The sequence below is a fragment of the Peptococcaceae bacterium genome, assembly GCA_024655825.1.
GTDB lineage: Bacteria > Bacillota > Peptococcia > DRI-13 > PHAD01 > JANLFJ01.
In genome coordinates this window covers 1-57,671 of the sequence record JANLFJ010000001.1, presented here as the reverse complement: position 1 = coordinate 57,671, position 57,671 = coordinate 1, and the positions used below count along the sequence as shown (strand labels likewise).

Here is a 57,671-nt window from a genome sequence, read left to right as displayed (position 1 = left end):
TTTTCCAGTAATGGCCTCCACAGGACAATTGCGCGCGCACAGACCGCAGCCGCGGCACTTGTCTTGCAGGATCGTATAGGTCAGCAGCGCCTGGCAAACCCCAGCGGGACATTTTTTATCGAAAATGTGAGCCTCATACTCATCCCTGAAGAAACGGAGAGTACTCAGTACCGGGTTGGGAGCGGTCTGCCCAAGCCCGCACAAGGAAGCATTCTTAACCGTCAAAGCCAGTGTTTCCAGTGTTTCTATATCTTCCGGCTTCCCTTTCCCTTCAGTGATCCTCGTTAATATCTCCAGCATCCGCTTTGTCCCGATCCGGCAGGGCGGACATTTACCGCAGGATTCATCCTGGGTAAATTCAAGGAAGAACCTGGCAATATCAACCATGCAGGTATCCTCGTCCATGATAATCATCCCGCCGGAGCCCATCATGGAACCTATGGACAGCAAATTGTCATAGTCAATTTCCATATCCAGGTGTTTAGCGGGAATGCACCCGCCAGAGGGTCCTCCTGTTTGGGCTGCTTTAAACTTCTTGCCATTAGGGATACCGCCTCCGATTTCATAAATGATTGTCCTCAAGGTGGTTCCCATCGGCACCTCAATAAGACCTGTGTTGTTTATTTTTCCGGCCAGCGCAAATACCTTTGTCCCTTTGCTTTTCTCAGTGCCGATCGAAGCGAACCATTCCGCTCCATTGCGAATTATATGGGGTATATTGGCAAATGTTTCCACATTGTTGATAATGGTAGGTTTTCCCCACAGGCCTTCCACAGCCGGAAAAGGCGGTCTTGGCCTTGGCTCTCCTCTTCTGCCTTCGATTGAAGCCAGTAAGGCGGTCTCTTCGCCGCAGACAAACGCTCCCGCCCCCAGGCGCAAATCAATATCAAAATCGAATCCTTTGCTAAAGATGTTTTTACCCAGCAATCCCAGTTCTCGAGCCTGCTTGATGGCAATGCCGAGGCGTTCCACGGCGATTGGATATTCAGCGCGCACGTAGATGTACCCCTGGTTTGCCCCAATGGCATAGCCGGCAATAGCCATGGCTTCAAGAACGGAATGAGGATCTCCTTCCAGCACGCTGCGATCCATAAACGCTCCGGGATCACCTTCGTCCGCGTTGCAAACCACGTACTTCTGATCTCCTTTGGAATTATAAGCGAATTCCCATTTCATGCCTGTGGGGAAGCCCCCGCCCCCACGGCCTCTCAAGCCGGATTTTTTAATCGTTTCGATTACATCCCGCGGTGACATTTCATGTAAAACCTTGGCCAGGGCAAAATACCCGTCCCGGGCAATATACTCTTCTATTTTTTCAGGATTTATCAACCCGCAGTTGGATAGGGCAATGCGTTTCTGGGATTTGAAGAAATCGATGTTTTCAAAGTCCGTCGTTTTTATCTCTTTGTCCACTTCGCGGTAAAGCAGGCGCTGGACGGGGCGTCCCTTGATCAAATGCTCTTCCACGATATCCTTGACGTCATCCGGTTTTACCTGACAGTAAAATGTTCCTTCGGGATATATGACCATAATTGGACCCAGGTTGCAGAAACCAAAGCAGCCCGTTTCCACGACCCTGACTTCCTTTTCCAACCCTTTGTCCTCTATTTCCTTCTGCAGCCTGCTTTTAACCAGCCGGCTGTCAGAAGAGGTGCAGCCAGTGCCGGTGCAAACCAGCACATGGGAACGATAAAACTCCATGTCAACTCCTCCTTCTTCTTAGCCTCACCGGCTACTCCTCTTTATTTACCAGCCACTCGGCCACGGGCTGGCCGTTCACAAGATGCTGCAAAATTATTTTCCTGGCGTTCTCAGGCGTTACTTTGCCATAAAGGTATGGTTTCTTGCCGGGAAAAGATACTGTAACAAGCGGCTCCTTGTGACACAATCCGGGGCAGCCGGTCTGAGTAACATGTATATCTGTCAATTCGCGAACCTTGAGTTCTTCCATAACCGCATTCAGGACATCCCGCGCGCCGTTGGCGATCCCGCAGGTCCCCATGTGAACAATCACCGTAGGCGCTCCCTTGTTTTCACGGACGGCCATAGTCTTTTCCACTTTTTCTTTCAATGCTTTTAGTTCATTTATAGACCGCATCTACAACCCTCCTCTAACTTATTTCCCTGTACTTTTTAATTATTGCGCCAACATCGCTCTTGGTCAGGCGTCCGTGGACGTTATCATTAACCATAAGAACCGGAGCCAGGCCGCAGCAGCCCAGGCAGCGGCAGGCTTCCAGCGTAAACAGGCCGTCTTCGGTGGTACTGCCCACATTGATGTTTAATTCCTTTTCCAGTTCCGCCAGGATTTGGCCCGACCCTTTAACATAACAGGCGGTTCCCAGGCACACGCTTATTTTATACTTGCCCTTGGGCACCGTGCTGAAAAGGGTGTAAAAACTGACGACACCATAAACTTCACTTAATGGAACATTTAGCTTTTCGGCGATGTAGGCCTGCACATCTTCCGGCAAATACCCCAAATGCTCCTGGACCTGGTGCAGCACAGGAATCAAGGCACCTTTTTGCCCTTTATATGCGTCAATGATGCGATCAATGAACGCAAGAATTTCCGATTCCTTTCCGGTGCCGCATTGACATAGGCAACTCATTTTTCTTCAACCCCCTTAATGATTCGCAGGAAAAATATAACTGCCGCATATGTGATAATATTCACAATCTACGGCCAGATCAAGCTCTAACCTGGCCGTACCGCTTCGAAATCATTATACAACAAGTCGTCTTTTTTAGCTAGTTCCTTTTTTCACTTTCCGCTAATTAAATATATTTGGATAATTTCTACGTTTCTATTTATTTTTTGAAAATATTTGCATACTACAAATAGTCTTCTTTTAAAAAGATGGACACAATTCTATCCAGATCGTCGCTGCTGTAATAATCGATTTCGATACGCCCTTTTTCGCCCATTTGTTTTATCCTTACTTTTGTCCCGCAAAGGCTTCTCAGCCTGGACTCCAGGTCCAGAATTCCGGGAGGAAGTTTGTTTTCTTTTCCCTTATTTTTTTTACCATCCATGGGTTTCTCAGCGACTTGTTTCTTTGTTAATGCCTCTGCATCCCTTACCGTGAGGTTTTTTTCTATCATTTCCCCGGCCAATTTTATTTGCTGCTCCTCGTTATCCACTGCCAGAAGAGGTCGAACATGTCCAACCGTTAGCTGCCCACTGGACAGCATTTCCAGCACTGGCTGCGGGAGCTTCAACAGCCTGAGCATATTGGCTACAAAGGAACGACTCTTGGCTACTCTCTGGGCCACTTCCTCTTGTGTTAAATCAAACTCCTCCATCAATCTTTTGTAAGCAGCAGCTTCTTCAACCGGGTTTAAATCTTCTCTTTGAATGTTTTCAATTAGGGCAATCTCCACCATCTGGCGATCAGATAGGTCCTTAACCACGGCAGGGATCTTTTCCAGCAGGAGCTGCTGGCAGGCTCTGAGTCGCCTTTCGCCCACAACCAGTTCATATTCTCCATTACCCAATGGACGTACTACAACCGGCTGAACAACTCCATGTTCCTGAATCGATCTGGCAAGTTCGTCCAGTTTGTCCTTATCGAAGCTTTTACGCGGTTGAAAGGAGTTTGGCTTTATCAATTCCAGTTTGATTTCGGTTACTGGTTCGTCCTTAACAAGCGCATCCGATTCCGTGGGTATAAGCGCTGACAGTCCTCTCCCCAGGCGACTCTTAGTCACGTTCTATGACCTCCTTGGCTAAATCAAAATATTGTTCTGCTCCTTTGGATTTTGGATCGTATGTGATTATTGGCTTCCCGTAACTCGGCGCTTCGCTCAAGCGGACATTGCGTGGGATTATCGAATTAAACACTTTATCTTTAAAATAGGCCTTGACTTCTTCCACTACTTGAATCGACAGGTTCGTTCGGGCATCGAACATGGTCAGAACAACACCTTCTATTTCCAGACCGGGATTTAAATGTTTTTTTACGAGCGTGATCGTATTCATCAATTGCCCAAGTCCTTCCAGTGCGTAGTATTCGCACTGGATAGGAATTAAAACCCTGTCCGCGGCTGTCATGGCATTGAGGGTCAACAATCCAAGCGAAGGCGGGCAATCTATTATGATATAGTCATACCTGCTCTTTATGGGAAGCAGGGCTTTTTTTAGTTTCATTTCCCTTGAAATGACTGATACGAGTTCAACTTCCGCGCCAGCCAGCTGGATCGTAGATGGGACAATGAACAAATTGTTTATTTCGGTGGATTGAATCATTGAGGTCACAGGTATATCATTAATTATGCAGTCGTAAATGCAGCGGCTAATACCCGTTTTGGATACGCCCAGCCCACTGGTGGCGTTACCCTGCGGGTCCATGTCAACGAGCAGGACTTTCTTTCCAAGCGTTGCCAGACACGAGCCGAGATTGACTGCTGTGGTTGTCTTAGCAACTCCACCCTTTTGGTTGGCGATTGTGATTATTTTCCCCATTCTTTTCACCTCTTTTTCTGAGTCTTTTTCATAGACTATTTATTTCCACATTTTTTCTTGTCTTCCTTCAAAAAAATATCATTATTTCTTGTTGGCCTGGTTTAGCATGCCGATGTTTCACGTGAAACATTTTATCAGCCTTTTGGGGATAAAGAAAAAGACCCTATTATTTTTTTAGGGTCCTTTATATTCCGACTTATACGCTTTTCTTTTTTTTAGATATTTGTATGACCACCTGAACATAATCATCGTAATCATTTTCGCTTACTTTAACGTCCAGCCCAGCGTTTTCTATCTCGGAAACAGCTGACTTTATTGCATTCAAATATATTCTTATATCCTTAAATATCCTTACTATCTTTTTACCCTTACCCTTCTGCCTGTCTTCATATGCGCTTAATATCTTTTCAACAAGAATATCGGTTTCTCTTACATTCAGTTCCCTTTCATATATCTCTTTCAACGCCTTCAACTGCATTTCCTCTTCGGGCAGCTTCAACAACGCGCGGGCGTGTCGTTCGGTTATTATTTCAATGACTATATTCTTCTTAACGTTTTCCGGCAGTTTTAATAATCGTATTTTGTTAGCAATGGTCGATTGGCTTTTTCCTACCCTCCTGGCAATCTCCTCCTGCGTCAGCGAAAACTCTTCAATCAGCCGTTTATAACCTTCAGCCTCTTCAAAATAATTTAAATCCTCTCTTTGCAGGTTCTCTATCAATGCCATTTCTGCCATCTCTTTTTCTTCGGCATTTCTGATAATAGCCGGAACGGATTTCATTCCAATAATCTGGGCTGCTCTCATTCTCCTCTCGCCCGCTATTATTTCGTAATAACTCCCTTTTTGCCTTACTATCAGCGGTTGAATTATTCCAAACTCTTTAATTGATTTTGCCAGGTCATCCATTTGTATAGGATCGAAAAATTTCCTTGGTTGATACGGATTTGGTTTTATGTCCTTGATATTTATTTCATGAATATATTCATTTCTATTCTCATTTTGGCTGAAACCGAACATCTTCGTTAACGATTCCTTCACCATTGTTTTTCTCCTCTGTTTATTTTTCTTACCATATTTATTCTCCTCAAAATTAAAAACTCCTGCCTGTTTTTCTATTTTTTTCCATTTTTATAAGGGCTTTTTTTCAGGTATTCCTGTTCTTCTGGGATATTTTTTAGGAGTTATTCTTTCTTTTCTTATCGTTATGAGCATCCGTTCGCCTTCTCCTTTGGGCAACGCCGTTTTATACTTTTCAATAACTGCTCCTCCCAATTCTGCCAGCGCTGTTTTAGCTCTTTCCAATTCCGATTCGCCCTCACGGCCCTTATATATAATCAGGTTACCCCCTGTTTTTAACAGCGGCAAACAATATTCCAGCAGGACAGGTACACTGGCAACCGCCCTGGATACTGCATGATCGTACTTTTCCCGGTATTCTTCCCTCTGGGCTATCTCTTCTGCCCTGCCCTGCACAATCTCTACTCCATCAATCCCTGCTTTTTCCATTAGGCTTTTCAAGAATACGATTTTCTTATTTACCGAATCAACCAGGGTCGCTTTTATTTCAGGATGGATTATTTTCAGGGGGACACCGGGGAATCCTGCCCCGGTCCCCACGTCAACCATTGACCCTTTTCCCACCCAGCCCTTTGTTTTTACGGCCAGCAGCGAATCGTAAAAATGCTTAATAATAACCTTCTCTTTTTCGGTGATAGCCGTTAAATTGAACTGCTTATTCCAGGAGACCAACTCTTCATAATATATTTTAAACTTCTCAATAGACTCATCTGTCACTTCTACATTAATATTTTTAAGCAGTTCACTGAGCAATTTCACTTCTTTTTTTCCTTCCTTCTTTTCTGTTCCAGGTAAACAAGAAGCACGGATATATCGGCGGGAGAAACACCTGAAACCCTCGAGGCCTGTCCCACTGACTGCGGCTTTAGCTTCGCCAGCTTCTGCCTTGCCTCCGTGGATAATCCCTTTAGCTCTTCGTAAGGCAGGTCCTCTGGCAATCTCCTGCTTTCCAGCCGTTCAAACTTTTCAACCTGCGCAAGCTGCTTTTCAATATATCCTTCATATTTTATCTGAATGTCTATTTGCTTAATTACTTCCTTCGGCAGTTCTTTTCCCAGTTCCATTTCCTTTAAATCCTTGTATTCTATTTCCGAACGCCTCAGTAGGTCGTAAAGCGAAATCCCCTGGCGGAGAGGAGAACTTCCTTTTCTCTCCAGTATCTTTTTTATTCTTTCATCGGCAGGAGATACAAATGTTTCTTTCAATCTCTTTAATTCATTCTCCAACAGGCTTTTTTTGTTCCGGAATTTCTCATATCTCTCTTTTGTTACTAGTCCTATCTTCCATCCTATTTCGGTAAGCCTGAGATCCGCATTATCTTGCCTGAGCAGAAGGCGGTATTCAGCCCGTGAAGTCATCAAGCGATAAGGTTCATTTGTTCCTTTCGTCACAAGATCGTCAATCAATACCCCTATATAAGCTTCCGATCTTTTTAGAATCAATGGTTCCTTTCCTTTAATCTTCATTGCTGCATTTATTCCGGCAATCAGTCCCTGTGCTGCCGCTTCTTCATAACCTGACGAACCATTGATCTGTCCAGCACAAAATAATCCGCTAATACTTTTCATTTCTAAAGACAGTTTTAGCTGACTTGGTATTACATAGTCATATTCAATGGCGTACCCCGTTCTCATTATTTCAACTTTTCCCAGCCCCTTTACCGTCCTTAAAAAAGCCGTTTGCACTTCCTCGGGAAGACTTGATGACATTCCTTGCACGTACATTTCGCATGTATCAAGTCCTTCCGGCTCCAGGAAAATCTGGTGCCTTTCCTTTTCGGAAAATCTTACCACTTTATCTTCAATTGAAGGGCAGTATCTCGGACCAGTTCCTTCAATCCTTCCAGTAAATAACGGCGAACGGTGCAAATTTTTTCTTATTATCTCGTGGGTTTCCTCGTTTGTATATGTTAAATAACAGGGGCAATTCATTTTTCTACTTTCTTCGGTCATGAAGGAAAAAAACTCATGCTCTTCATCTCCAGGTTGAACTAACATTTCTTCGAACCTGACAGTTCTTTTATCTACCCTGGCCGGCGTTCCCGTCTTAAATCTTCCTAACTCAATTCCATGCTGCTTCAGGGATGCTGACAAATTCATCGCTGCCCGCTGCCCGTTAGGTCCCCCCTGGTATGACATTTCACCTATTATTATCCTTCCCCTTAGATAGGTTCCAGTACAAAGTATCACCGTTTTCGCCCTGTACACAGCGCCTGTTTCAGTTTCTATCCCTTCTATTTCCCTTTTGTCGTTAACAATTATTTTTTCAACCAGGATCTGCTTGACATCAAGGTTTTCCTGGTTCTGTAAAACCCTGGTCATCCTTTTTCCGTATGCTTGTTTGTCTGCTTGTGCCCTTAAGGCGTAAACGGCGGGGCCTTTGCCGGTATTCAACAGTCTTATTTGAATATATGTCTCGTCAATATTTTTGCCCATTTCCCCGCCAAGCGCATCTATTTCTCTTACCAGTTGCCCTTTCGCAGGCCCTCCTATGGAAGGGTTGCACGGCATAAGGCCAATGTTTTCCATGTTCAGCGTCGCGATCATGGTTTTGCATCCCAAACGTGCAGCAGCCAGCGCCGCTTCACAACCCGCATGACCTGCACCTACCACAATGCAGTCATATGTTCCAGCCGCGTATTGCATACTTCTCCTCCTACTTTCCTAGACAAAACTGTGAAAATATCTGGTCAATAATATTCTCGTCAAGTGTTTCCCCGGTTATTTCCCCAAGATTTAGCCAGGCCTGTTTTAAATCTAGGGAAATCAAATCAGACGGTGTCTTCTTTATAAGCCCTTCCCTGGCGCTTGCAACAGCCTGCCCGGCTTTAACCAGGGCGTCTTTTTGCCTTATATTAGTTATTAATGGTTCTTCACCGGCTTCCAACCCGTTCTTGAAAATCAACTGTTTGATTTTTTCCTCCAGCTCCTTTAATCCTGTCCCCTCTTTAGCCGAAATATATAATACATGGTACCCCGGCAATTCTCCATCTATCTTGTTTTCCACTTCCTTGTCATGAAGAAGGTCGATCTTATTGATTACAATAAGCATCTTTTTCTCCGGAAATTCTTTTATAAATTCCAGATCATTATCAGTTATTCCCTCGGCTATATCCAGTACATATAGTATTAAATCTGCATCCTTTATGGTTTCTTTGGTTTTTTCCACCCCGAGCCTTTCTATTATATCCTTCGTTTCTCTTATCCCAGCGGTATCAACTAGGATCAGCGGTATTCCGCCCAGGTTGTAATATTCTTCAATAGTATCCCTGGTGGTCCCTGGAATATCAGTAACTATTGCTCTTTTCTCCTTTATCAGGGCATTTAACAGACTTGACTTTCCGACATTCGGTTTTCCAATCAACGCGGTTTTTAATCCGTTTTGAACTATTCTTCCGCTGTTATACGACGCGATCAGCTTTTCAATTCTTCTTTCTATTTCAATTAGGTCGTTCATTACCTGTTCCTTGTCTATTCTTATAAAATCTTCCTCCGGAAAATCAATATCCGCTTCCAAATGGGCAATATTCTCCAATAATTTTCCCCTTATACTTTTTATCTCTTCATGAATCGCCCCTCTTAAGTTGTTGACTGCCGCCTTAACCGCAGTAACAGTTTTTGCATTGATAATGTCCATGATCGCTTCTGTCTGGGAAAGGTCCAATTTACCGTTTAAAAAAGCTCTTTTGCTGAATTCCCCCGGCTCTGCCATTCGTGCTCCCGCCCTCAAAACAAGCTCCAAAACCCTATGCAGCAGAACCACACCGCCATGACACTGCAGTTCAACCACATCTTCGCCAGTGAAACTTGATGGTCCTCGCATTACCAGGGCTAAAGCCTCGTCAATTACTTTTTTTTCTTCATCGACAATTATTCCGTAGGTAATGGTATACGATGGTTTTTCCTTTAGTTTAACTCCACTTTTGCTTGTAAAAACCTTATCAGCTATGGTTTCGGCATCAGGTCCCGAAATCCTTATTATTCCGATACCTGACGGCCCTGGCGCCGTAGAGACAGCGGCAATAGTATCTTCCATTAACCTTCACCTCCATAACCGAAACTCATTCTACATTTTATATTCTTGCCAATCAACTAAATAAAGCCTGGTAAAACCAGGCTGTTACTGCTGTCTCTATCTCCTTGGTAAAATTATAACTTTTCTATACGGTTCTTCTCCTTCGCTCATTGTCTTAACATACCTGTCGTTTTGCAGGGTCGTATGAATAATTCTTCGTTCCTGGGGATTCATTGGTTCAAGCACTACTTGCTGCCCGGTTCTTCTTACTCTATCTGCCAGCTTATGGGCAAGTTTTTCCAGTGTAGCTTCTCTTCTTTTTCTGTAACCTTCCGCATCAAGAATGATCCTTTTTTTCTCGCTCACACGCCTGTTTGCTACCAGATTTACCAGGTATTGAAGAGCATCCAGCGTCTCTCCCCTTCTGCCAATCAATACTCCCATATTTTCCCCCGATAGGGTAATTTTTACATAATCCTCGGCCTCTTCAATACTCACGTTCGCCTCTGCCCCAATTTTCTTCGTGACATTCATAATGTATTCTTTGGCCTTTTTCAAACCGTCTTCTTTTATGCTTGCTTTAATCCGGGCCTGCTTTCCGCCCAGTATTCCCCAAAAACCCTTGCTTGATTCTTCAAGAACATCAATCTTAATGCTTTCTATCGGGACTCCTAATCTTTCTGCGGCAACTTTTACAGCCTCATCGACTGTACGGGCCGTAATTTCTATAGTTTTCATTTACCGCCTGCTTCCCCCTTTTGTAAATCAGGTTGGCGATTAATATACATTTGCTGAATAGTACCAAAAATACTGAAGAAAATCCAGTATAATCCTAATCCTGACGGGAAATTTATACTTATGTATCCAATAAAAATAGGCATAAAATACAGCATCATCTTTTGGGTGTTTGCCGCAGGGCCGGTATTCGTATTTGTGGCGGGAGTTGTTAATTTAGACTGCATATACGTTGTGACAGCTACTAATACCGGTATTATATAATACGGATCAGGATTCTTCAAATGCGGAATCCATAAAAAACTTGCTCCCAGGTCCTTATACTGGAATTTTTGTAAAGCTTGAAACAGCGCAATTAATATTGGCATCTGCAGCAGCAGCGGAAAGCACCCTGACATGGGATTTGCCTTATGCTCTTTATATAGTTCCATAATTGCTTGGTTTGCTTTTTCAGGATTCTTTTTGTATTTTTTCTGTATCTCGTTTACTTTTGGTTGTAGTTCCTGCATCTTTTTCATAGAATACATTTGCTTTTGGGTTAAAGGGTATAATACCACCTTTATTATCAATGTGAGTAAGATAATCGCCAGTCCATAGCTTGGTATTCCAATGGAAACCGTAAAATCGTATAAATATCTGAGAATAGAAGCTACAAAATCAACCAATGCTTGCCACAAATTGCCTCCTGTTACAACTGTCCCTTGTAACAGGGTCACCTCCTTTTTCCTAATTTATCATAATAACTTAATTTTAAAGTGGAATTCTATTCTACCGGATCATATCCTCCAGGATGAAAGGGATGACATTTTATTATTCTTTTAACAGCCATGTATCCACCTTTTATCGTTCCGTACTTTTTTACTGCTTCATATGCATACTGCGAACACGAGGGATAAAACCTGCATGTCCTCCCTTTGAATGCAGATAAATACTTTTGATATATTTCTATAATGAACAGTATAATCTTCTTCATTCTTTTTCATCCAATACTAATCCTGCTTTTTTAAGAAGTTTTTCCATGTTTTTTTCAACATCAACAAATGAAATTCCTTTAATTTTTTCCCTGGCTATAAAAATTAAATTATATTCTTTTTTAATAACCGGCACTAATCTTTTTATTGCTTCTCTCATCCTTCTCTTTGTTCTGTTTCTTTCCACTGCACTTCCTAACTTTTTTGACACGGCAAAACATATTTTTACGTTTTCACTTTTTGTGTCTTTTAAATAATAATACAGAACAAGATAAGGGTTAACCAAAGATTTTCCCCTCGCATATACTTCCTTAATCCTGCTCTTGCTTTTTAAACGAAATTTTTTTTCCAGCAATTTGCACACCTTTGTTGAATTCAATTACTATTCTTCCCAATACTACAAAAAGGCCACCAAGTGGCCTTATGCGGTTAATCTTTTTCTCCCTTTAAGACGCCTGCGTTTCAAAATTTTCCTCCCGCCCTGGCTACTCATCCTCGACAAAAATCCATGAATTCTTTTATGTTTTCTGTTTTTAGGCTGATATGTTCTTTTCACTTTATTTTACCTCCTAATATCCAGGCCTTTTTTTATCTCTACTTTATTCATTGCGCATTCTAAAATTATAAAGCAGCCCATCTTTTATGTCAACACGCAACTCGGCTCTCGGCTCTCGGCTAAACTTTTAGATTATGTACCAATGAAATGTTCTCGACATGAAAATCAATTACACCCTGCTATTTATTCTTTGTTGATAACTCCATTTTCTTCTGCTATCATATTATACAAAGTGGTATTATTTTATAATATTATCCACATTCTGTGGATAATTATGTGTATAAACTGCGTTTATTTAATAAGGTGGAACCAAGAAGTCCTGGTTTCTTTTTTTGTTATAGACTCACTTAGATTATTTAGTCAATATGCTCAATGTTCTTGTATGTGGAGGTTTTCTTAATGTTAAAAGGTCAGCTGGAAGAAAATTGGAACAACATTCTTTTTCTCCTCGAAAAAGATATATCGCGGCAAAGTTTTGAAACCTGGTTGAAGTCCACTTATCTTCATTCTTTTGATGGCTACTATCTCACCGTTGTTGTACCAAATGAATTTGTTAAAGACTGGCTGGAATCCCGTTATTTTGATCTTGTCAAAAATAAGGCCTGCCAGTTTTTTAATAAAGATGTCTCAATAAAATTTGTAATTTCCGGCCAGGAAGATTCTGCCCATAAATCAAAATCAGATAAAAAACAATACTTTTCCAATGATGATTACGGCGCCAACAGTTTAAATCCGAAATACGTTTTTGATACCTTTGTGGTTGGTAACAGCAATCGCTTTGCTCATGCCGCTTCTTTGGCTGTTTCAGAAGCCATTGCCAAAGCTTATAACCCGCTTTTTATATACGGTGGTGTCGGTCTTGGAAAAACTCATCTCATGCATGCAATTGGTCATTATGTTATAGAGCATCACCGTCATCTCAAGGTAATGTATGTTTCTTCCGAAAAATTTACCAATGAGCTAATCAACGCTATTCGCGACGATAAAACCGTGGATTTCCGAAACAAGTACCGCAACATTGATGTTCTGCTCATCGACGATATACAATTTCTAGCAGGCAAAGAACGGACCCAGGAAGAGTTTTTTCATACTTTCAACGCCCTCCACGAAGCCAACAAACAAATAATTATTTCCAGCGATCGACCTCCAAAAGACATACCCACCCTCGAAGACCGCCTTCGTTCTCGTTTTGAATGGGGCTTAATAACGGACATCCAGCCTCCTGACTTAGAAACAAGAATCGCCATACTCAGAAAGAAGTCCGAATTGGAAAATATTGAATTTCCAAACGATGTTATTCTTTACATCGCCAACAAAATACAGTCAAACATCCGTGAACTCGAAGGAGCACTCATCCGGATAATCGCATACTCTTCCCTGAGTAAAAAAGAGATTTCTATGGATTTATGTGTTGAAGCACTTAAGGACATTCTCCCTGAAAAACGACCTAAACCAGTAACTATTGCTTTAATTCAAAACAAAGTTGCCGAGCAATTCGGCCTTCGTCTTGAAGATTTTAAATCAAAACGAAAAACCAGAAATGTCGCTTTTCCAAGACAGGTAGCAATGTATATATGTAGAGAACTCACCGACCTTTCTTTACCCAAGATAGGCGAAGAATTTGGGGGAAGAGACCACACAACCGTAATCCACGCCCATGAAAAAATCTCTGCTGATATCAAGAAAGACCCTCAATTGGAAACGACCATCAATTTAATTATCGATAAAATAAAAAATGATTAACTGTGGAAATATATCATGATAAACTGTGAATAGATTGTGTATTATTTTTATTTACGGTTTTCGTTTTTTAATTCTGTGGACAGGCCTTTTTACTTGTCCACATTTTATTAAAACCCTTTCTTCTTTTAAACTCTATCTTTTTAGCCTTGTCCACATTTTCACAGTCGCTATTACTATTACTATTTACTTTTATTATAATTATCGCAGGGGGAATTTTTATGAAAATAACAGCCACAAAAGAAAACCTTTTATTTGGTGTTTCTGCTGTTCAAAAAGCGGTGAGCACTAAAACGACTCTTCCCATTCTTTCCTGCATAAGGATAGAAGCCAGGGAAAACTCACTTTACTTTTCAGCGACTGATTTGGAAATAGGAATTGAATGTCATGTTCCGGTTGAAGTTATAGAAGAGGGGATAGTAATTGTACCAGCCAAACACTTTTCGGAAATTATAAGAAAACTCCCTGAATCACCGATTAAAATGATGCAGGAGAATGAAAACCTTTTAACAATTACTTATGAAGAGTCGCAGCTTGTGTTGAAAACGTTTTCAGACAGCGATTTTCCAAGCATACCTGATGTTAAAGGAGAACAAGAAATAATAATTAAATCTGCTTGTTTTAAACAGATGATTAGACAAACCGTTTTTTCGGCGGGTACTGATGAAATAAAACTAATTTTTTCCGGTGTTCTTTTTGAGGGCGAAGGCGATGTTTTAAGAATGATATCCACAGACACGCACAGGCTTGCTCTCCGCCAAGGAAAAATTTTAAATAATATTGAATTAATGGAATCTTTTATTATACCTGCAAAAATACTTATTGAGCTGGCACGGCTTATCCATGATGAAGATGAAACATGTTATATTACGGTTACAAAAAACCTTGCTTGTTTTAAAACTGCAAATATCCGGATTATCACAAGACTGCTTGAGGGGCAGTTTCCTAACTACCGGCAGGTAATACCTACTAATTACAGTGCCAAGATAAAGGCAAGCAACAAGAGGTTTTCGGATGCAGTGGAAAGAATCTCCTTATTTACTCTTTTACAGGATACAAGCAACACAATAAATATATCAATTGAGAATAACACAATGATTATTTCGTCACAGTCCGAAATAGGACAGGGTTATGAACAGATTGCGGTGGAAAAAGAAGGAGAACCTGTAAATATTTCATTTAATGCTCGGTATCTTTTGGATGTGTTTAAAGTTATCGAAGAAGATACGGTGTCACTTGATTTTACCGGACCTTTAAGTCCTTGCATAGTCAGACCAGTGGATAATGAAAGTTTCATATACTTATTGCTTCCAGTAAGAACATGACAGGAGTGATAATCCTTTTGCAAATCGCTAGTTTGCATTTGATCAACTACCGCAATTATAATAATGTTGAAATATCCTTTTCTCCCCATTTTAATGTATTGTTGGGAATGAACGCCCAGGGTAAAACAAATCTCATTGAAGCAATATATTACCTTTCCACAGGCAAGTCCTACCGGCCGGCGCGTGACAGCCAGTTAATCAATTATAATAACTGTTTTTTTACATTAACGGGAAAATTATTAAACAATTACAGGTCTATGGATATTGAAATATCCTACAACAGCAAGCGGATTCCAGCAAAAGAAGTGAAAATAAACGGGGTAAAGAAACATCGATATTCCGAACTTTTTGGGAATCTTACTACTGTGCTGTTTGCCCCTGAGGATCTAAACATAATTAAAGGAACACCCGGGGATAGGAGAAAGTTTATAGATAATGATATAATGCAGATCAAACCATCTTATTTTGTATTACTGCAAAAGTATTCCAGAATTTTAATTCAGCGCAACTATCTACTAAAAATGATCTCCGAAAATAAGAGAGCGGTTGATGAACTTGATATCTGGGATCACCAGTTTTTTGAGGTTAGCGGAGAGATTATTGAAAAAAGAATAGAAACCCTTGAAAAAATAGCACCTTTGGCCAGTGATATGCAGAAAAAACTTACTAACGGGCGAGAAACGCTGGAAATAAAATACCTGCTTGATAAGGATGTGGAGATAAAGAAAAAAGACGATGTCGCTGGATCACTGAAAGCCAAAAAGGAAAAGAGGAGAAAGGATGAAATAAAAAAAAGCGTAACAATGTGGGGCCCGCACCTCGATGATATTTCTTTAAGTTTAAATGGAAGCGACTTAAAACTATTCGGTTCTCAAGGCCAGCATAGAACAGCTGTTCTTGCCCTGAAACTTGCCGAAGTTGAATTTTTAAAAGATGAAACTGGCGAATACCCGGTTTTTCTTCTTGATGACGTTTTGTCCGAACTTGACAGCTACAGGAGAAAACAATTAATTGCGTCTATACAAGAAAAAGAAATCCAGTGCTTTATAACAACGGCCGAAGAAAAGCTGCTAAACGAATTTGATAAATTAAATATTAAAAAATTCATTGTTCATCAAGGACAATTTCATATAACGGGAGGTACTTAAGTGTTACTGCACCTGGGTGGAGATGTATCCGTATTAAAAAAAGATATTGTGGCGATCCTCGACAGGCCGTCAACTCAAAACCCCGTGACAAAAGAGTTTTTGGAGACAGCTTCTTTTGAAAACAGGATTGTTGAAATTCCAAAAGAACAGGATTACAAAAGCATCATTCTGGTTAAAGATAAGATATACTTTTCTCCCATTTCATCCGCAACCCTTTTGAAAAGAGCTTCTAATCGCTTTTACTTTTTATATGCAGATAACGCAGAGAAATGAAGAGGTGAAAAAAGATTGAGCAGTGAATACAATGCCAGCCAAATACAAGTTCTAGAAGGATTGGAAGCAGTAAGAAAGAGACCGGGCATGTACATCGGCAGTACCGGTTCACGCGGGCTTCATCATTTGGTTTTCGAAATAGTCGACAACAGCATTGACGAAGCAATGGCAGGCTACTGTGATCGAATTGAGGTAATCATCCATGAAGACAACAGCGTTACCGTTGCTGATAATGGAAGGGGTATTCCTGTTGAAAGACATCCTCAAATAGATAAACCTGCACTGGAAGTCGTGCTAACCATGCTCCATGCCGGAGGAAAATTTGGCGGCGAGGGATATAAAGTTTCCGGCGGGCTGCATGGCGTGGGCGCGTCAGTAGTCAATGCCCTTTCCGAATGGCTGGAAGTTAAAATATACAGGGAAGGAAAAGTTCATCACCAGCGTTATGAAAGAGGCAAACCCGTTACCGGAATAAAAGTGACGGGCAACGCCAAAAATACGGGTACAACCATCAGTTTCCGCCCTGATCCTCTCATTTTTGAAGAACTGGAATTTGATCAAGAAATTCTTTCTCACCGCTTAAGAGAGTTATCTTTCCTCAATAAAGGACTTCGCATAATTTTGAAGGACAAGCGAAAAAATGAGGAGCAGGTTTTTCAACATAACGGCGGGATTATAGATTTTGTCAAGTATCTCAATAAAAACAAAGATGTTTTGCATCCGAAACCCATATATATTTTCAATGAAAAAGACGGGATCCAAGTTGAACTGGCGATGCAGTATAATGACGGGTACGTGGAAAACATCTATTCTTTTGCCAATAACATTCATACCACTGAAGGAGGCACCCACGAATCCGGTTTTAAGTCCTCACTTACCCGCGTGATGAATGATTACGCCCGTAAATACAATATTATCAAAGAAAATGCGAGCAACCTTACCGGTGAGGACATCAGAGAAGGTCTTACTGCCATAATTTCCGTAAAAATAAGGGAACCCCAATTTGAAGGACAGACAAAAACAAAGCTCGGCAACAGCGAGGTCCGGGGAATCACGGAGACAATAGTCAATGACGGCCTTTCTACTTTTTTAGGCGAAAACCCCTCCGTGGCCAAAAAAATCATGGAGAAAGCGATCAATGCTGCCAGGGCTCGCGAAGCGGCTCGTAAAGCGAGGGAACTGACAAGAAGAAAAACTGCCTTGGAAAGCACGACGCTGCCGGGTAAACTGGCCGATTGTTCGGTTAGAGATCCTGCTTTATCCGAACTTTACCTGGTGGAAGGCGACTCGGCCGGCGGTTCAGCCAAACAGGGCAGAGACAGGAGATTTCAGGCCATACTCCCCCTGCGTGGCAAAATCCTTAATGTGGAAAAGGCGCGTCTTGATAAAATATTGGCCAATGAAGAAATCAGAGCGATGATCACCGCTATCGGGACCGGAGTTGGCGAGGATTTTGATCCGGCCAAGGCGCGCTATCATAAAATCATTATAATGACCGACGCGGACGTAGATGGCTCGCATATCCGGACTCTGCTTCTCACGTTCTTTTTCCGCTATATGAAACCGATTATTGAGAACGGCTATGTGTTTATTGCCCAGCCTCCCCTATACAAACTAAAAAAGGGAAAAGAAGAATTATATATTTACAGCGACAAGGAGCTGGAAAGAGCTACCGCGAGCCTGTCAAAAAACACATACAGCATCCAGCGCTACAAGGGGCTTGGAGAAATGAACCCGGAGCAGTTGTGGGACACAACTATGAACCCGGAGAAACGGACAATTCTCCGGGTCAACCTGGAGGATGCCATCCAGGCTGATGAGATTTTCACCATTCTTATGGGCGATAAAGTTGAACCGCGCCGGGAATTTATACAAACACATGCCAAGGAAGTTAGAAATCTTGACGTCTGAGGGCATCCGATTCGGTTATGACCTTGAATAACAGTCTTATTGTGAGGCGGTTTCACAAAAAAAGCGGAGACCGCCGTTTATTATTATTCATAATTTTAATCATAAAGATACAAATTTAATATAGTTCGACAAAACAAGTCAAATTATTACATTAAAAGACAATTTACACATATTGTAACTGCCGGTTGATTCGGCTAAAATACCTTTTGTACAACCATCCGCGCATTTAAAGAGGTGATAATGTTGAAAATTGCGGTTGTGGATGATGAACAGGGCATTCTTCTTTCCCTGAGCTTATTCCTGGAAATGGAAGGATATTCACCTCTTGTCTTTACTTCGCCGCTAAAAGCACTTGAGGTACTTTCAAAGGAAAAAGTGGACCTGATAATTATAGATATGAGAATGCCTGAAATGAGCGGCGAAGAAATGGCACTCTGCCTGAGGAAAAACCCGTTCACCAAGAATATTCCGATTATCCTTTTTTCCGCGCATGAAACACTCCCGGAAGTAGCTTCAAGAGTCGGCGCCCAAGGCATCCTGGAAAAGCCCTTCCAATTTGAAAAACTGAACAGAATGATCAAAAGCGTTACCAGGTAGCCATTGACCTGGGCGTTTTTATTTTTCAGGCCGGTTTTACTGGCGTGCCGCCCTGTGGTACCCGCCGGGAGGATGTCGAGATAAACTGTTTGATTTGCTTAACTAAAAAGGCTATACTACTACTGAGAAAAACAAACCGTTTTTTGGCAGCTATTAACTTCTCGAGGTGAAACACTGTGGAAGCGTATATTGACGGGAAAATCATACCAATTCGTATAGAAGAAGAAATGAAGAAATCATACATCGACTATGCCATGAGCGTGATTATCGGTCGCGCTTTACCTGATGTCAGGGACGGTTTAAAGCCTGTGCACAGGCGCATTCTTTACTCTATGCACGAATCCGGGATGACTCCGGATAAACCCCACAAGAAATCAGCACGCGTGGTGGGCGATGTCTTGGGGCGCTATCACCCACATGGCGACACCGCTGTATATGACGCAATGGTCCGTTTGGCCCAGGATTTTTCTACAAGGTATCCTTTAATCGACGGGCACGGAAACTTTGGCTCGATAGATGGGGATTCGGCTGCAGCCATGCGTTACACAGAAGTTCGCATGTCCAGGATAGCCCTGGAGATGCTGCGGGATATTGACAAAGAGACGGTCGACTTTATTCCCAATTATGACGACACCCTGGAAGAGCCGCTTGTTTTACCTTCCCGCATCCCCAACCTTCTTGTCAACGGGTCTTCCGGCATTGCCGTGGGTATGGCTACGAATATCCCGCCGCACAATCTGACAGAAGTCATAAACGGCGTTGTTGCGCTGATAGACAAACCTGAAATATCGGTTAAAGAGCTGATGGAAATAATCAAAGGCCCGGATTTTCCAACAGGCGGTATTATCATGGGCCGGGACGGAATCAGGCAGGCGTATGAGACAGGGCGCGGCTCCATAGTGGTCAGGGGAGTCTGCCGCGTTGAAAAACAGAACAACGGGAAAATGCGCATACTGATTACCGAGATTCCTTACCTGGTAAACAAAGCCAAGCTTATTGAAAAAATTGCCGAGTTGGTGCGTGACAAGAGAATTGACGGGATTACCGATTTGCGCGACGAATCGGACAGGACTGGCCTGCGCATGGTGATTGAACTGAGACGCGACGCAAACCCCCAGGTAATCTTAAACCAGCTTTATAAACAAACCCAGCTCCAGGACAGTTTTGGTGTGATCATGATTGCCCTGGTAGGTGGAGAGCCCAGGGTTCTTAACCTGAAAGAAACTCTCTTCCATTACCTTGAGCACCAGAAAGATGTGGTGGTCAGGAGGACTCGTTATGACCTGAAGAAGGCGGAAGAACGACTGCATATTGTGGAAGGGCTAAAAATAGCCATTGATCATATAGATGAAGTAATTCGCATTATTCGCCATTCCCGCGACGTGGAAACAGCTAAGAATAACCTTATTGAAAGATTTGCTCTTACGGACAAACAGGCGCAAGCAATAGTTGATATGAGATTGGGCAAGCTTTCCGGTCTGGAAAGAGAAAAACTGGAGGAAGAATACAAGGACCTGATAACCCGAATTGCCTATTACAGGAACGTGCTGGCTGACGAAAGACTCGTTCTGCAAATAATAAGGGAAGAAATAAACGCTCTCAAAGAAAAGTTCGGCGACGAGCGGAGGACACAAATCGGCAAGGCGGCGGAAAACCTGGAAGCAGAAGATTTAATCGCTGAAGAGGACGTGGTTATTGCCATAACGCACAGCGGCTACATTAAGCGCCAGCCGGTTTCCGCCTATCGCAGTCAAAGACGCGGCGGGCGGGGAATTACGGCCATTACCACCAAAGAAGAAGACTTCGTGGAACACCTTTTTATAACCACTACCCATCACTACCTTTTGTTTTTCACCAACAAGGGCAAGGTATACAGGCTAAAAAGCTATGAAGTGCCGGAAGCCGGCCGTCAAGCCAAAGGGACCGCTATCGTCAACCTGTTGAACCTTACCGGAGAAGATAAAATAACCGCAGTAATCCCTATCCGCGAATATGCGCAGGAAGAGTACCTGTTTACGGCAACCAAAAGAGGGGTTGTAAAGAAGACAAGCCTTGTTGAATACGATTCGGCCCGGAAGGATGGCATTATAGCCCTAAGCCTTGATGAGGGGGACGAGCTTGTCGGCGTAAAATTGACAAGCGGGGAGGATGACATCATTTTGGCCACCAGGGGAGGGCTGGTGATACGCTTTAGTGAATCAGATGTCCGCGGTATGGGACGTACAGCCCGCGGGGTTAAGGGAATCAGTCTGCTGGCAGGCGATTTGGTGGTGGGCATGGATACGTTCAGAAGCGGGGCCAGCCTGCTGACGGTGACGGAAAAAGGCTTTAGCAAACGAACCAGATTAACGGAATTTCGAACCCAGAACCGGGGAGGGAAAGGCGTTATCGGGATGAAAACAACGCCCCGCAACGGCTCAATTATTGGCATCCTGGTTGTTTCCGAAGGAGATGAAGTGATGATTATCACCCAGGACGGTATAATGATCCGTCTTTCTGTTGATGACATATCAATCATGGGCAGGGCGACCCAGGGGGTTACGACAATGAGAATTGGCGAAAACGACAGGGTTGTTGCCCTGGCCCGGGTAGCTGTCAGGGAGGAAGACGAAAACGGGAAATAAAAAAGATAATAATTTGTTGAAAATTGGTTATCGAATATTTACGCGTCTAATTGTTGCAGAGGTCATGGATATAGTGTAAGATACAAAGTGTCATAATAAGTGAAATATTTCCTTGAAAAAACATGTGAACAGGAGGCCTGTCAAATTGAATATCTTAGTTATCAATTGTGGGAGTTCATCAGTAAAATACCAGTTGTTTGATATGACAAATGAACAGGTCCTGGTCAAGGGACTTGTTGAAAGAATCGGGCTGCAGGGTTCAATCCTTACACAACGAAAAGGGGCAGAAAAGTATGTGATTGAGGAGGACGTGCCTAATCATGAAAAAGCGATTACCCTGGTGATAAAAGCGCTTCTCGATCCAAAACATGGCGTAATAAAATCCATGGACGAGATCTCAGCCATTGGTCACCGGGTCGTGCATGGCGCGGAAGACTTTTCCGGCTCCGTGTTGATTACTGACCAAGTGATTGATTCGTTAAAAGAAAATATCGAACTGGCGCCGCTTCACAATCCGCCCAATATTATGGGAATTGAAGCGTGTCAGAAGATTATGCCCAATGTTCCGGAAGTGGGCGTTTTTGATACAGCTTTTCACCAGACAATGCCTCCATATGCTTACCTGTATGGGATACCGTACGAGTATTACAAGAAATACAAGATCCGCAAATACGGCTTCCACGGGACTTCGCACAAGTACGTAGCCCAGCGGGCGGCTGTTATGCTCAAGCGGCCTCTGGAAGAAATAAAGGTTATCACTTGTCACCTGGGAAACGGCGCCAGCATAGCGGCAGTAAAAAACGGCATCAGCATTGATACCAGCATGGGTTATACGCCTCTGGAAGGTGTTATGATGGGGACGCGTTCAGGCGACCTTGACCCGGCAATCGTTTTTCAATTGATGAAAAAAGAAAAATGGACAGTCGAACAGGTCGATAACTTTTTAAACAAGCAGTGCGGCGTATTGGGCCTGTCGGGCGTGAGCAGCGACTTTAGGGATATAGAAAACGCCGCCCAGGGGGAAGACCAGGGCGAAATCAACCTCAGGGCCCAGCTGGCGCTGGACAGGTTCGCCTACGTGGTGAAAAAATACATAGGATCATACTGCGCCGTGTTAAACGGGGTTGATGCCGTTGTCTTCACGGCCGGGCTGGGAGAGAACTCGGCTTCTATGCGCGCAAAAATCTGTGCCGACATGGAGTTCTTCGGGATAAAAATAGATCCCGATAAAAACTTCACCCGCGGGGTAGAAGCGGACGTTTCGGCTGATGACGCCAGGACGCGTGTTCTGGTAATTCCGACAAACGAGGAACTGATGATCGCCCGCGATACGTACGAAATTGTAAGGACCGGCAAGAAGAAATTATAATGCTTGCATAATAATAATATTTCATGTAAAATGACATCATATAAACATAAAACGGCAATAAAGCTGTGAAGGGGAAAAGTACCCGGAAGATAGCCTTGTAGAGAGTTGGTGCTGGAGGTGAAAACCAACAGGCATTCCGGCGAATTCCGCCCCGGAGCTCCGGGAAAAAGCCGGCGGTCGTGCCCGTTATGCATGAAACAAGGAGGGCTGGATGCTTGAAGGTTTGAAGCAGCCGGTCAATTTGGGTGGCACCGCGGGAATTTGCTCCCGTCCCTGTCTTAATTTGCTCAGGGACGGGAGTTTTATTTATAATTAACGCTTACCTCTAAGAGAAAGGAGATTTTATTTATGAAAGTACTGGTATGCGATCCCATTTCGGAAAAAGGGATAGAGGTATTGAAACGGGACCCTTCCGTTGAGGTCGACGTTAAGTTAAAACTTTCCGAGGAAGAACTCTGCGCCTTGGTTCCCGAGTACCAGGGGATAATCGTGCGCAGCGAAACAAAAATCACCAAAAAAATACTGGAAAACTGCCACCAGCTCAAAGTTGTGGGCCGCGCCGGAGTAGGAATTGATAATATTGATGTTGAAGCCGCCACATTAAAAGGCATTGTTGTTGTGAATACGCCTGACGGGAATACCATTTCGGCGGCCGAACACACAATGGGCATGATGCTTGCGCTGGCCAGACATATCCCGCAGGCCGACCATTCGCTGCGCCAGGGACAGTGGAACCGCTCCAAATACGTCGGGGTGGAACTGCGCAGCAAAAAGCTTGGCATAATTGGCTTTGGAAAAATAGGTTCGGAAGTTGGCAAGAGAAGCAAAGCCTTTGGCATGGAAATAATGGTTTATGATCCCTATGTGACGCAGCAAACAGCCCAAAGGGCCGGGGTCGAACTGGTCGATCTGGATACGCTGCTGCGCGAAAGCGATATTATAACCGTACATATGCCCCTTACTTCGGAAACCAGGCATATGATTTGCAAAGAGCAGTTCGATAAGATGAAAGACGGGGTCAGGATACTTAACGTAGCCAGAGGCGGGATTATTGACGAAGCGGCCCTTTACGAAGCCATTATCAATAAAAAAGTAGCAGGCGCCGCCCTGGACGTATATGAAAAAGAGCCTCTTACCCAGAGCCCGCTTTTTGCGCTGCCTGAAGTTATTGTCACCCCTCATCTTGGCGCTTCCACCCAGGAGGCCCAGGTCAACGTGGCCATCGATGTTGCTTATGAAATACTGCGCGTGCTGCATGGCGAGCCGGTGCAAAACGCAGTCAATATCCCGTTTATTAAGCCGGAATTGATCCAAGTGATAAAACCCTATATCGAATTAATGGAAAAGCTTGGCAAGCTGGGTGGCAGCCTGGCCGAAGGACCGATAGATGATATTGAGATAAAGTATCTGGGCGAAATTGCGGATTACGACCTGGGGTCATTAACAAATACTTTTCTCAAGGGTATATTAAGACCATTCCTGCATGAAGCTGTCAACTATGTCAACGCCCCACTGGTGGCAAAACAAAGAGGCATCAAGGTTAGAGAGATAAAAAGCCCGCAGACGGAAGACTATACCAATAAGATCAGTGTTGTCATAAAGGGTAACGGGAAATGGAAACGCTCTTTTTCCGGGACCGTGTTTAAAAACAACGAATTGAGGATTCTGAGTATCGACCAGTTTACACTGGACATTCAGCCAACCGGCAACCTGGTTATCATTATGCACAGGGATAGACCCAGGCTTGTAGGGCAGATCGGCATGATCCTTGGCGACTACAATATTAATATTGCCGGGATGCAGCTTGACCGGGAAGAGCCGGGCGGCAAGGCGGCCATGATCCTGACGGTGGACCAGCCGGTCAGCCCGGAAGTAATGGAATTAATAATGAAAGTAAAGGATATTAAGACCGCCACCTATGTATCTTTTTAAGCATAAAGCCTTGAGTATAAAGACAAGGGAGGGGGAACAGCTGGATGCTGGATATAAAATTTATTAGAAACAACCCCGGCCTGGTAAAAGAAAGCCTGTTAAAAAGAAACGGCACTACGGATCTTGTTGAAGAATTCCTGGCGGTTGACGAAATGCGCAGGGAAAAAATCTCCACGGTGGAACAGCTCAAAAACAAAAGGAACACCGTCTCGGAAAAGATCGGTGCCCTGAAAAAGGCAGGGCGGGATGCCGGCGGTTTAGTGGAGGAAATGAGGACTGTTTCCCGGCAGATTAAGGAAATGGACGAAGAGATAAGGGCAATTGATGAAAAACTAAATTCCATAATTATGACGATCCCTAACATCCCCCACCATACCGTGCCTGTTGGTCCCGATGAGAGCGCCAACAGGCTGGAGCGCCGCTGGGGCAACCCGCGCCAGTTCGACTTCGAACCCAGGCCGCACTGGGAAATCGGCGAACTTTTGGGGATCCTCGATTTTGAACGCGCCGCGAAAGTGACAGGGGCCAGGTTTACTTTCTATAAAGGGCCGGGAGCCCGGCTGGAAAGAGCGCTTATCAACTTCATGCTGGACCTGCATATTGGCGAACACGGCTATATAGAACTCCTGCCCCCGTTCATGGTCAACAGGGACAGCATGACCGGCACCGGGCAGCTGCCCAAGTTTGAAGAGGACATGTTTCACTTGGAAGGGATCGACTATTTTCTTATTCCTACCGCAGAAGTGCCGGTAACCAACATTCACCGGGACGAGATACTTAATGAAGAAGATTTGCCCATTTATTACGCGGCATACAGCCCTTGCTTCAGGGCGGAAGCCGGCGCCCACGGCCGCGATACCCGCGGGTTAATTCGCCAGCACCAGTTCAACAAGGTGGAAATGGTGAAATTTACGCATCCGGACACCTCTTACGAGGAACTGGAGAAACTGACTGCTAATGCGGAGCGAGTGCTGCAGCTACTGGAACTTCCCTACCAGGTGGTTTGTTTGTCTACTGGAGATATGGGTTTTTCTTCGGCCAAAACCTATGATCTCGAAGTATGGCTGCCCAGTTTCGGTACTTACCGTGAAATCTCTTCGTGCAGTAATTTTGAAGATTTTCAGGCACGCCGCGCCAATATACGTTTCCGGCCAAGCGACAAGGGCAAGCCCCAGTATGTTCACACCCTCAATGGTTCTGGTCTGGCTATCGGCAGAACTGTTTCCGCGATTCTGGAGAACTACCAGGAAGAGGACGGCAGCGTGGTTGTTCCCCGGGCACTGCGTGCTTACATGGGGGGTATGGAGAAAATAGCGAGGCAATGAACGCCTTCTTTTGCTGGACATATTTTCTTGTTATTGACAGACATTGTTTAACATGTTATATTAGTCACTGCCTGTAGAAAGGCATGGTATAAAGCAGCCGGTTTTTTGCGGAGGGGTGTCCGAGCGGTTGAAGGAGGCGGTCTTGAAAACCGTTGAATCCTTGCGGGTTCCGTGGGTTCGAATCCCACCCCCTCCGCCATTTTCAACAGGCTTCTTCATTGTCGAAGAGAAACTGGCAATTGACTTAATACTGCCGGTACGTGTATAATTTTATGTGCGGCTTGCGGAGAGATGGCCGAGTAGGCTGAAGGCGGTCGCCTGCTAAGCGATTATACGGGCGTAAACCTGTATCGAGGGTTCGAATCCCTCTCTCTCCGCCATTACAAAAAGCAAGTTTTGCGTGCCCGTAGCTCAGCTGGATAGAGTATTTGACTACGAATCAAAGGGTCGCAGGTTCGAATCCTGCCGGGCACGCCATCTTTATTATCCTCTTGTTTAAAAACAACTGCTGATTTAAATGTGCGCCCGTAGCTCAGGTGGATAGAGCGGCGGATTCCTAATCCGCGTCTGCCGCAGGTTCGAATCCTGCCGGGCGCACCATTTCTATCATTTTGTTTTCAAATATAATGTTTTAAGGTATTATTGTATGCTCCATGAAGAATACATGAAAGAAGCCCTCCAGGAAGCGCGAAAGGCGATGAAAAACGGCGAGGTTCCCGTGGGAGCCGTGGTGGTACTCAATGGTGAAATTATCGGCCGGGGGCACAACCGCAGGGAATCAGCTCACGACCCGACAGCCCACGCCGAGATCCTGGCTTTGCGTGAAGCTGGGAAAAAGCTCAACAGCTGGCGCCTGAACGGGGCTGTTCTTTATGTCACGCTGGAACCTTGCCCCATGTGCGCCGGGGCTGTGCTTCAAAGCAGAATTGACCGGGTGGTCTACGGAGCCGATGACCCCAAAGCCGGTTCGGCGGGAACGCTGCTCAACATACTGCAGTTTCCTGGGTTTAATCATCAGGTTAAAATCACCGGCGGTGTACTGGCCGGTGAAGCGGCTGCTTTGCTGCGCGAATTTTTTGAGCGGCAGCGCGATAAATACTAAAACTTGCTCCTGATCACGAGTGCAGGGAAAGGAGAGAATTGGAATGACAGAAGCTGTAACCCCGCTGGTGGAGGAGACCGCGCAAAACACGACGCTTATCGATCTGCTGGACCGCAACCTGAAAGGCAGGACTTCTGGTTATTTGCTGGAGGGTGATGAACTGGCCATCATTGAAGCCGGGCCGGGGCCATCGGGGGAATTATGGTTGAAACTGCTGGCCAGCAAAGGTTATTCTCCGGCCGATGTGTCTTATGTTATAGTCACGCATTTGCATTTGGACCATGCGGGTGCAGCCGGCTACCTCCTGCAAAAATGCGAGAAGGCCAGGCTGGTTGTACATCCGCGGGGAGCGCGTTTTCTTGTAAACCCGCTCCCTTTGGTGGAAGGGTCAAGAGATTTCTTTGTCGATTTCGAAAAAACCATGCTGCCTGTCTATCCGGCAGCGGAAGAAAGAATCATACAAGTTCAGGACGGAGAGACTATAGACTGCGGGAGCAGGAAACTCACCTTCTTCCACGGAGACGGGCATAGCCGCAGCCACTTTACTGTCCTGGACAGTATGACGAATGGCGTTTTTTGCGGGGATGCGGCGGGCCTTGTTTACCTGGAATTAAAGAAAATGAAGATAGATTTTTGTATCCCGGCGACGGTTCCCAACCAGTTTGATCCCGCAGCGTACAGGTTGTCCCTGGAAAAGATCAAGAAGAATAATCCGGAGGTGGCTTTTTATACTCATTTTGGCGCTGTCACTGAGCCGGGACTGTATTTTGATATTTGCCTGGAAATGCTTGATATGCATGTTCAGGCGGCAGAAGAAACGCTCAGCAGTACGAATGACCCATCCTGGCAGGATTTGGCCCGCCTTCTAGAAGAAAGGGTCAGGGGGTATCTTACAAGAAAAGGTTACAAAAAGGACCAGCCGCTGCCTCCGTTGTTGGCACTTGACATTAAAGTAAATGCCCAGGGGCTGGCAGACTGGTGGAGCAGAAAGCAACAGGGCAAGTGATCTAACTGCGTTACAAATGAATTAATTTGGTTGCACGAAGAGATGGCCGAGTCCGGTTTAAGGCGCACGACTCGAAATCAAATCGGTCAAATGCCTGCCCGCTCGACACAAATCCGCATGAAATCAGGCTTTGTGAGCGCCTGATAAATGAAAATTTTTCGCAAATGCTAACACTATGCTCACAGTTTTCTAAAAAGCGTTTTTCCGCTCCGGCGGTTAAACTATATACGGAGGGGTATCGAAGCGGTCATAACGGGGCTGACTCGAAATCAGTTTGCGAGCAATCGCACGCGGGTTCGAATCCCGCCCCCTCCGCCAGAATCTACGGGGCCTTGCCCCTAATTAAAGGCCTGTCGTTTCGACAGGCCCTTTTACTAACCATAAAGAAGGGAAACATTCATGGAAAGAATTTATACTGTTGATGAAATCAAAAACATCGCCGGTGAAATTGCAAAGCGCCACGGCGTGGAGCGGATGTTCCTTTTTGGCTCTTACGCCAGAGGGGATGCCAAACCGGGCAGCGATTTGGATTTTCGCATTGACAAAGGGCGCATCCGTGGACTGTTTGCCCTCGGCGGGCTGTATGCTGATCTCGAAGAAGCCTTCGGCGTACCTGTAGATTTGCTCACCACCGACAGTCTGGATGAAGCTTTCAGGAAGGAAATCGCATCCGAGGAGGTGCAGATTTATGGATAAAGCTAAGAAGGATTTGGGCATCATAAAGCATATCCTTGCATACTGCACTGAGATCGAGCAGACTGTTACACGTTTTGGCGATACCTTTGAAAGCTTTGAAACGGATAAGATTTACCGCAATGCTGCCACCATGTGCATCCTTCAGATTGGAGAGCTGGCCGGCCGCCTGTCACCAGAGTTTACAGCGGCTCATCCTGATGTCCCGTGGAGAAGCATAAAGGGGATGCGCAATGTTGCCGCACACGCTTACGGAAGCATCAGCATTCCTGATGTGTGGGACACTATAACGACTGATATTCCGGTGCTGAAGGCTTACTGCAAAAAGATATTGGGTGCTTGAACGTAGCATTAAGATTAGTACAGCGTCATTGAACCAAACACCATACCACTGTTTTGTTCTCTGCCCATATAAGCTTCAATCATATCCCGATGCCTCTGTGATGGTCGGGCGATATGCTGCCCTTCGGGACTGGCTAAATACTCCGCCAGCGATTCCTTTGAGATAAGATTTTTACCGTAATAATTTACAGCTTGTATTTTTCCATTCACCACACAGTTGTTGATGGTGGTATCGTTATATCCTGTAAGGTCTGCGGCCTGCTTCGTGGTCAGCATATCCGGCTCGTCCGCCCATTCATCTGTTAGAAAAGAAAGAAGCTCCTCCGGCTCTGTGTTCGGCAACGAAATATTATGCAGCGTATTGTTACTATTGAAAGCACCTACAGGAATGATGCTGTTTAACTCTCCTGTATCCTGCCTCCGAAGGAAGTCGGCAACTTCGCTGCGCCGTATCTGAAAACGGCGTGTCTGCTTGCCCGAATCCTCGCAAGGGATGACGCCGTTTTCAAGCAGCCATTTTGCCTTCCGTTTACTGATATGTGCTACTGCCCGGAACTGCTCCAATGAAAGCTTTTCCGGGCAGTTCTTTAATGCTGAAATCCAGGTGCGAATAGGTATCCGCCGTGGTTGCGAAAGTGGAATGGCCAAGCCACTCCTGAATAGATTTCATGGGGATGCCATGCGCTAAAAGCAAACTGGCGCAGGAGTGGCGCAAATCATGAAAGCGGATTTTTCTGAATTGATACCGCTTCAAAAGATACCCGAAATGATCGGTAATGTAATTAGGGCAAAAAAGCTTGCCCATTTCGTCTACGCAGACATAGTCGGTGTAGGTATTATCATAGCTTTTCTTAAACAACCTTCGGTGATACTCCTGCCTCTCTTTTGTCTGCAAAAGAAGCGCCCGCACCTCCGGAATCAGCGGCAGCGTGCGGAAGCTGGATTTTGTTTTCAGCTTGTCCTCTGTGTAAATCACCTTTTGTCCCTCGGCTTTGCCTTCTGTTACTTTATGGTTTATGGAGATGGTGCCTCGTTGAAAATCAATGGCACTCCAGCGAATACCCAGTACCTCGCTGTGCCGCAGGCCGTAATAGGCGGCAAGCTGGATGACCACCGCTATGGAATCCCTCTGTGTCGCTTCAAAGAGTGCCGCCAACTCGTCCTCATTGTAATACTCCGCAACGTACTTCCCAATCTTCGGGCGGTCCACCATGTCAGCCGGATTTTTCGGAATTAGCTCGTTTTTCACAGCGTATTGCAGCGCTTTCCTGACGATGGCATGATAGTGAATGACCGTATTGGCATTGCAGCCGTCCTTGAAAATTGAATCGTGCAGTGCACGGATATGTGACGGTTCCACCTGTGCCAGCGTCACGCCCAGCATGCGGAAGAAGCCGTCCAGCCTCGCATCAATCATGCTTTCATAACTTTGATACGTCGTCCGTTCGATAGTGGGCGCTGTGATTTTCAGCCAATCCTTCAGAAAATCGGCAAACAGTATCTGCAAATCCTTTATCCCCTGGCTGCTGTACAGGCGTTTCAATTCCTCCAGCATCTCCAGCGCCTTGCGTTTCTTACCCTTGACCGGGATGCCAAGCGCAATGGATTTTTGCTTTCTTCTGCCGTTTTCATATAGGTTGAGTACGGCGGTATATTTGCCGTTGCGCTCCTGCAGGCTCCCTGTGACCATATAAAATCCTCCTCTGGAATGAAATAGGGATACGGAGTGCCTTGGAACGAATGCTGGTAAAACGCAAGTACCAAGTGCCTGTAGAACGGGCCATTTTTGCCATGGTGGCTAATCGGGCGCTAAACCCCGCCAGCAAGCTGGCATGCGAAGATTGGGTGCGAGAGGATGTCCATATCCCCGAATTGCCCGAAGTGCCGGTCCAAAATCTTTACCGGGCCATGGACTTTTTACTGGAGGCTTCAGAACAACTGCAAGAAGAGGTATTCTTTTCTGTTGCCAATCTCTTGAACCTGGAAGTGGACCTTCTCTATTTCGATACCACCTCCACCTATTTTGAAACCGACGAGGATGACCCGGAAAATCAAAAGAAATACCTGCGCCAAAAAGGTCACACTAAAGACCATCGGCCGGACCTTCCCCAGGTAGTGATAGGTTTAGCCGTCACCCGGGAGGGGATTCCCGTCAGGTGCTGGGTATGGCCCGGCAATACATCCGACATGTCGGTGGTGGAAGAGGTTAAAACAGACCTCATGGGCTGGAAACTGGGTCGGGTGATCACCGTAGTGGACCGGGGCTTCTCCTCGGAAGAGAACCTCAAGTACCTGCAGCGCGGGGGCTGGCACTACATTGCCGGAGAAAAGATGCGCAACGGCAAGGAAAGCGTGGAAGAAGCCCTTAACCGTGCCGGGAGATACAAGACCATCAAGGACAACCTGGAAGTAAAAGAGATCATCGTCGGCGACGGTGGAAAGCGCGTCAGATACATCCTGGTACGCAACCCCCAAGAGGCTGCAAAAGACAAGGCTCAGCGGGAAAACACACTGGCAAAGCTCAGAGAAGAACTGGCAGCCATCGGTGATTTGCAAGGCGAACCCCATACCAAAGCCTGCTGCGAACTGATCGCCCATAAGACATACGGTAAGTACCTGAAAACCGACAAAAAAGGGCAACCTTACATCAACAAGGCCAAGGTAAAAGCGGAAGAAAAACTGGACGGCAAGTACCTGTTAAGAACCTCTGACGACACCCTCTCGGCGGAAGACGTGGCCCTGGGCTACAAACAACTGCGCGAAGCTTAAGAAAAATACTGGAGCGGATGCACTTGGGAGAGTTTGTAGGACCTGACGGTAAGGTGCTGCAGCGGACAGAAACGACAGTTCAGCAGAAGCAAGTCTTTAAAGCCCTTGGCGTGCCGGAACCCCCGGTATTCTTTGCGGTAATACCCAATAAGAAGGCAGGTCCCTAGTAACACGCGCCCAAAATGACGTTCTCCGGAAGCCTTGCGCAACAAGCAGTTGCGCCTTTGTTTTACCTATGTACTGTCGAACTCGGGTGAAACCGTCCGTGGGTTCGAATCCCACTCTCTCCGCCATGAGACATAAACGGCTCCGGGGTGAATTTACCCCGGAGCTTTTTTGCGGGTTCCAATTGCCTGTTTTACCCTGACTCTACACCTTCATACAATGCAATAATGGAGCAAGGATGATAAGCGGTGGCTGAGGAGAAGCGGGAATTCTTTTGCTGTTTTGCCTATTTTTATTCGCCAATAAACAGAAGGAATTGGTAAAAAAACCGGGAATATAGTAATATATTATTATGCGATAATGAAAAGAGGCATTGAGATAATTAGTATTCAATAATTATCCCGCTTGGATAGATGTATAGAAGAATGGAGGTGGCTTGGTGACATCTGGCGACAGGTTTTACTGCAGCACAACACGGATGGGTCCTGAGAATATTAAATTAAAACAAGAAGGGGGTAGGTTAGATTGTTCTACAAGCAAATTGGAGTTGATCTCGGTTACGGTTATGTCAAAGTTACGGACGGTACAAAAGAACATATCTTTCCGAGCACTGTTGGCTTGGGTACAGACTTGAAATTCAATTCACTTTTGCTCAATCCCAAAAACATCACCGACAACTTGGTTGTGACTGTGGATAACAAGAAGTTTTTTGTCGGAGATCTGGCCATCCGGCAAAGCCCTATTGTTTCCCGTTCACTTGGTAGAAACAGGTTGGAAGACATAAATGCGAAAGTTCTGCTTCTTACCAGCCTGGCGCTTTTCATGGATAAGGGCGAACAAAAATTCAATGTCGTTGCCGGACTGCCGGTAGATTATTACCAACTTTATAAGGATGACTGGTCCCGTCTTATGCAGGGGAACCATGCCGTCCGTTTTGGCGGTTTTAACGAAGATGTTCCATTAAATATCACCATTGAAAAAATACAGCTGATTCCGCAGCCCTTTGGCACACTCTATGACCGCCGGTTGGATCAGGATGGAACAATTTTAGAAAATGATTTGTCGCATTTAAAAATCGGCATAGTGGATGTGGGATATAAAACAACAGATTTAGCATTTGCCGACGACCTTGAGTTTGTTGGAAAACAAAGTATTTCCTGCGAAATAGCTATGAGTACCGCCTATGGCATGATTGCGGATAAGATAAAAGAAAAATTTAAAGTGGAAAGGGCAATGTATGAGCTTAAAATATTGGAGACTGACACCCTGCGAATTGAAGGTGTTCCTAAAGACATCAGCGATATCAACAAAGAAGCCTTCAGACAGCTGGCGGAAAAAATTGCCACAGAGGTAAATTCTATCTGGGATAAAAGACAGTTGGACATTATTCTGCTGACCGGCGGCGGAGGAAAAGCGATTTCAGAATACTTCTTGCCCAAATTTCCGCAGGCGACCCTGGCCAAGAATCCCCAATTCGCCAATGTCCACGGCTACCTCAAGTTGGCCAACAACCTTTTTAAGAAAAAAGCCTTTAGCACGCCTGGTACAGTAAATGATTCTGCCAAGGCGGCCTCCGCAGAAAAGTAAAATAGGCAAGAAACTTCCGGCCGTCCTCTGCCGGCAAGCGCCAGTATTACATACCCTTTCCTTGTTTGCCAAGGATGTTTATGGTTTCAGGGAGTTTTCCTTGAAACTTTTTGGTGTTTAACTGGTTGTAAATCCCGGGTTATAGAGCGTCAATTTGCTGAACGATGCTCGTGATTTGTTCCTGCTCTTTCGGTATTCGCAATCGCACACTGTTCTTACCAAGGCCTGGGAAATGATAGCCCGGAGTGGTGATTACATACCTGTTCAAAAATTCTGCAAACAGGTCAATTTCGGGATTGGGATGAATAAGGGTCATGATCGGGGTGGCCGGCTCGGTTTCCGGAATCCATAATCTGGAACAAGAGGCCATGATTGAGTTTTTGCATGCCCTGAACTTTGTTTTGCAGTAATCAAGAAAACCACTGTCTTGAAGAGCTAACCGGGCATAGGTTTGAGCCGGGGCGTTCACCGGAAAGGGATGGGCCACCTTGGAGAATAAGGGTTCAAGCTGCTCCGACATCACCACATACCCCACTCTCAAACCAGCCAGACCAAATCCTTTGGTAAAAGAACGGGCTACAAAAAGATTCTGATAGACAGTTGCCAGGGCTATTGCGGAGTTGCCTTTGTCCATAAAATCGCCGTAAGCTTCGTCGATGAGAACGGCTATGCCAAGCTCTTCCGCCTTTTTAACAACCCTTTCTATCTCGGGGAGGGGGATAACCTGACCTGTCGGGTTATTGGGGTTGTCTATATAAATAAAATCATATTCAGGTCCGATTGCCGAAAGAATGTCACCGGCATTAAACCTGTAGTTTTCCTCTCTTTTCAGTTCCACATATTTAAAGGTACCGCCGCAGCACAGCACATCCTGCATGTAATCCGAGAACTGCGGGCAGTATCCCAGAACAAGACTTTGTTCATTGACGAAAAGCTTGTTTAACCTTTCGATGGCCCCGAAAGTTCCAGCTTCCAGGCGGATGTTTGTTTCCTTGAGGGTCGTTATTTCCCGCCAGTAGCATATTATTTCTTTGATAAAAGCCTTATTTGCTTGGGGATAGTTGACTATCGTGTCTTTATCCGGGAGCGGGGGATCGTCCAAAAGAATTCGTGGACACCCATAAGGATTGGTCCCAAGAGCGCAATCCAGGTACGGCTTTCCTTTTTCCAGCCGCAGGCTGTCCTGGCTGGTGTAAGTATCCCGTTGATATTTGGACAAGTGCTGTTTTATACGCAGCTTCATTGCCTAACACTCCTGCACTTAAAAATGAATTGGAAAAGGTCTAAATACCTATATTCGACTGCCGGGCTCCAGTTCCTTTTAATCAAAAAACAATAAAACAATTGTCATAATGGGTTGTTTCGTAATATAATTAATGAAAAGTTGTAAAACCCAAAAGGGAAGGAGATGAGAAAAAGAGACGAGATGAGCTGAGCGGTACAAAACAAAAGACAGCATAATGTCAAAGCAGCAAACTTTTATGAGATGAGAGGAGAAGAGTGGTATGAAAATGAGTTTAAAGGACACCTTACAGATTGGTCTGCTTTTAGCTATTGGTTATGTGCTTCACCTGATAGTTCCCGGCTATGGCGCGGGTATGAAGCCCGACACCATACTTGGAATGCTTTTTGTTATTATCCTGATGCACAGGAATTTTCGGGTTACCCTCGCTTCTGGGCTGTGCGCCGGAATAATAGCCGCCCTATCGACGACATTTCCCGGCGGGCAGCTCCCCAATATCATCGATAAAACACTTACGGCAATGGTCGTTTATTTCCTGGCGCTTGTAATCGCCAACCCGCTGGAAAGACTGCTTGACAAAGCATCGGTTAAATTCATGGGCATGACTGCCTCCCTGGGGACATTTCTCTCCTGTGGTATCATTGGTTTTGTGGGGACCATTGTCAGCGGAACTATTTTCCTGGGCTCCGCCCTTTTCATAGTCGGGCTGCCGGCGCCCTTTGCCGTCTTGTTTTACACGGTAGTAATTCCTACAGCCCTGGCCAATATAGTGGCAGTAATGGTGCTTTACCCGCTGGTGGCATTTGGCCAACGGGTCATTGCCCGACCGGCGGCTAAAGAACAATAGATTGGCCCGGGAGGACCCGACAGCGAATAATTCAAATTCAAAAACGGGGACCGCCTCAGAGCAAACGCCTTGAGGCGGTTTTTCTATTTATTTTTGTCGGAAATTAATATAAAATTAGATATACGACCGGTAAATTAACACGATTAAACCGATTAACCAGAATTAAGGCGAAAAAGAGAGTATTAACCCCAAAAAGCCAGGGAGGGGGGTGGATAATATTTATACATTCAGTTTGATAAAGTATGGAGAAAAGAAACTGTGGGGAAGAGAAAAAGCCAAACGGATCAGGGAACAGATCCTTGATCACTTCATGGCCAGCGGGAGAGAAACCTTGAACCTTGATTTGACGGCTATTGATATTGTAGACTTTTCATTTGCCGCCGAAGCCTTCGCGGTTTTAATAGCCCGGCTTTCCAAGGAACTCAGCGGGAAACATATTGTTTTTTCGAATATGGCGCCGCTGGTTAGAGAGAATATCAGCATTGCCCTGGAAAAGGCCGATCTCTGCGCCTTGGCGCTGGAAAGCAAAAACACCTGGTCTTTAATTGGAAAGTGCAGCGAGCCGGTAACCAAAACGCTTGAATATGTGTTAAAATTAAAATCTGCAGATACCCCAACACTTGCCGGGCTGCTAAACACCAATGTGCATGCGGTTAACAACCGTTTAAAAGTGCTGATGTCCCTGGGGTTGGTAAACAGGACGAGAATAACCGCGCCTTCGGGAGGGAAACAGTACATTTACCATTCAATATTGTAAAATAATGACCATTGCCGGCACTCCGCGTTTTTCCCCTTGAAAAAAGACTATCAATGGTGTTAAATATTATTGGGCTTAGCACTCAAACAACCAGAGTGCTGATAACCGCCGGGTAGAATAAAAATCGATTTAAAACGGGGTGAGAGAAATGTTTCTTGGAATGTCAAGAAAAATGGTTGTTTTTTGCGTTTTCATTGCGTTTGTTCTTTTACTGCCTGCCCGTTATGCAGCAGGCGAGCCAAACATTGAGATTTTTACTACGTATCCGGGAATCAGCGCTGCGGCAGGGGAAAACATTTTCTTTCCTCTGGAGATCAAAAACAACACCTCTTCCGGCCAGGTTGTTAACCTGAAGATTGTTTCGCTTCCTAAAGACTGGTCGGCCGTGTTCAGAGGGCAAGGCAGGGAGATTCAGCAGGTCTATGTGGAGCCAAATGCCTCAAGTTCCACGGATTTGAGAGTCAATATCCCGGAAACAGCCGCTGCCGGGCGGCATATTATAAATGTCAGGGCAGAAAGCGCCGCAGGATACCGAGATAATATTGCCTTAACGATAGTTATTTCGGACGCCAGGTCGGGCGGAGACGAAATGAAGGCCCAGTACGCGGAATTGAAAGGTTCCAGTGACGCCACCTTCAATTTTAAAGTCAACCTGACAAACAATGGCGGCAACGAACAGACATATAGCCTGGGAGCGCGGGCGCCTGACGGCTGGCAGGTCGCTTTTACGCCTTCTTATGAAAGCCAGCAGGTGGCCAGCATCAATGTAAAGCCAGGCGAGACCGTGGGCCTTGACGTAAAAGTCACGCCGGCGGTCAGCGCCGAGGCTGGCGAATACAACGTCATGATCGGCGCTGTCAGTCCTGTAAGCCAGGCCACGGAAAACTTGAAAATCATTATCAGCGGCACTTATAAAATGGAATTGACCACGCCGACCGAAAGGCTGAACGCGTCGGTTGTGGCCGGTAAAGAAGAAAAAGTCAATCTTGTCGTCCGCAATAAAGGCGGCGCGGTTTTAAACGATATTAATTTTTCCTCTTACCAGCCGCCTGATTGGGCCGTGACTTTTGACCCGAAAAAGGTTGATGCTCTTAAACCCGGAGAGTCCCGCCAGATCACAGCCCTCATCAAAGCGAGCAGCAAGGCTATTGCCGGCGATTATGTAGTCTCCGTCACCGCCTCTACCCGGGAAACCAGCAGCACAGCGGATCTGAGGGTGACCGTGAGAACTTCCACCCTTTGGGGTATCGTCGGGCTGATCATTGTCCTGATTGTAATTGCCGGCGTGTACAGGGTCTTTCAAATCTACGGGAGGCGATAGCCTTGATGATGACAGGAAATATCCTGGTAGAAACAAGAGACCTGACCAAAAAATACGGGGAAATAACAGCCGTCGATCACCTTAATCTCCGGATCGAGGAGGGTAAAATATACGGGCTTCTGGGACCCAATGGGGCCGGCAAGACGACGACCATCTTGATGCTGCTGGGACTGACTGAACCCACCTCTGGCCAGGCGCTGGTCGCCGGCTATGACGCCACTCGCAATCCCCTCAAGGTAAAATCAATAGTTGGATATTTACCCGATAACGTGGGATTTTACCAGGAAATGACCGGTGTAGAGAATCTCTTTTATACAACTTCCCTTAATGGAATATCGCCTGAGGAATCAAGGAAGCGGATAAATTATGCCCTGGAGAGAGTAGGTCTTGCCGAGGTGGGGCATAGAAAAGTTGGCGAGTATTCCAGGGGCATGCGGCAGAGACTTGGGATTGCCGACCTTTTAGTGAAAGACCCGAAATTAATAATTCTCGATGAACCGACCCTGGGTATTGACCCTGAGGGTGTTCGCGAGCTGTTGAAGCTGATCAAGAACCTGAGCGTCGACGATGGAAGGACTGTTTTAATCTCCTCCCATATGCTGCATCAGATCCAGCAAATCTGCGACGAAGTGGGGATTTTCGTTAAGGGCAGGCTGATTGCAAGCGGGACAATTGAAGAACTGGGGAGCCAGCTAATGCCTGGCAGTACCATGCAGTTCGAAATCAAGGCGGAACCCGAGGGAGATGAATTAGCGCGGCTTTTCTGGGAAATTGAGGGTGTTGAGGATGTGCAAAAGCAAGGAGATATTTATCTTTTATCTTGCCGGGAAGACATCCGCGACACGCTCGTGAAAAACCTTGTTGCCGCGAACTATACCCTGCTTCATCTTCAAATGCGCGGTGTTTCCCTGGACAGCATTTACCTCCGTTACTTTGAAAAGGAGGGCTACTATGAACAGTCTATTTGAACGATTCACTTTTAATTTAAAGACTGTCTCAGAAGCTAACAGGGGCTTGCTGGCTGTCACGCGTAAAGAAATGGCCGACCATCTTAGCCAGAAGCGGTTTTTTATCCTGGCTCTCCTGATAACAGTTGCCTGCCTGGCCTCTCTTTATGTTGCTGCCAGCACTATTCGCTCTTCTGTTGGCGAAAACCAAATAGATTTCGTATTCCTTCGTCTTTTTACCACCTCCGGAGACACCCTTCCTTTTTCCTTCATATCTTTTGTCTCCTTTTTAGGACCGCTGGTCGGTATCACCATGGGCTTTGATGCCATAAACGGGGAAAGAGACCGCGGTACTTTGAGCAGGGTCCTTTCCCAGCCCATTTACAGGGATGCCGTGATCAACGGCAAGTTTGCAGCCGGCGTTGCGGTTTTAGCACTCGTTATCTTTGGGCTTGTTGCCCTGGTGGCAGGGCTGGGACTGGTCCTCATCGGCATTCCGCCCACAGTAGAAGAAGCGCTGCGAATTGTCGTCTATATGCTGCTGAGCGTTGTCTATATCGCCTTCTGGCTGGCCCTGTCCATTCTCTTTTCTGTGCTTTTCAGGCAGACCTCCACCTCGGCCCTGGCCGGGGTTGCTGCCTGGTTGTTTTTGGCTATTTTTGCGGGGCTTCTTGCCGGTATGGTGGCAGAAGGCATATATCCGGTAACGGAATCCTCAAGCACTCAACAGGTTCTTGCGCAGGCACACCTGCAGCAGGCCCTCGCTCGGATTTCCCCGTCCACTCTTTATGATGAAGCAATCACCACCTTGCTGGATCCTGGCGTAAGAACACTGGGGCCCGTCCTGCTGGAACAAACTGTTGGCGCGGTCAAAGGCCCGCTCACTATAGGCCAAAGTTTGCTCCTGATCTGGCCTCATCTTGTGGGCCTGGCGGCGGCAACACTGATTTGCTTCGCTTTTGCCTACACGGTGTTTATGCGCCAGGAAATAAGGGCGTAGAAAAAAGCGCACCTAAATAAAAAGCTTCCGGGAATATCCTGGAGGCTTTTTATTTAGGTGTGTCCGATTGTATTAATAAATATTATTTTTACTTTATGACAAACTATACACAGGGAGGTTGTTATATATGGAGAAAGCAAACGAAAGCTGCCAGCTGGCCAAAAAAGCAATCTACTATGTGCTTGGTCTCATGGAAACGCTGCTTCTGTTTCGCTTCGTTTTCAAACTGCTAGGAGCAAATCCCGCCAGCGGGTTTGTGTCGTTTGTTTATTCACTTGCCGGTATTTTCCTGGCCCCGTTTTACGGTATTTTTCGCCCCGTCGTTACAAAAGGGCTGGAAGTCAGGTCCGTTTTCGAACCGGCCACCCTCATCGCCATGATTGTCTACCCGGTAATTGCTTACGGCATTGTGCGTCTTCTTGACCTGAGGATGACGGGAACGCGGGAATAAAAACCATTGTTACAATTTGCAACTTATAGTAGATTATAAATATGACAGAAACCATTAACAATGAAGGGGCAACGCAATAATGAAAAGACCGGTAAACAGGGTTGCCGCTATCCATGACCTGTCCGGGTTCGGCAGGTCTTCGCTGGCGGTTGTTATTCCCATTCTTTCGACCATGGGGGTGCAGGTGTGTTCTCTCCCCACGGCAGTGCTTTCCACCCATACAGGCGGTTTTGATGGATACTGTTTTATTGACCTTACCGAGTACATGGAAGAATACATAGGACATTGGAAAAGGCTGGGCCTTGATTTTGACTGCATATACAGCGGTTTTTTGGGCTCTCCAAGGCAGATAGAAATAATATCAAGTTTTATCGACGACTTTTCTGCCGGCAGTCCGCTGGTGGTCATTGACCCGGTAATGGGCGACAACGGCAGGCTCTATGACACTATGGATTGGGAAATGGTGGAAAGAATGAGGGGCTTTATCAAGAGAGCCGGCATTATCACCCCGAATTTTACGGAAGCCGCCTTTCTCTTAAATGAACCGTACAATTTAAACATCACGGAAAAAGAAATAAAAGGCTGGCTGGTTCGTTTATCGGAAATGGGACCGGGCATAGTAATTATAACCAGTGTTCCGGTTTCGCCGGCGAGCAGGAACACCAGCGTTATCGCCTTTAACCGGGATGACGGGCGTTTTTGGAAAGTAAGCTGCGTTTATATACCGGCCCATTTTCCCGGAACCGGCGATGCCTTCACCAGCGTGATTGTGGGCAGCATCCTCCGGGGTGACAGCCTTCCCGTCGCCCTGGACAGGGGCGTCCAGTTTATTACTTCGGCGATCCGCGCCAGCTACGGCTTTAAGTATCCGGAAAGAGAAGGCGTTCTGCTGGAACGCGTGCTAGGCAATTTGAACATGCCCGTTATTGCCAGCAGTTACGAATTACTGGAGTAAACGACGTTACCCGTTGGTCCTTTTGAAGTATTCCATAAACTCTTTCAATGCGGCGCAGTCCTGGTAAGAGACGGCGTTATAGGCGGAAGCGCGGCACCCGCCGACGGAACGGTGTCCGTTCAGACCGACGAAGCCTTCTTTTTTTGCGTCGACCAGGAATTTCTTTTCCAATTCCTCGTCAGGCAGCCGGAAAGTGATGTTCATCAGCGAGCGGCTGCCCGGCTCGGCATGACCGCGGTAGAAACCTCCGCTTTGGTCGATGGCGTCGTAAATGAGGGCGGCCTTTTCTTTGTTGCGCCGGTAAATCTCTGTTACTCCGCCGATTTCCTTAACATATGACAGGACAAGCTTGAGAATATAAATACTGTAGCAGGGCGGAGTATTATAAAGGGAATTGTGATCTTTATAGGTGCTGTAACTGAGCATGGTCGGCAGTTTTTGATTAGCCTGTTCCAGCAGGCTGCGCTTGATGATTACAACCACCACGCCCGACGGGCCCAGGTTCTTTTGCGCACCGGCATAAATAAGTGAGAATTTGCTTGCGTCGATAGGCCTGGAAAGAATATCGCTGGACATGTCGGCAACCAGGTGCAGGTCTCCTGCATCGGGAAACGACTGCCACTGTGTACCGAAAATGGTGTTATTTGAGGTGATATGCAGGTAGGCCGTGTCCGGCTGGTATGCCAGTTCGCCTGGTTCCGGGATGCGGCGGTAGTTTTCGTTCTTGCTGCTGGCGGCCACGTAGGCTTCGCCGAAGATTTTTGCTTCGGCCAGGGCCTTTTCTGACCAAGCGCCAGTCAAGACATACCCGGCCTTTTTACCCGGCTGCAGGAAGTTCATGGGGACCATCGAAAACTGAAGGCTTGCGCCCCCCTGCAGGAAAAGAACATCATAGTCTTCGGGCAAGAAGAGGAGCTCCGTTAAAAGCTGGATGGCCTGGTTGTGTATTTCCTCGTATTCTTTACTGCGATGGCTCATTTCCATCACAGACATTCCCGAACCCTGGTAATTCAGCATTTCCTCCTGGGCTGTTTGCAAGACGGACAGGGGAAGGGCCGCCGGCCCCGCGTTGAAGTTTTTGGCACGGTTGATATTGCCTGTCATAAAATCACTCCCGGTAAAATAATGTTGACGTAGTAAAAACCTTCTTTTAATTTAATATAGAATATCTTACATGCTGTTTGTTTCAATTGTCAATTGATAAATTCACCGCTAAACCAACAAGCGCCAACAGGGGTGGTTAAGTGCAAAATCCACGTTTAAACGGTGCCTGGATTTTATTGATGACCGCAGTTTTTATCTTAAGCCTGCTTTATCTCTGGTCTACTCTTTTCCCCGGCCGGATTTCTCCCGAAGCCGTAAAATACTTCTCGCCGGATGATGCCTGCCGCGGACGACAGTACAACCAGGTGCTTCGATTGACATATATTGGTAATTTTTTGTTGAACACTGTTTTTCTCATTTGGTTTGCCTTCAGCGGCAAGGCATCAGTTCTTTCCCGCTGGGCGCATCAATTCTCCGGGGGCGTGTACTGGGGAGGTCTCCTTATTTTTTCGCTTATCACCTGGCTGATCGTGACCAGCATACATTTGCCTTTTTCCTTTATCTCCGGTTATTACTGGGAAAAGCGCTGGGGCGTTTCCACCCAGTCCCTTGGGGCATGGTGGCTGGATTTTTTTAAGGGCATGGGGATAGACCTGATCCTGTTCACTGCCGGCGTCCTTCTTCTCTTCTGGATTATCGGACGCTGGCCCAGGCTCTGGTGGCTCATCGGCGCTGCTTTCTTTTCGCTTTGGCTGATTATCCAGGTGTATCTCTGGCCTGTGGTGGTGTCACCGCTTTTTAACCGCTTTGCGCCGGTAAAACATCCCGCCGTGGCAGCGGTTGTCCGGGAGCTGGCCCGAAAAGCCGATCTGCCCGTGGAACAAGTTCTCGTCATGGACGCAAGCCGGCGTACCACCCAGGCCAATGCCAGTTTTTCGGGATTGGGAAGAACCAAAAGAATTGTCCTGTATGATAACCTGCTTGCCAATTACCCGCTTGAGGAGATAAAAGCCGTGGTGGCACATGAAATGGCTCACTGGAAAAAGGGGCATATTGTTAAGGGACTGGTTCTTGGCATCCTGGGCAGCCTTGTGCTCTGGCTTTTCCTTTTCCGGCTGCTTAACCAGACCCTCCCGCCGGGTTCTCACGGCGCTCCCCATGTCCTGGTCCTGGTATTGCTTTTCTTTTCCCTGACCTCATTTATCAGCAGCCCGCTCCAGAACCATATTTCCCGGGGAATGGAAAAAGAGGCCGACCGGCTCGCCATACAATTAACCGGCGATGTGCCGGCGGCTGTGCGCCTGCAGGTAAACATCGCCAGGAAAAACCTTTCCGACGTATCGCCGCCGGCCTTTATCCAGTGGTTCAGTTATTCTCATCCCCCTGCTCCCGACCGGATTGCCGGCATCCAACGAGCAGGCGGGAATGAATGACCGCCTTCCGCCTTACGCCTGCACGGAACAGATTGCCGCCCGCTCAAAAATCAAATAGTATATAATGCATATAAAGGGATAGAGGAGAGATTATACAGAAATAATCCAAAACAACTGCCGGGAGGCATAGCGATGAAAAGCGTATCGGTAAAAGAACTGTATCTGAAACCGGAAGATTACCTGGGAAAGAGAATTCTGGTCAACGGCTGGGTCAGGACGGCGCGTTCTTCCAAAACATTCGGGTTTATTGAGCTGAACGACGGCAGCTGTTTTAAAAACTTGCAGGTTGTTTACAGCGACGGGCTGTCCAATTACCAGGAAGTGGCGAAACTGAACATCGGCTCAGCCTTGCGGGTTGACGGCGAACTTGTGGAATCTCCGGGAGCCGGGCAGCCTTTTGAATTAAAAGCCTTGAACATAGTGATCGAAGGGCTTTCTTCACCCGAATATCCACTGCAAAAAAAAAGGCACTCCTTTGAATTCCTGCGCAGCATCGCGCATTTAAGGCCGCGAACCAGCACTTTTTCTGCGGTATTCAGGTTAAGGTCTGTTCTCGCCTATGCTATTCACAAATTCTTTCAGGAACGCGGGTTTGTTTATGTTCATACGCCCATTATAACAGGCAGCGATGCTGAGGGCGCGGGGGAAATGTTCAGGGTTTCCACCCTTGATCTGGACCATATCCCGCGTGATGAACAGGGCAGGCCCGACTTTTCGCAGGACTTTTTCGGCAAGGAAACAAACCTGACGGTGAGCGGGCAGCTTGAAGTGGAAACCTTTTGCCTGGCCTACGGGAAGGTGTACACATTCGGTCCCACCTTTCGGGCCGAAAACTCGAACACGGCGCGCCATGCCGCCGAGTTCTGGATGATCGAGCCGGAAATAGCCTTTGCCGGTTTGCAGGAGAATATGGAACTGGCTGAGGAAATGATGAAATACGTGATCGGTTACGCACTGGAGAACGCGCCGGAAGAATTAAACTTCTTCCAAAAATTTGTGGACAATAACCTTTTGGGCAGGCTGGAAAACATCTGCAATTCGGATTTTGCCAGGATTTCTTATACCGAAGCCGTCGGCATGCTCCAGAAGGCCGAAGTGGAATTCCTTTATCCGCCCCAGTGGGGGAGCGATTTACAGACTGAACATGAGAGGTACCTGACAGAACGGGTTTTCCAAAAACCGCTGTTTGTAACCGATTACCCAAAGGAGATCAAAGCCTTCTACATGCGATTGAATGACGACAGCAGGACTGTTGCGGCCATGGATCTTCTGGTCCCGGGAGTTGGCGAAATAATCGGCGGGAGCCAGAGGGAAGAGCGGCTGGAGATACTGGAAAAAAGAATGGAAGAAAAAGGCTTGAAAAAAGCTGACTACTGGTGGTACCTGGACATCAGGAAATACGGTGGGGTGAAACATGCCGGCTTCGGCCTGGGTTTTGAAAGACTGCTGATGTACCTTACCGGCATGACCAATATCCGTGATGTCATACCTTTTCCCAGGACGGTAAAAAACGCACAATTTTAATCACAGCATATTATAATAATTGAAATATCCCGTTAAATCGCCAGTACGTTTACCGGGGCCAGACAGCTTGACAAATGCCCCAATCTTAAAGTATTATCATCTAGTAGACCACGGAGAGATGACCGAGTGGTTGAAGGTGCACGCCTGGAAAGCGTGTGTAGGGGCAACTCTACCGAGGGTTCGAATCCCTCTCTCTCCGCCAGTTGATTTCCAGGGAACAAACGGGGCCTGTACCCCGTTTTTGCTGTCAAACATTTATTAACAAATGCCCGATACCAGCTGAACTTTGGCCGTGCTAGACGGGGAGGTAGCGGTGCCCTGTACCTGCAAACCGCTATAGCAGGGTTGAATTCCTGTTCCGAGGAATAATCTTGTGAGGTCTGGCCCAGGCAAGTGGCGATGAAGATCGGGTCCCACGCAACGAAAATTTGTGAACCCCGTCAGGTCCGGAAGGAAGCAGCGGTAAGCAAAACCTTTTGTGTGCCGTGGGGCGGCCTGGTCAGAACCAACTACCTGTATACCGCTCGGAAGGTTATATTCGAAGACAGGTGCACGGTCATCTACAATATGTAAAATTAGAAAAGCGGCTTGCTTTGTTGGCCGCTTTTTGTGTATTCTTAATACGAAAGGAGAGGGGCGATTTGTCTTACCGTGCGCTTTACCGCGAGTGGCGTCCTCAGAATTTTCGAAGCCTTGTCGGACAGGACCATATCAGTAAAACGCTGCAGAATGCCGTGATTAAAGGCAGGATTGCTCATGCTTATCTTTTTGCCGGTCCCCGCGGCACAGGCAAGACCAGCACAGCCAAGATCATGGCCAAAGCCGTCAACTGCCTGGCGCCCCAGGAGGGGGAACCGTGCAACTTGTGTTCCAACTGCGAAAACATCAACAGCGGCCGCTCGCTGGATGTCGTGGAGATTGACGCGGCCTCCAACCGGGGGATCGATGAGATTAGGGAACTGCGGGAGCGCGTAGGCTTTGTGCCCAGCCAAGGGAAATACAGGGTTTACATCATCGACGAAGTGCACATGCTGACTGCAGAAGCGTTCAATGCGCTTTTAAAGACCCTTGAGGAACCGCCGGGGCATATCATCTTTATCCTGGCGACCACCGAACCGCAGCGAATCCCCTCCACTATTCATTCGCGCTGCCAGCGTTTCGACTTTCGCAAAATATCGCCGGCGGATATAGAAGAGCGTTTAAAAAAAATACTGGCTGCCTCCGGCATGACGGTGGAAGAAGGCGTCCTTTCCCTTATGGCGAAAAAAGCGGAAGGCGGGCTGCGCGACGCCATTAGCATTCTTGACCAGTGCATATCCTTCAGCCACGAGCACATCACGCTGCAAACCGCTTACGAAGTGCTGGGAATGGTCAAAAGCGAGGCCCTGATTGCCCTCACGGAAGCCCTGACCCAAAAAGACGCCGCCGGGCTTTTTGTCCAGATAAATTCGATGTTGAAAGAGGGACTTGAACCCGGACAAATCCTCCAGGATTTGCTTGAACACCTGCGCAACATGATCTTGCTGCTGGTGTGCGGGCCCGGCTCACCGCTGGTTCTCGCCGGCGACGAGGAAAAAGAAATCATGCTGCGGCAGGCAAGAAAGCTGGGCTTGAGCTGGCTGTCCAAAACGGTTTCCCTGCTGGCAAAAATAAGCAGCGAGAGCCGCTGGCGCCAGAACATGCGGGCCGTGCTGGAGACGACCCTGGTTGGACTTCTGGTTGCGGACGAGGACGATACCGCGGCCGCCGGACTATATGAAAGGGAAAAACTTGCGCCGGCGAAGGCTGGAAAGGAGGCTGTCCATCCTGTCCCTGAAAAGAATATGAAGCAAGAGGGCGTTTCTATTGAAAACCGACCGCCGGTTATTACGCTGGAAACAGTGAAAGAGAAATGGCCGCAGGTGATGGAACTGGTCAGGAATAGAAAAAAAACGGTTTATGCCTTCCTGGCAGCAAGCGAGCCCAATGAAATAAAGGACGGCGAACTGGTAATAGCATTCAAAAGCGGTTACACATTTCATAAAGAAAAAGTGGAAGAGACGGAGAACAAAAAAATCATAGAAGAAGCGCTGGAAAAAATTTTGGGAATAAAACTGCGGCTGGCCTGCAGCATGGAAGAGGAAAAACAGGACCCGCCCGGGGATCCTGTGCGCAAGGCTCTTGATCTGTTCGGCTCCGGGATAGTAATAATCAAAGACTGAACGATGTTTACGAGGGGGTAATGCTAATGGGTTTCGGTAATATGGGCAACATGCAAAAAATGATGAAACAAGTGCAAAAAATGCAGGCGGATATGGCCAGGCTGCAAGAGGAGCTGGGGAACAGGACAGTGGAAGCCACTGCGGGCGGGGGAGCCGTGAAAGCCGTAATGAACGGAAAACAGGAACTGATTGAACTGAACCTTGACCCGGAAATCCTGAATCCCGATGATGTGGAAATGGTCCAGGACCTCATAATGGCTGCGTTTAATGAAGCCCTTCGCAAGTCGCAGGAGATGGTTTCCCAGGAAATGAACAAAATAACAGGCGGCATAAAAATGCCGGGGTTGTTTTAATCTCATGCACCAGTATGCGGTTTCCCTGACCAAACTTATCGAACAGTTTGCCCGCTTGCCGGGTATCGGGCCGAAAACCGCCCAGCGGCTGGCCTTTTTTGTCCTGAACCTGCCGGAAAACCAGGTAGAAGAATTTGCCAGGACACTGGTTGAAGTAAAAAAAAGCATCACCACCTGTCCGCATTGCTGCAACCTTACCGATGTCATACCCTGCAGGATATGCGCCGATGAAAGAAGGGACCGGTCGGTCATTTGCGTGGTGGAAGAAGCCCAGGATGTTGCGGCGATAGAAAAGACACGGGAATACAAGGGGCTTTATCATGTTCTCCAGGGCTGCATCTCACCCATGGAGGGCAAGGGCCCGGAAGATTTGAGGATAAAGGAATTACTGAACCGCCTGGCAGGTTCTGAAACCAGTGAAGTGATAATTGCCACCAACCCCGATGTGGAAGGGGAAACCACCGCCCTCTACCTGGCCAGGTTGTTGAAGCCCCTGGGAATTAAGGCGACAAGGATCGCGCACGGCTTGCCCGTGGGAGGAGACCTTGAATATGCGGATACCGCTACCCTTACCCGGGCCTTGGCGGGCCGCAGGGAGATGGCTTGAAGAACCGGCAAGGTTCTTTTTTTTTGATCAATATTAATGGTGATTGGCGCATAATAATAATGGGAAAAATACAAATAAATCCTTAAAAACAGCAAAGCATTCAGGGTGGTTGAGATGCAAAAACTCCTGGGTTTTTTAAAAAAAATTATAAAAATAATTAAGGAAGCGCTCATATATTTAAACGAAGAACTGTGGATCAAGGGAACCGGCTTGGATGAGCCTTACAGGCTTTATGAACCAAGAAACCTGAACCTGGTTGACCTGGTCGAACTGGCGCGCTCCGATTGGGAGCAGGCCAAGGCGCTTTTTGAGGAGGTCCAGGAACCTGAACTCATTGACCATGCGATTTATGCGATGGAGGCAGCGGAAAGGAAGTACGTGTACTTGTTAAGAATAGCCAGGGAAGAAAACATTGTCGACAAGGAATTATACAACCTGCAAGAAAAAAGACTTGCTTGAAATCGCTCGTTCTAAAACAAATGAGAGGACAATAACAATAATAATAAGAAAAAATAGAAATGAGCAAAATCCGTGGGGGGATAATAATGGAAATCGGTGTGATCATGGCGACCCTCTTGCTTCTGGTTGTCCTTTTTCTGATTGTTCGCCTGCTCCTGGGCCCCTTGAAAGTGATTACCAGGTTGTTTATTAACTGCGGGATAGCTTTATTCGCCTTAATCGCTTTAAACTTCCTGGGGTCATATTTCGGGATTCACCTGCCGGTAAACCCGGTAAGCGTTATAAGTATAGGTTTGTTGGGGATACCCGGTTTTATGCTGGTGGCTTTTTTAAGCTTCCTTTTTATTTGACGGGCCTGCTTTGAAATGATCATAAATTATTATATTACCGTACACGGGTATACTTATCCACAAAAATTTTTGAATACCACTTGCTGATCTATAAATTATTAAATATAATGGACACGGATAAACACAGCAGGCAGCTGTATGTGCTACATATTGCGCTAGCCTTTTTTATTTTATAGAGGGCCTAATCATTAATGAGGAGGGTATCACACTTTACAAGTAAAAGGGGTGCATTGTTTTGGGCAAAAAAATGAAAACCATGGACGGCAACACGGCGGCGGCATATACGGCATATGCCTTCACGGAAGTAGCCGCGATTTTTCCAATCACGCCGTCGTCCCCCATGGCCGAAATGGTCGACGAGTGGAGTGCCAGCGGGCAAAGAAACATATTCGGCCAAACAGTGAGGGTTGCGGAACTGCAGTCCGAAGCAGGAGCCGCCGGCGCTGTGCACGGGTCACTTTCAGCCGGAGCTTTGACCACAACGTTTACTGCCTCCCAGGGACTTCTTCTCATGATTCCGAACATGTACAAAATTGCCGGAGAATTACTGCCGGGAGTATTTCATGTCAGCGCTCGCGCCCTGGCTGGACATGCTCTTTCTATTTTTGGCGACCATTCCGATGTTATGGCCTGCCGCCAGACAGGATTCGCCCTGCTGGCTTCGGGAGGAGTACAGGAAGTAATGGACCTGGGCAGCATCGCCCACCTGTCGGCGATTAAATCGAGGGTCCCCTTCCTCCATTTCTTTGACGGTTTTCGGACTTCCCATGAAGTTCAAAAAATCGAGGTGCTGGACTACGAGGACCTGGCGCAGCTGGTTGACCATGAGGCGATCAGGGAATTTCGGGCGCGCGCCCTTTCCGCCGAGCATCCCTTTACCAAGGGAACGGCGCAAAACCCGGATATTTTCTTCCAGGCCAAGGAAGCGGCCAACCGCTTTTATGACCGTGTGCCCGACATTGTTGAGTCATACATGGCGGAGATCGGCAAACTGACCGGCCGCGAATACCATCCCTTCAACTACTATGGAGCGCCTGACGCCGAACGCGTCATCATCGCCATGGGATCGGTTTGCGAGGCGATGGAGGAAACCGTTGATTATCTCAGGGCCAGGGGTGAAAAAGTCGGCATAATCAAGGTTCATCTGTACAGGCCGTTTTCACCGAAGTACTTTTTTAATGTTTTGCCAAAGACAGTGAAAAGAATTGCGGTTCTGGACAGGACCAAGGAAGCGGGAGCGCCCGGGGAACCTCTGTACCAGGATGTCTGTGTCCTGTTCAAGGGCTCCAAGGAAGCCCCGCTCATCGTGGGCGGCCGGTACGGGCTGGGCTCCAAAGATGTCACACCCACCCAGATCAAGGCGGTTTTCGATAACCTTTTAAACGACAATCCCCAAAACGGTTTTACCGTTGGAATTATTGATGACGTCACCAACTTGAGCCTGCCGTTGGGCGAGCCGATCAATGCTGCGCCCAAGGGAACAACCCGCTGCAAATTCTGGGGGTTCGGTTCCGACGGTACGGTCGGGGCCAACAAAGACGCCATAAAAATAATCGGTGACAATACAAACCTTTATGCCCAGGGTTATTTCGTTTACGATTCCAAAAAGTCGGGCGGAGTAACAATTTCCCACCTGCGGTTCGGGGAGAAGCCGATAAAATCGACCTACCTGATTGACGAAGCCGATTTTGTGGCCTGCCACAAACAGTCCTACGTGAACCAGTACAAGATCCTGGAAGGGCTTAAACCCGGCGGCACATTCCTGTTAAACTGCAACTGGAAACCGGCAGAACTGGACGAAAAACTGCCGGCCGAAATAAAAAAATATTTGGCTGAAAACAGGATCAATTTTTATATAATCGACGCCGTCAGGATAGCCGGGGAAATCGGGCTGGGCGGAAGGATAAACATGATCATGCAGGCGGCCTTTTTCAAGTTGACAAACGTCATACCTCTTGAAGATGCCGTCAGGTACTTAAAAGACGCTATAGAAAAGACTTACGGCAAAAAAGGCGATGAGATTGTCGAAATGAACCAGGCAGCCGTTGATAAAGGGCTGGAAGCCCTGATCAAGGTCGAAGTTCCCGCCGGGTGGGCCCAAGCAGCGGAGAGCGAGGCGGCCGCAAGCGCGGACCTGCCTGAGTTCATCAAAAACGTTGTTATGCCTATGAATGCCCAGCAGGGGGACAAACTCCCGGTTAGCGCCTTTTTGGGCCGCGAGGACGGGGTTTTCCCGCACGGCACTTCAGCTTACGAAAAGCGGGGCATAGCCATTGAAGTGCCGGAATGGCAGCCCGAAAACTGCATCCAGTGCAACCAGTGCTCCTTTGTCTGTTCCCATGCGGCGATCAGGCCCTTCCTGCTTAACGAAGACGAACTGGCCAGGGCGCCAGAGCGGTTTGCGGTCAAAAAAGCAGCCGGAAAGCAACTGGAAGGTCTGGCCTACCGCATACAGGTAAGTCCTTTGGACTGCACGGGCTGCGGCAGTTGTGTCGAGACCTGCCCGGCCAAACAGAAGGCGCTGGTTATGAGACCTGTGGCGGAGCAGGTGGAAAAAGAAGCGAAGAACTGGGAATTTGCGACCACCATTTCCATCAAGGACGGGCTGTGGAACAAGAACAGCGTTAAGGGAAGCCAGTTCTGCCAGCCTTTGCTTGAATTCTCGGGGGCTTGCGGCGGCTGCGGCGAGACCCCTTATGCAAAACTGGTGACCCAGTTGTTCGGGGACAGGATGATCATCGCCAACGCGACGGGCTGCTCGTCAATCTGGGGCGCTTCCGCTCCCAGCATGCCGTACTGCAAGAACGCCAAGGGACAGGGACCGGCCTGGGCAAATTCTCTCTTTGAAGACAACGCCGAATACGGCTATGGCATGGTCCTGGCTTACAAGCAGATCCGCGACAGGCTGGCCGATTTGATGAACAAGGTCCTGGAGGCAAACATTCCCGCGGATCTGAAAGAAGCATTCAGCCAGTGGCTGGCAGGGAAAGACGACGGAAACGCTTCCAAAGAAGCAAAAGCCAGGCTGATGCCCCTGTTGGAAAAATACAAGACGATGCCTGAAGCGAAGGAAATTTTGGAAAACAAGGATTACCTTGTCAAGCCTTCCCAGTGGGTTTTCGGCGGCGACGGGTGGGCTTATGACATTGGTTACGGCGGGCTTGACCACGTACTGGCTTCAGGTGAAGACCTCAACGTACTGGTCTTCGACACGGAGGTGTATTCCAACACCGGCGGGCAGTCTTCAAAGGCGACGCCGGCCGGCGCGATCGCCAAGTTTGCCGCTTCGGGGAAAAAGATAGGCAAAAAGGACCTGGGGCTGATGGCGATCACCTACGGTTATGTTTACGTGGCCCAGGTAGCCATGGGAGCCGACCAGAACCAGCTGATCAAAGCCCTGGTGGAAGCTGAAGCATATAAAGGCCCGTCGCTTATTATCGCCTACGCGCCCTGTATCAACCACGGCATAAAAATAGGGATGGGCAAATCGCAGGAAGAAGAAAAACGGGCCGTTGAAGCCGGCTACTGGCATCTTTACCGGTACAATCCCGCTTTGAAAAAAGAAGGGAAGAACCCCTTCATACTCGATTCCAAGGAACCAAGCGCTTCCTTCAGGAGGTTCCTGGAGGGCGAGGTGCGCTATTCTTCCCTGCTCAATACGTTCCCCGAGGAAGCGGAAGAACTCTTCGCCAGGGCGGAAGAGAACGCCGGGGAGAGACTGGCGGCATACAAGAGACTGGCCCAGGGATAAAAGAGCTGTTCAAGAGAGGTCGCCGGCAAGGCGGCCTCTTTTTGATGTAAGAAATTTTTAAAGCCAGAGTATAGCATTATTATGTACAATAAGGTAAAATAGACGATGCGCATAACTCATCAATAATGAGCAGCAAGATAAAATTGTTCTTATTATGCAGCAAATATAAAAATTAAAAAAAAATAAATTCAACAAAAGTGCGATATAATATAGCTGGTGTTTGTCTGCTTATTTTTTTCTATACCTTTTACTACAACGCACTTGGGGAGGTGAGAGGCCACGCGGATTGTTGAGGCTTACATAGGGGAATACGCCAGCGGGAAAAGCGAAGTAGCGTTAAACAGGGCTTTGTCTCTGTTAAGAGACGGGCACAAGCCTGTGACCCTGGTTGATTTTGACTTGGTGGAACCTTTTTATACCCTTCGTCCCATTAAAAAAGAATTGGAGGAAAAAGGCCTTCAGGTGCTGGCGTGGGAAACCAGAAAGACGATGGGTCTTGGCGAAGCGGGAACGGTTTTAAAACCTGAAATGCGCTGGGCCTTACGACGCACCGGCGACGTTATCTTTGATGTCGGTTACGGAATAGGCGGCGCAGCGAAATTGCGGCTTGTTGAAGACGCGCTGGAAGGCAAAGAGATGAAAATACTCGTGGTGACAAATATTGCCCGCCCTATCACCGGCAGCGTGAGGGATATTGTGGAATACGTCAGGACGCTTGGGCCGGTGGACGGGTTGATCAACAACTCGCACCTGGGCGATGAAACGGATGCGGAAATAATTCAGGAAGGCGCAAGAATTGTTTCGGAAGCTGCCAAATTACTGGGGCTGCCGGTTATTTGGACAACTGTCGATATTCGGTTATCTTCGAGAATTGGGAAATACGATGCAGCAGGAAACCCCGTTTTTTTTCTTGAACGTCACATGAACAGGACTTTTTGGTAGAGCAAGCCTGAAGTCCATCGGCAATTTTCGGTTTATGAAGCATAATAAACCGGGTACATATAAGGCCTGCGTTGTTTTATTTGTTTACAATATACTGGGAGGTGTTTCATTATTATGGCTGAGAAGCCTATTCAGGGAGAAAAGAGAGTATTTATGACCGGTAATGAGGTAGTGGCATGGGCGGCTTTGGCCGCCGAGGCGGATCTTATGTACGGCTATCCCATTACCCCGCAAAATGAAGTGATGCACTACTGGACCCGCCTGGCGCCAAAGTTCGGCAAGAGATTTCTCCAGACCGAGGATGAGATTTCCGCAGGATTCACCACATGCGGCGGGGCGCTGTCCGGGAAGAGGTGTTTCACGGCCACCGCGGGTCCCGGGAACATCCTGATGCAGGAGTCAATGTCCATGGCGGAAATGATGAGGATTCCAACGGTGCTTGTTGTCCAGCAGCGGGGGGGCCCGTCTACGGGTACGGTTATTTATTCCCAGCAAGAAGTGACCATGACCTGTTTCGGAGGAAACGGCGAAGGGCTGCGCATAGTGTACTCCACCGGGTCGCACCAGGAGTTGTTCGACTATGTCATCAAGGCTTTTAACAGCGCCTGGAAGTACCGCTTCCCCACCTTTGTGCTGGGAGACGGTTACCAGGCCAAGATGAGAGAGTCGCTGGTTATTTACGATCCCGCCCTCAAGGGGATTAAAATGGAACCGACCACTCCCAGCCTCGGGCTGGAAGGCATGCCAGGAGTCGACCGGCCGCCCAGCCACCTTCGGAATACATACAACACCGAAGAAGAACTGTTTGAAGTCGTTTCCGAACTAGTGGCGGCCTACGAAAAGATCGCGCCCGAGGTTGTAGAATACCAGGTGTTCAATACCGACGACGCCGAGGTGGTGATCATTGCTCACGGCGTGGTGACCCGCGCCGCGCAGGCAGCGGTTAAAACCTTGCGCAGCCAGGGGATCAAGGCCGGGCACTTCCGCCCCGTGACCCTGAGGCCATTTGCAGCCGGCGTGTTGAAGGGCATTGCCCAGAAGGCGAAGAAGCTGCTCGTGGTGGAGTCCGCCCAGGGCCAGCTGGCCAAAATAGTGAAGGATGCCATCTACGGCGAATCCGTGCCCCTGGAAGGTTATTACCGGCCCGGACAGGGCATTACGGCGGAAGAAATCGTAGAGCTAGTCAAAAAAGGAATGTAAAGGGAGGGGGTTTTACTATGACTAAGGTTCCGAACATGCCAAAATCCTGGCGCCTGGAAACCAAACCGCACAAATTCTGCCCGGGCTGCGGCCATGGTCTGGTTTTGAAAGCCCTGGGAGAAGCTATTGATGAACTGGGAATTCAAGAAAGGGTAGTTTTTGGCTGTGATATAGGGTGCTCGCTTTTATCATGGGATTTCTTCAATGTGGATACGGTTCAGACTCATCACGGACGCACAACTCCCGTGCTGACAGGCGTCAAGAGGGCGCGCCCCGACAGGATTTGCATTGCCTACATGGGCGACGGCGGGGGTTACGCCATTGGTTCCCAGCACCTGGTCAATGCGGCGGCGCGCAATGAAAAACTGACGGTTATACTTGTCAACAACTGCAACTACGGGATGACGGGAGGGCAAATGGCGCCCACTACTCTCCCTGACATGAAGACGGAAACATCTCCTTACGGCCGCAGCATCGAAGAAACGGGTTATCCTACCCAGGGTCCAGAAATGGTGGCCGCCATTACCCGGGAAGGCGCCTATGCCGCCCGCGGCACTGTTGCCAATGTCAGGCAGTTGAAAGGGTTTATTAAAAAAGCCCTGCAAAACCAGATGGACGGCAACGGTTTTTCGTTTGTGGAAGCCCTATCCGGCTGTCCCACCAACTGGAGCACCAATGCCAAAGACACGTGGGCCTTTATTGAGGAAACAATGCCCAAGTATTTCAAAGTGGGCGAAATAAAAGTTCCTGCGAAGAAGGAGGAATAAAAATGGCTACGACCACAAAAATCGCGTTGGCCGGGGAAGGCGGCCAGGGAGTCCAGTCTGTAGCAGGAATTATGGTCGAAGCGGCAAACGATGAAGGTAAAGAAGCCCTGTATATCCCTAATTTCGGGGTTGAGCAAAGAGGCGGGGTTTCAGTGGCATACTGCCAGATTTCCGATGAAAAAGTGGGTTCACCCAAGTTCAAGTTCGCGGACCTGGTTATTGCGCTGTCCGACCGCGCGGTGCGGCGCACAAAACAGTACGTTGACGCCAATACCGTGTTTATTTACGATTCGTCCATCAAAGACGTGGAAAACGATTTACCCCAGAATGCGAAGAAGATCCTGGCTATCCCGGCCCTTGAAGTGGCCAGGAAAGAGCTGCATCCAAGGGTGTTTAACGTGATTATCATGGGAGCCGCCATTGAAGCGACTAAGGTCATTAAAATGGACGACGCAAAAAAAGCACTGGAAAAGAAGCTGGGTTATAAATTTCAGCAGGACCCGAAATTAAGAGAGTTGAATTATAAAGCCCTGGAAAGAGGATCGGAACTGGTGAAAGGCCTATTGTAATGTCAAAGGAGGAATGAGAGGATGACTACCAGTGCATATAAGATGAAACAGGTGGGTACCAAAAAGGCGGTGTTTACCATATTCACCGGCTTGTGCAAGGGCTGCGGTCTTTGCATGCAAAAATGCCCGGTTAAGACCCTGGTCTGGTCGGACGACCTCGGCGTTTACGGCACTCCCACCGTCCAGCCGCGAAACGAAGATGAATGCACTGCTTGCGGCATGTGCGCCCTGGTTTGCCCGGACTGCGCCATTTTGATTGAACGCAAACCAAAAGCCTAAAAAATCAGGGCCGGGAGAAATCCCGGCCCTGATTTTTGAAAATAAAAAAATAAAACGTGTGTATTGACACAGGCAAATGGAACGTGATAGTATAAAAAAGTCGCTGTGCGGCGGAGCTTATTTACCAGGAAGCGCCTAATGACATATTAGGATGGGATGTGGTAAGATGGAATTCCGCCGGTGCAGGCTATGCAGCCTGCGAGGCGAGAGGACCTTGAAAACTGAACAGTAAACAGCGAGCGGGTCCGAGGTTTGCGAGAGCGAACCGGGAGCTAGCTGAAATCGTAAGAGATAAGAGCTAGCGAAGCAAAAAAAGAGCAGGATAAACGAACCGGAAACCGGCGGTCAATAGGCTGGCGTAAAAGATACAGCCGGTCTGTGACAGAGGAAGATATGATGGAGAGTTTGATCCTGGCTCAGGACGAACGCTGGCGGCGTGCTTAACACATGCAAGTCGAACGGGCAAGAGGGATAGCTTGCTAGCCCTTTTGCTAGTGGCGGACGGGTGAGTAACACGTGGATAATCTACCCGGTACACCGGGATAACCCTGTGAAAGCGGGGCTAATACCGGATGAAGTTTTCCTGTTGAAAGATGGGGAAAAAAAAGGCGCAAGCCGGTACCGGATGAGTCCGCGGCTGATTAGCTAGTTGGTGGGGTAAAGGCCTACCAAGGCGACGATCAGTAGCCGGCCTGAGAGGGTGGACGGCCACACTGGGACTGAGACACGGCCCAGACTCCTACGGGAGGCAGCAGTGGGGAATATTCCGCAATGGGCGAAAGCCTGACGGAGCGACGCCGCGTGGGTGAAGAAGGCCTTCGGGTTGTAAAGCCCTGTCTTATGGGAAGAAGGAAAAGACGGTACCATAGGAGGAAGCCACGGCTAACTACGTGCCAGCAGCCGCGGTAATACGTAGGTGGCGAGCGTTGTCCGGAATTACTGGG

General features: G+C 47.2%; 54 protein-coding genes, 6 tRNA genes, 1 rRNA gene, 1 other RNA gene and 1 other annotated feature (1 of these 63 running past the window's edge). Of the genes, 44 read left to right on the top strand and 18 right to left on the bottom strand.

All coding sequences use genetic code 11. From position 1 onward, the window contains the following. The 14 genes from nuoF to rpmH form a co-directional block, all read right to left on the bottom strand. Positions 1 to 1,701: the 5' portion of an NADH-quinone oxidoreductase subunit NuoF gene (gene nuoF / locus NUV48_00310; protein MCR4440581.1), read on the bottom strand. It extends 93 nt beyond the left edge of the window; the window shows 1,701 of its 1,794 coding nt (coding positions 1-1,701); its start codon is at positions 1,699 to 1,701; the stop codon falls past the left edge of the window. Positions 1,702 to 1,732: 31 nt separating this feature from the next. After that, positions 1,733 to 2,098, bottom strand: coding sequence for a (2Fe-2S) ferredoxin domain-containing protein (locus NUV48_00305; GenBank protein ID MCR4440580.1), 366 nt, complete (start codon positions 2,096 to 2,098; stop codon positions 1,733 to 1,735). Between the two features lie 13 nt (positions 2,099 to 2,111). Then, positions 2,112 to 2,612 (bottom strand): NADH-quinone oxidoreductase subunit NuoE, encoded by a 501-nt coding sequence (gene nuoE / locus NUV48_00300; GenBank protein MCR4440579.1) that lies wholly within the window; start codon positions 2,610 to 2,612, stop codon positions 2,112 to 2,114. Between the two features lie 223 nt (positions 2,613 to 2,835). Beyond that, the gene (locus NUV48_00295) at positions 2,836 to 3,711 is read right to left on the bottom strand and encodes a ParB/RepB/Spo0J family partition protein (protein ID MCR4440578.1); all 876 of its coding nucleotides are present in this window, start codon (positions 3,709 to 3,711) and stop codon (positions 2,836 to 2,838) included. Then, on the bottom strand, positions 3,704 to 4,465 hold the full coding sequence (locus tag NUV48_00290) for an AAA family ATPase (GenBank protein MCR4440577.1): 762 nt from the start codon (positions 4,463 to 4,465) through the stop codon (positions 3,704 to 3,706). Before NUV48_00290 ends, NUV48_00295 begins: the two co-directional genes overlap by 8 nt. 196 nt (positions 4,466 to 4,661) lie before the next feature. After that, positions 4,662 to 5,507, bottom strand: a complete 846-nt coding sequence (noc, locus tag NUV48_00285; GenBank protein ID MCR4440576.1) for a nucleoid occlusion protein — start codon at positions 5,505 to 5,507, stop codon at positions 4,662 to 4,664. An 87-nt stretch (positions 5,508 to 5,594) separates the two neighbouring features. After that, positions 5,595 to 6,302, bottom strand: coding sequence for a 16S rRNA (guanine(527)-N(7))-methyltransferase RsmG (gene rsmG, locus NUV48_00280; GenBank protein MCR4440575.1), 708 nt, complete (start codon positions 6,300 to 6,302; stop codon positions 5,595 to 5,597). Further along, positions 6,299 to 8,188, bottom strand: a complete 1,890-nt coding sequence (gene mnmG, locus NUV48_00275) for a tRNA uridine-5-carboxymethylaminomethyl(34) synthesis enzyme MnmG (GenBank protein MCR4440574.1) — start codon at positions 8,186 to 8,188, stop codon at positions 6,299 to 6,301. The genes rsmG and mnmG overlap by 4 nt, the downstream gene beginning before the upstream one ends. Positions 8,189 to 8,198: 10 nt before the next feature. Further along, positions 8,199 to 9,578, bottom strand: a complete 1,380-nt coding sequence (gene mnmE / locus NUV48_00270; protein ID MCR4440573.1) for a tRNA uridine-5-carboxymethylaminomethyl(34) synthesis GTPase MnmE — start codon at positions 9,576 to 9,578, stop codon at positions 8,199 to 8,201. Between the two features lie 96 nt (positions 9,579 to 9,674). Next, positions 9,675 to 10,295: a protein jag gene (locus tag NUV48_00265; GenBank protein ID MCR4440572.1), complete on the bottom strand. Its 621-nt coding sequence runs from the start codon at positions 10,293 to 10,295 to the stop codon at positions 9,675 to 9,677. Then, positions 10,292 to 10,969, bottom strand: coding sequence for a YidC/Oxa1 family membrane protein insertase (locus NUV48_00260; GenBank protein ID MCR4440571.1), 678 nt, complete (start codon positions 10,967 to 10,969; stop codon positions 10,292 to 10,294). Before NUV48_00260 ends, NUV48_00265 begins: the two co-directional genes overlap by 4 nt. 86 nt (positions 10,970 to 11,055) lie before the next feature. Next, positions 11,056 to 11,265 (bottom strand): membrane protein insertion efficiency factor YidD, encoded by a 210-nt coding sequence (gene yidD / locus NUV48_00255; GenBank protein MCR4440570.1) that lies wholly within the window; start codon positions 11,263 to 11,265, stop codon positions 11,056 to 11,058. Then, positions 11,262 to 11,618, bottom strand: a complete 357-nt coding sequence (rnpA, locus tag NUV48_00250) for a ribonuclease P protein component (protein MCR4440569.1) — start codon at positions 11,616 to 11,618, stop codon at positions 11,262 to 11,264. Before rnpA ends, yidD begins: the two co-directional genes overlap by 4 nt. Positions 11,619 to 11,684: 66 nt before the next feature. Continuing rightward, complete coding sequence (gene rpmH, locus NUV48_00245) at positions 11,685 to 11,819, bottom strand: 50S ribosomal protein L34 (protein MCR4440568.1); 135 nt, start codon at positions 11,817 to 11,819, stop codon at positions 11,685 to 11,687. Positions 11,820 to 12,218: 399 nt separating this feature from the next. Between rpmH and dnaA the strand changes: the two genes are divergently transcribed. The 19 genes from dnaA (at position 12,219) to NUV48_00150 (ending at position 29,207) form a co-directional block, all read left to right on the top strand. After that, positions 12,219 to 13,562, top strand: coding sequence for a chromosomal replication initiator protein DnaA (gene dnaA, locus NUV48_00240; GenBank protein MCR4440567.1), 1,344 nt, complete (start codon positions 12,219 to 12,221; stop codon positions 13,560 to 13,562). A gap of 218 nt (positions 13,563 to 13,780) precedes the next feature. After that, on the top strand, positions 13,781 to 14,884 hold the full coding sequence (dnaN, locus tag NUV48_00235) for a DNA polymerase III subunit beta (protein MCR4440566.1): 1,104 nt from the start codon (positions 13,781 to 13,783) through the stop codon (positions 14,882 to 14,884). A gap of 17 nt (positions 14,885 to 14,901) precedes the next feature. After that, on the top strand, positions 14,902 to 16,032 hold the full coding sequence (recF, locus tag NUV48_00230; GenBank protein MCR4440565.1) for a DNA replication/repair protein RecF: 1,131 nt from the start codon (positions 14,902 to 14,904) through the stop codon (positions 16,030 to 16,032). Next, a complete protein-coding gene (locus NUV48_00225; GenBank protein MCR4440564.1) occupies positions 16,033 to 16,305 on the top strand; it encodes a DUF370 domain-containing protein in 273 nt (90 codons plus the stop codon). A gap of 15 nt (positions 16,306 to 16,320) precedes the next feature. After that, a complete protein-coding gene (gene gyrB, locus NUV48_00220) occupies positions 16,321 to 18,216 on the top strand; it encodes a DNA topoisomerase (ATP-hydrolyzing) subunit B (protein MCR4440563.1) in 1,896 nt (631 codons plus the stop codon). Positions 18,217 to 18,456: 240 nt separating this feature from the next. Continuing rightward, on the top strand, positions 18,457 to 18,813 hold the full coding sequence (locus NUV48_00215) for a response regulator (GenBank protein MCR4440562.1): 357 nt from the start codon (positions 18,457 to 18,459) through the stop codon (positions 18,811 to 18,813). A gap of 176 nt (positions 18,814 to 18,989) precedes the next feature. Then, the gene (gene gyrA / locus NUV48_00210) at positions 18,990 to 21,437 is read left to right on the top strand and encodes a DNA gyrase subunit A (protein ID MCR4440561.1); all 2,448 of its coding nucleotides are present in this window, start codon (positions 18,990 to 18,992) and stop codon (positions 21,435 to 21,437) included. A gap of 145 nt (positions 21,438 to 21,582) precedes the next feature. Further along, positions 21,583 to 22,806, top strand: a complete 1,224-nt coding sequence (locus tag NUV48_00205; GenBank protein MCR4440560.1) for an acetate kinase — start codon at positions 21,583 to 21,585, stop codon at positions 22,804 to 22,806. Between the two features lie 56 nt (positions 22,807 to 22,862). Continuing rightward, positions 22,863 to 23,084, top strand: a binding site (T-box leader). A 70-nt stretch (positions 23,085 to 23,154) separates the two neighbouring features. After that, positions 23,155 to 24,738 (top strand): phosphoglycerate dehydrogenase, encoded by a 1,584-nt coding sequence (serA, locus tag NUV48_00200; GenBank protein ID MCR4440559.1) that lies wholly within the window; start codon positions 23,155 to 23,157, stop codon positions 24,736 to 24,738. Positions 24,739 to 24,782: 44 nt separating this feature from the next. Then, a complete protein-coding gene (serS, locus tag NUV48_00195) occupies positions 24,783 to 26,063 on the top strand; it encodes a serine--tRNA ligase (protein MCR4440558.1) in 1,281 nt (426 codons plus the stop codon). Positions 26,064 to 26,172: 109 nt separating this feature from the next. Further along, positions 26,173 to 26,262: transfer RNA gene (locus NUV48_00190), tRNA-Ser, on the top strand. Positions 26,263 to 26,348: 86 nt separating this feature from the next. After that, a tRNA-Ser gene (locus NUV48_00185) sits at positions 26,349 to 26,443 on the top strand. A 20-nt stretch (positions 26,444 to 26,463) separates the two neighbouring features. Then, positions 26,464 to 26,540: transfer RNA gene (locus tag NUV48_00180), tRNA-Arg, on the top strand. Positions 26,541 to 26,584: 44 nt separating this feature from the next. Continuing rightward, positions 26,585 to 26,663, top strand: a tRNA-Arg gene (locus NUV48_00175). A 46-nt stretch (positions 26,664 to 26,709) separates the two neighbouring features. Further along, positions 26,710 to 27,165, top strand: a complete 456-nt coding sequence (gene tadA, locus NUV48_00170; GenBank protein MCR4440557.1) for a tRNA adenosine(34) deaminase TadA — start codon at positions 26,710 to 26,712, stop codon at positions 27,163 to 27,165. A gap of 43 nt (positions 27,166 to 27,208) precedes the next feature. Continuing rightward, positions 27,209 to 28,171 (top strand): MBL fold metallo-hydrolase, encoded by a 963-nt coding sequence (locus NUV48_00165; protein ID MCR4440556.1) that lies wholly within the window; start codon positions 27,209 to 27,211, stop codon positions 28,169 to 28,171. Positions 28,172 to 28,400: 229 nt separating this feature from the next. Further along, a tRNA-Ser gene (locus NUV48_00160) sits at positions 28,401 to 28,489 on the top strand. Between the two features lie 81 nt (positions 28,490 to 28,570). Then, on the top strand, positions 28,571 to 28,867 hold the full coding sequence (locus NUV48_00155) for a nucleotidyltransferase family protein (protein MCR4440555.1): 297 nt from the start codon (positions 28,571 to 28,573) through the stop codon (positions 28,865 to 28,867). Then, entirely contained in the window at positions 28,860 to 29,207 is a 348-nt protein-coding gene (locus NUV48_00150) for a DUF86 domain-containing protein (GenBank protein MCR4440554.1), read from the top strand. Before NUV48_00155 ends, NUV48_00150 begins: the two co-directional genes overlap by 8 nt. A 14-nt stretch (positions 29,208 to 29,221) precedes the next feature. Here NUV48_00150 and NUV48_00145 read toward each other — a convergent pair whose 3' ends face one another. Both NUV48_00145 and NUV48_00140 read right to left on the bottom strand, forming a co-directional pair. Continuing rightward, entirely contained in the window at positions 29,222 to 29,770 is a 549-nt protein-coding gene (locus tag NUV48_00145) for a helix-turn-helix domain-containing protein (GenBank protein ID MCR4440553.1), read from the bottom strand. Next, positions 29,736 to 30,896 carry a site-specific integrase gene (locus NUV48_00140; protein ID MCR4440552.1) on the bottom strand — a complete coding sequence of 387 codons (1,161 nt, stop codon included), beginning with the start codon at positions 30,894 to 30,896 and terminating at the stop codon, positions 29,736 to 29,738. Before NUV48_00140 ends, NUV48_00145 begins: the two co-directional genes overlap by 35 nt. 50 nt (positions 30,897 to 30,946) lie before the next feature. On the opposite strand from NUV48_00140, the gene NUV48_00135 reads away from it, so the two are divergent. Beyond that, entirely contained in the window at positions 30,947 to 31,975 is a 1,029-nt protein-coding gene (locus tag NUV48_00135) for an IS1634 family transposase (GenBank protein ID MCR4440551.1), read from the top strand. 690 nt (positions 31,976 to 32,665) lie between these two features. Beyond that, entirely contained in the window at positions 32,666 to 33,727 is a 1,062-nt protein-coding gene (locus NUV48_00130; protein MCR4440550.1) for a ParM/StbA family protein, read from the top strand. A gap of 139 nt (positions 33,728 to 33,866) precedes the next feature. Here NUV48_00130 and NUV48_00125 read toward each other — a convergent pair whose 3' ends face one another. Further along, positions 33,867 to 34,970, bottom strand: a complete 1,104-nt coding sequence (locus NUV48_00125; GenBank protein MCR4440549.1) for an aminotransferase class I/II-fold pyridoxal phosphate-dependent enzyme — start codon at positions 34,968 to 34,970, stop codon at positions 33,867 to 33,869. Positions 34,971 to 35,232: 262 nt separating this feature from the next. On the opposite strand from NUV48_00125, the gene NUV48_00120 reads away from it, so the two are divergent. The 7 genes from NUV48_00120 (at position 35,233) to NUV48_00090 (ending at position 41,248) form a co-directional block, all read left to right on the top strand. Further along, on the top strand, positions 35,233 to 35,817 hold the full coding sequence (locus NUV48_00120; GenBank protein ID MCR4440548.1) for a tryptophan transporter: 585 nt from the start codon (positions 35,233 to 35,235) through the stop codon (positions 35,815 to 35,817). A gap of 208 nt (positions 35,818 to 36,025) precedes the next feature. Continuing rightward, positions 36,026 to 36,574 carry a DUF4325 domain-containing protein gene (locus NUV48_00115; GenBank protein ID MCR4440547.1) on the top strand — a complete coding sequence of 183 codons (549 nt, stop codon included), beginning with the start codon at positions 36,026 to 36,028 and terminating at the stop codon, positions 36,572 to 36,574. Between the two features lie 148 nt (positions 36,575 to 36,722). Then, on the top strand, positions 36,723 to 37,895 hold the full coding sequence (locus NUV48_00110; GenBank protein MCR4440546.1) for an NEW3 domain-containing protein: 1,173 nt from the start codon (positions 36,723 to 36,725) through the stop codon (positions 37,893 to 37,895). A gap of 5 nt (positions 37,896 to 37,900) precedes the next feature. Beyond that, positions 37,901 to 38,863, top strand: a complete 963-nt coding sequence (locus NUV48_00105; protein ID MCR4440545.1) for an ABC transporter ATP-binding protein — start codon at positions 37,901 to 37,903, stop codon at positions 38,861 to 38,863. Beyond that, the gene (locus NUV48_00100; protein MCR4440544.1) at positions 38,847 to 39,842 is read left to right on the top strand and encodes an ABC transporter permease; all 996 of its coding nucleotides are present in this window, start codon (positions 38,847 to 38,849) and stop codon (positions 39,840 to 39,842) included. Before NUV48_00105 ends, NUV48_00100 begins: the two co-directional genes overlap by 17 nt. A 127-nt stretch (positions 39,843 to 39,969) precedes the next feature. After that, positions 39,970 to 40,293 (top strand): YggT family protein, encoded by a 324-nt coding sequence (locus tag NUV48_00095; GenBank protein ID MCR4440543.1) that lies wholly within the window; start codon positions 39,970 to 39,972, stop codon positions 40,291 to 40,293. 79 nt (positions 40,294 to 40,372) lie between these two features. Continuing rightward, complete coding sequence (locus NUV48_00090) at positions 40,373 to 41,248, top strand: pyridoxamine kinase (GenBank protein MCR4440542.1); 876 nt, start codon at positions 40,373 to 40,375, stop codon at positions 41,246 to 41,248. A 6-nt stretch (positions 41,249 to 41,254) separates the two neighbouring features. On the opposite strand, the gene serC is transcribed toward NUV48_00090, so the two are convergent. Further along, the gene (gene serC, locus NUV48_00085; GenBank protein MCR4440541.1) at positions 41,255 to 42,352 is read right to left on the bottom strand and encodes a 3-phosphoserine/phosphohydroxythreonine transaminase; all 1,098 of its coding nucleotides are present in this window, start codon (positions 42,350 to 42,352) and stop codon (positions 41,255 to 41,257) included. A 179-nt stretch (positions 42,353 to 42,531) separates the two neighbouring features. Here serC and NUV48_00080 point away from each other — a divergent pair, with 179 nt between their 5' ends. The 16 genes from NUV48_00080 to NUV48_00005 form a co-directional block, all read left to right on the top strand. Further along, a complete protein-coding gene (locus NUV48_00080; protein MCR4440540.1) occupies positions 42,532 to 43,725 on the top strand; it encodes a M48 family metallopeptidase in 1,194 nt (397 codons plus the stop codon). Positions 43,726 to 43,857: 132 nt separating this feature from the next. Beyond that, complete coding sequence (gene asnS, locus NUV48_00075) at positions 43,858 to 45,249, top strand: asparagine--tRNA ligase (protein MCR4440539.1); 1,392 nt, start codon at positions 43,858 to 43,860, stop codon at positions 45,247 to 45,249. A 112-nt stretch (positions 45,250 to 45,361) separates the two neighbouring features. After that, positions 45,362 to 45,451: transfer RNA gene (locus tag NUV48_00070), tRNA-Ser, on the top strand. An 88-nt stretch (positions 45,452 to 45,539) separates the two neighbouring features. Beyond that, positions 45,540 to 45,805: signal recognition particle sRNA large type (ffs, locus tag NUV48_00065), an RNA gene on the top strand. An 85-nt stretch (positions 45,806 to 45,890) separates the two neighbouring features. Further along, on the top strand, positions 45,891 to 47,450 hold the full coding sequence (dnaX, locus tag NUV48_00060) for a DNA polymerase III subunit gamma/tau (GenBank protein ID MCR4440538.1): 1,560 nt from the start codon (positions 45,891 to 45,893) through the stop codon (positions 47,448 to 47,450). A gap of 26 nt (positions 47,451 to 47,476) precedes the next feature. Next, complete coding sequence (locus NUV48_00055) at positions 47,477 to 47,803, top strand: YbaB/EbfC family nucleoid-associated protein (GenBank protein MCR4440537.1); 327 nt, start codon at positions 47,477 to 47,479, stop codon at positions 47,801 to 47,803. Positions 47,804 to 47,807: 4 nt separating this feature from the next. Next, complete coding sequence (gene recR / locus NUV48_00050) at positions 47,808 to 48,410, top strand: recombination mediator RecR (GenBank protein ID MCR4440536.1); 603 nt, start codon at positions 47,808 to 47,810, stop codon at positions 48,408 to 48,410. Positions 48,411 to 48,524: 114 nt separating this feature from the next. Beyond that, positions 48,525 to 48,869, top strand: a complete 345-nt coding sequence (locus NUV48_00045; protein ID MCR4440535.1) for a YaaL family protein — start codon at positions 48,525 to 48,527, stop codon at positions 48,867 to 48,869. A gap of 86 nt (positions 48,870 to 48,955) precedes the next feature. Continuing rightward, complete coding sequence (locus NUV48_00040; protein ID MCR4440534.1) at positions 48,956 to 49,219, top strand: pro-sigmaK processing inhibitor BofA family protein; 264 nt, start codon at positions 48,956 to 48,958, stop codon at positions 49,217 to 49,219. Between the two features lie 247 nt (positions 49,220 to 49,466). Beyond that, complete coding sequence (gene nifJ / locus NUV48_00035; protein MCR4440533.1) at positions 49,467 to 52,970, top strand: pyruvate:ferredoxin (flavodoxin) oxidoreductase; 3,504 nt, start codon at positions 49,467 to 49,469, stop codon at positions 52,968 to 52,970. 285 nt (positions 52,971 to 53,255) lie between these two features. Further along, the gene (locus NUV48_00030; protein ID MCR4440532.1) at positions 53,256 to 53,912 is read left to right on the top strand and encodes a hypothetical protein; all 657 of its coding nucleotides are present in this window, start codon (positions 53,256 to 53,258) and stop codon (positions 53,910 to 53,912) included. A gap of 114 nt (positions 53,913 to 54,026) precedes the next feature. Then, entirely contained in the window at positions 54,027 to 55,112 is a 1,086-nt protein-coding gene (locus NUV48_00025) for a ferredoxin oxidoreductase (GenBank protein MCR4440531.1), read from the top strand. Positions 55,113 to 55,129: 17 nt separating this feature from the next. Next, positions 55,130 to 55,879, top strand: a complete 750-nt coding sequence (locus tag NUV48_00020) for a thiamine pyrophosphate-dependent enzyme (protein MCR4440530.1) — start codon at positions 55,130 to 55,132, stop codon at positions 55,877 to 55,879. Positions 55,880 to 55,881: 2 nt separating this feature from the next. Next, positions 55,882 to 56,448 carry a 2-oxoacid:acceptor oxidoreductase family protein gene (locus tag NUV48_00015; protein MCR4440529.1) on the top strand — a complete coding sequence of 189 codons (567 nt, stop codon included), beginning with the start codon at positions 55,882 to 55,884 and terminating at the stop codon, positions 56,446 to 56,448. A 21-nt stretch (positions 56,449 to 56,469) separates the two neighbouring features. After that, positions 56,470 to 56,727, top strand: coding sequence for a 4Fe-4S binding protein (locus tag NUV48_00010; protein ID MCR4440528.1), 258 nt, complete (start codon positions 56,470 to 56,472; stop codon positions 56,725 to 56,727). Positions 56,728 to 57,120: 393 nt separating this feature from the next. Further along, positions 57,121 to 57,671 (top strand): 16S ribosomal RNA (locus NUV48_00005); the annotation flags it as partial.

Bases quoted from the DNA above. Each gene is read 5' to 3' on its own strand.
- NUV48_00305 (MCR4440580.1), bottom strand. From the start codon at position 2,098: ATGCGGTCTATAAATGAACTAAAAGCATTGAAAGAAAAAGTGGAAAAG.
- nuoE (MCR4440579.1), bottom strand. From the start codon at position 2,612: ATGAGTTGCCTATGTCAATGCGGCACCGGAAAGGAATCGGAAATTCTT.
- NUV48_00290 (MCR4440577.1), bottom strand. From the start codon at position 4,465: ATGGGGAAAATAATCACAATCGCCAACCAAAAGGGTGGAGTTGCTAAG.
- noc (MCR4440576.1), bottom strand. From the start codon at position 5,507: ATGGTGAAGGAATCGTTAACGAAGATGTTCGGTTTCAGCCAAAATGAG.
- mnmG (MCR4440574.1), bottom strand. From the start codon at position 8,188: ATGCAATACGCGGCTGGAACATATGACTGCATTGTGGTAGGTGCAGGT.
- mnmE (MCR4440573.1), bottom strand. From the start codon at position 9,578: ATGGAAGATACTATTGCCGCTGTCTCTACGGCGCCAGGGCCGTCAGGT.
- NUV48_00265 (MCR4440572.1), bottom strand. From the start codon at position 10,295: ATGAAAACTATAGAAATTACGGCCCGTACAGTCGATGAGGCTGTAAAA.
- yidD (MCR4440570.1), bottom strand. From the start codon at position 11,265: ATGAAGAAGATTATACTGTTCATTATAGAAATATATCAAAAGTATTTA.
- dnaA (MCR4440567.1), top strand. From the start codon at position 12,219: ATGTTAAAAGGTCAGCTGGAAGAAAATTGGAACAACATTCTTTTTCTC.
- dnaN (MCR4440566.1), top strand. From the start codon at position 13,781: ATGAAAATAACAGCCACAAAAGAAAACCTTTTATTTGGTGTTTCTGCT.
- NUV48_00215 (MCR4440562.1), top strand. From the start codon at position 18,457: ATGTTGAAAATTGCGGTTGTGGATGATGAACAGGGCATTCTTCTTTCC.
- serA (MCR4440559.1), top strand. From the start codon at position 23,155: ATGAAAGTACTGGTATGCGATCCCATTTCGGAAAAAGGGATAGAGGTA.
- serS (MCR4440558.1), top strand. From the start codon at position 24,783: ATGCTGGATATAAAATTTATTAGAAACAACCCCGGCCTGGTAAAAGAA.
- tadA (MCR4440557.1), top strand. From the start codon at position 26,710: ATGCTCCATGAAGAATACATGAAAGAAGCCCTCCAGGAAGCGCGAAAG.
- NUV48_00165 (MCR4440556.1), top strand. From the start codon at position 27,209: ATGACAGAAGCTGTAACCCCGCTGGTGGAGGAGACCGCGCAAAACACG.
- NUV48_00155 (MCR4440555.1), top strand. From the start codon at position 28,571: ATGGAAAGAATTTATACTGTTGATGAAATCAAAAACATCGCCGGTGAA.
- NUV48_00150 (MCR4440554.1), top strand. From the start codon at position 28,860: ATGGATAAAGCTAAGAAGGATTTGGGCATCATAAAGCATATCCTTGCA.
- NUV48_00140 (MCR4440552.1), bottom strand. From the start codon at position 30,896: ATGGTCACAGGGAGCCTGCAGGAGCGCAACGGCAAATATACCGCCGTA.
- NUV48_00135 (MCR4440551.1), top strand. From the start codon at position 30,947: ATGCTGGTAAAACGCAAGTACCAAGTGCCTGTAGAACGGGCCATTTTT.
- NUV48_00125 (MCR4440549.1), bottom strand. From the start codon at position 34,970: ATGAAGCTGCGTATAAAACAGCACTTGTCCAAATATCAACGGGATACT.
- NUV48_00120 (MCR4440548.1), top strand. From the start codon at position 35,233: ATGAAAATGAGTTTAAAGGACACCTTACAGATTGGTCTGCTTTTAGCT.
- NUV48_00110 (MCR4440546.1), top strand. From the start codon at position 36,723: ATGTTTCTTGGAATGTCAAGAAAAATGGTTGTTTTTTGCGTTTTCATT.
- NUV48_00105 (MCR4440545.1), top strand. From the start codon at position 37,901: ATGATGACAGGAAATATCCTGGTAGAAACAAGAGACCTGACCAAAAAA.
- NUV48_00100 (MCR4440544.1), top strand. From the start codon at position 38,847: ATGAACAGTCTATTTGAACGATTCACTTTTAATTTAAAGACTGTCTCA.
- NUV48_00095 (MCR4440543.1), top strand. From the start codon at position 39,970: ATGGAGAAAGCAAACGAAAGCTGCCAGCTGGCCAAAAAAGCAATCTAC.
- NUV48_00090 (MCR4440542.1), top strand. From the start codon at position 40,373: ATGAAAAGACCGGTAAACAGGGTTGCCGCTATCCATGACCTGTCCGGG.
- serC (MCR4440541.1), bottom strand. From the start codon at position 42,352: ATGACAGGCAATATCAACCGTGCCAAAAACTTCAACGCGGGGCCGGCG.
- NUV48_00080 (MCR4440540.1), top strand. From the start codon at position 42,532: ATGACCGCAGTTTTTATCTTAAGCCTGCTTTATCTCTGGTCTACTCTT.
- asnS (MCR4440539.1), top strand. From the start codon at position 43,858: ATGAAAAGCGTATCGGTAAAAGAACTGTATCTGAAACCGGAAGATTAC.
- NUV48_00055 (MCR4440537.1), top strand. From the start codon at position 47,477: ATGGGTTTCGGTAATATGGGCAACATGCAAAAAATGATGAAACAAGTG.
- recR (MCR4440536.1), top strand. From the start codon at position 47,808: ATGCACCAGTATGCGGTTTCCCTGACCAAACTTATCGAACAGTTTGCC.
- NUV48_00045 (MCR4440535.1), top strand. From the start codon at position 48,525: ATGCAAAAACTCCTGGGTTTTTTAAAAAAAATTATAAAAATAATTAAG.
- NUV48_00040 (MCR4440534.1), top strand. From the start codon at position 48,956: ATGGAAATCGGTGTGATCATGGCGACCCTCTTGCTTCTGGTTGTCCTT.
- nifJ (MCR4440533.1), top strand. From the start codon at position 49,467: ATGAAAACCATGGACGGCAACACGGCGGCGGCATATACGGCATATGCC.
- NUV48_00025 (MCR4440531.1), top strand. From the start codon at position 54,027: ATGGCTGAGAAGCCTATTCAGGGAGAAAAGAGAGTATTTATGACCGGT.
- NUV48_00020 (MCR4440530.1), top strand. From the start codon at position 55,130: ATGACTAAGGTTCCGAACATGCCAAAATCCTGGCGCCTGGAAACCAAA.
- NUV48_00015 (MCR4440529.1), top strand. From the start codon at position 55,882: ATGGCTACGACCACAAAAATCGCGTTGGCCGGGGAAGGCGGCCAGGGA.
- NUV48_00010 (MCR4440528.1), top strand. From the start codon at position 56,470: ATGACTACCAGTGCATATAAGATGAAACAGGTGGGTACCAAAAAGGCG.